Source organism: Sphingomonas aerolata (genome assembly GCF_003046295.1).
In the GTDB taxonomy this organism is placed as follows: domain Bacteria; phylum Pseudomonadota; class Alphaproteobacteria; order Sphingomonadales; family Sphingomonadaceae; genus Sphingomonas; species Sphingomonas aerolata.
Window position 1 is genome coordinate 1,021,117 of record NZ_PZZN01000002.1, and the last position, 57,671, is coordinate 1,078,787.

The window sequence follows — 57,671 nt, forward strand, 5'->3', positions numbered from 1 at the left end:
AGCGTCGCCAGCAGCAGCCCGATGGTCAGATCGGCGACCTCCTCGTCGAGCACGCCGGGCGTATTGGTCACGACGATCCCGCGCGCCGCCGCGGCATCCGCGTCGATTCCGTCATAGCCCACGCCGAAATTGGCGACGATCTCGAGCGCGGGCAGCCGGTCGTACCACGACGCGTCGATCCGCCCCGCAAGCGAACTCGCCGCAAGCCCGCGGACGCGCGGCGCCACCGTCGCGAGGAACGCGTCGGGATCCTTCTGCTCCCATAGCCGGTGCACGACGAACCGCTCGCCCAGCGCATCGAGGACGCTTAGCAGCATGGGGGCGGGGATCAGGATTTCGGGTCGGTTCATGCCGGGGGTGTACGCACAAACCGCGCGGGCAGACACCCCTTTCCGGGTCACCCGCAGCCGCCGACGCACGCGAGAAAATTGCCCAACCCTATGCCCCCGCTACGCAAAAGGCCGGGATCGCTCTCGAATTGCTATGCCGCGGCCGATAGCTGGAGGGCCACGACAAGGAGAGTGGCATGGCAGCGTGGCATCGTTCGCGGCGCGCGGATCTTGGTCTGCGCGCGGTGGGACTTCTCCTCTGCGCAATGGCGTACATCGCCGTGTGGCGGCTGTCCGCCCTCGCGCTTTCCCCTCACGCCGCGGGTGCGTTGGCCTTCGCGCTCGCCGCGATCGGCTTTCTGGGGGCGAGCGCGGGCAGTGTCATGGTGCTACTCGGGCATCACCTGTTCGACAGTATCGTGGTCAGCGAGCGCTGGCGGCCCCGCGTCCGAGCCACGCCAGCGACCACGCGGTGAAATGCGACGAGCCGTTGCGGCCACTATGGCGCCACTATGGGGTTTCGGGAAATCGCTCTCGAATCCCTATGCCGCGGTTCGTAATTCGGGTTTGCGGGCGCCTGGACGCCCGATCACACAGGCAAAAGCGCGAACATGTCGTCTGAACCCACGCCGGAGCCCCGCGCACGCGGGCGCGTCATTCCTCTCGGCCAGAACAAGGCGGGCCACGGGCGTGTGACCCCGGCACTCGGCGCCACGGCTGAAGCGAAGGCGGACATGCCCGCCACCATGACCCGAGCCTGCGCACGCCGCGCGACGCGCGATCCGCGCTGGCCGCATATCGCGGCGGCGCTCGCCGATCTGCGCGAACGGCATCGCCACGCGGTCCGGATCGTCGATGCCGACTGTGCATGCGGGACGCTGCTGATCGAAACCGTGCGTTACGCCCGCGCGCTCGGCTTCACCGCGATCGAGGGGCAGGGCGTCGCCGATGCGCCGGCGCTGATCGGCCGCGCCCGCGCCGCCGCAGCGCGGCTGCACGATCCCGCGATCGGGCTCGACTTCGAGGTTGGCGGTCTGGCGCAGGCGCTCGCCCGCGAAGCCGATTTCTCCGCCGACATCGTGCTGTGCCACGACCAGGACGGCGGCATCGCGCGGCTGCTGGCGGCCGCCGGCACCCTCGTGATCGGCGATCCCGTCGCGACGCGCGTGCGGAGGCAGGCGGCATGACGCGGCGCGACCTGCAATGGAAGGCGGGCGGCTTCGCGCTGATGGCCGTCTCCTGTGCGCTGTGCATGGCGGTCGACGGATCGCCGCTGATGCTCCTCTTCTTCCCCCTCGCGCTGCTCGGGCTGCCGCTGATGATCCACGGCAAACGCGTCGGGCAGATGGTCCGGGCGGAACGCCGCGGGCACAGCCACACGGTCGACGCCGTCCATGCCGCGCGCAGACGTCGGCGCGGACAGGGCAGCGATGGCTTCGGCCGCTGACCAGCAGAGGACCTGTCACGGACATCGTCGACGATCGCATGTCACGCTCGTGCAACCTGTCGGCTTTAGCGATCCTGGATGAACACGCCGTCGCCGCTATCGCTCGACGTCTGATCTGAACCGGGCATGGTCCGCGGACGTTTGCGGACCATGCGCTCCTCCTGTGGGTTGCCCCGATGACCGATGTCTCGCGTCGTACACTGCTCGGTGCAGGCGTCACTGGTGCCGCGCTGTCCGCGTTTCCCGCAGCGATCGCGCGCGCGGCGGCGATCGCACCCGATGTGAAGACGGGCTCGATCATGGATGTCGAGCATGTCGTCATCCTGATGCAGGAAAATCGCGGGTTCGATCATTATTTCGGCACGTTGCGCGGCGTCCGCGGCTTTGCCGACCGGTTGCCGATCCCCGTGCCCGCACCGTCTGCGGGCGGGGCGGCGGCACCGGTCTGGTATCAGCGCGACCGGACGGCACCGGGCGGCGCGCGGACCGTGCTGCCCTTCCATCTCTCCACCCGCACCAATTTCGAGCTGATGCGGATGGAGGGGACGCCGCACAGCTGGCCCGATGCGCAGCGCGGCTGGGACGAGGGGCGGATGGCGCACTGGCCCGAGGCGAAGAGCCAGCGGGCGATGGGGCATTACCAGCGCGAGGACCTGCCGTTCCAGTTCGCGCTCGCCGAGGCGTTCACGCTGTGCGACGCCTATCACTGTTCGGTGCAGACGGGGACCAACACGAACCGGCTGTTCCTGTGGAGCGGCACCAACGATCCCGGCGGCACGCTGGGCGGTCCGGCGATCGGCAATTCGCATGACAGTTTCCCGGCGGATGGCGGCGATCCCGACCCCTATCGCTGGACCACGGTCGTCGAGCGGTTGCAGGCCAAGGGGGTCGACTGGCGCATCTATCAGGACATGGCGGACAATTTCACCGACAACCCGCTGGTCGGGTTCGCCGCCTTCCGCGCGGCGCATCATGCGGCAGGCGACGCGGAACTGCGCGACCGGGGGCTGACGACGCGCGGGCTGGACGCGCTGCGCACCGACGTGCTGGCCGGGCGACTGCCGCAGGTGTCGTACGTCATCGCCACTGCGAAGGGATCCGAGCATCCCGGTCCGTCGAGCCCGGCACAGGGGGCGGCCTATACCGCCGAGCTGCTCGACGCGCTCACCGCGGACCCGAAGATCTGGGCGCGGACCGCCTTGTTCGTCATGTTCGACGAGAATGACGGCTTTTTCGATCATGTCCCGCCGCCCTCGCCGCCGTCGCGCGCTGCCGACGGCACGCTGCTCGGCGGATCGACGGTCGACCTGACCGGCAGCTATCACCTAAACCCGAGCAAGGGCGACGCGGCACTCGACCTCCCCGCCTATCGCGGCCGCGCCTATGGCCTGGGGCCGCGCGTGCCGATGTACGTCGTCTCACCGTGGAGCCGGGGCGGGTGGGTCAATTCGCAGGTGTTCGACCACAGTTCCGTGATCCGCTTCCTTGAACAGCGGTTCGATTTCCACGAGCCCAACATCACGCCATGGCGCCGCGCGGTCTGCGGCGACCTGACCTCGGCATTCGATTTCACCGCCGCCGACGTCGCGCCCTTCGTGGCGATGCCCGATCCCCGCGCCGATGCCGCACGCGCCGCGGCGATCCCCCGGCAGGTCAGCCCGCAGGCACCACTGGGTGAGTCCCTCCCGTGGCAGGAACCCGGCATCCGCCGGTCCCGCCCGCTGCCCTATGCGCTGCGCGTCGGCGAGACGATCACCGGTGACGCGATCCGGCTGCACTTCGCGGCCGACGGCACGCAGGCCGCGGTCTTCCATGTCTATGACCGCAGGGGCCTGGACCAGCCGCCCCGCCGCTTCACGGTCGAGCCCGGACGCACGCTCGACGGGCAATGGGGATTCGACGCGGAGGGTCGCTATGACCTCTGGGTGCTCGGCCCCAACGGTTTCCACCGGCATTTCACGGGGCATCGCAATGACCCGGCGTTGATGTCGCAGCTTGTCTGGCACGCGACACCGACCGAGCTGGGGCTGGAGTTCCCCGCCGAACACCGCGCGCATGGACTGGTCGCGCAGGTCGAGCGCGTCGGGGCGGCGGCGCTGGTGACCGGGCTGGTCGACGCGCGCTACCGCTGGCCGCTCCGCAACAGCCATGGCTGGTACGACGTCACGATCACGGCGGCGACCGCGTCGACCTATCGGCGCCGCGTCTCGGGGCGGGTCGACGCGCCCGGGCGGATGACGTGCAGCGACCCGTTCGTCACCGCGGCTCAGAACGCGGGCAACACCGCGCCCGCATAACGGACCGCGATGAAGCGCCGCGTCTCGGGGCTTCGCAGCGCGGCGATCAGCTTGACGACGCGCGGATCCTTGTCGCCACCGGGCAGGCCGACGACGAAATTGACATAGGGGCTGTTCTTGTCCTCGATCGCGAGCGCGTCGCGCACCGGGTTGAGCTTCGCGTCGAGCGCATAGTTGGTGTTGATCAGCGCCAGATCGACCTCGCCGAGCGTGCGGGGCAGGGTGGCGCCCTCAAGCTCCTTGAACTTGAGGCTCTTCGGGTTGGTCGCGATGTCGTTGAGGCTCGACAGCGGGTTGGTCGGGTTCTTCAGCGTGATCAGCCCGGCCTTCTGCAGCAGCAGCAGCGCGCGGCCGCCATTGCTCGGCTCGTTCGGGATCGCGACGGTCGCGCCGTTGGGGACCTGCGCGATCGTCTTCCACTTGCGCGAATAGGCGCCCAGCGGTTCGACATGGACGCCCGCATAGGGAACCAGATGCGTGCCGCGCGAGGCGTTGAACTCGTCGAGATAGGGCTTGGTCTCGAAATAACTGACGTCGATCTGCTTCTGCTCGACCTGAAGGTTGGGCTGCACATAATCGTTGAAGACGCGGATCTTCAGATCGACGCCCTGCTTCGCGAGAGCGGGCTTGATCGATTCGAGAATCTCGGCATGCGGCACCGCGGTCGCGGCGACGGTCAGCGCCGTGCCATCGTCCGTCTTGGCGCCACCGCATGCGGCGAGCGCGAGCAGCGAGAGCGTGGCGAGCAGAGTGCGGCGGTTCATAAATATTCCTAGCGGCGGGTAAAGTGGCGGGCGAGCGCGTCGCCGGCATATTGGATGATCTGGACGAGGACGACCAGCAGGACGACGGTGACGACCATCACGTCGGTCTGGAAGCGCTGATAGCCGAACCGGATCGCGAGATCGCCGAGCCCGCCCGCGCCGACCACGCCGGCCATCGCGGTGAACGAGACGAGCGCGACCGCGGTGACGGTGGCGCCCGAGATCAGCCCCGGCATCGCCTCGGGGATCAGCGCGCGGGTGACGATCTGGCGGGTCGTCGCGCCCATCGCCTGCACCGCCTCGATCGTCGTCCGGTCGATCTCCTTCAGCGATCCCTCGACGAGGCGTGCGTAGAAGGGCGCGGCCCCCACCACCAGCGGCGGGATCGCGCCCGCGACGCCCAGCGACGTGCCGACCAGCAGCACGGTCAGCGGGATCATCACGATCAGCAGGATGATGAACGGCACCGAGCGCAGGATGTTGACGGCAATCCCGAGCGCGCCATTGGCAAGCCGGTTCTCGATCAGCCGCCCCTTGCCGGTCAGATACAGCAGCACGCCGAGCGGCAGGCCGAGCAGGATCGTCAGCACCAGCGACCCGCCGAGCATGATCAGCGTGTCGAGGCATGCCTGGCCGATATCGGACCAGTCGACATTTTCGAAGAAGGTCATGCGGCGAGGGCCGCCAGCATGCGCCGGGTCGCCGGATGCGCGGCGTTGGCGAAGATGTCGGTGACGGTGCCGGTCTCGACGACCTGGCCGCGTTCCAGCACCGCGACGCGGTCGCAGACGTAGCGGACGACGTCCATCTCGTGCGTGATCAGGACGATCGTCAGCCCAAGGTCGCGGTTGAGGTCACGCAGCAGCGTCAGCACCGAGCGCGTGGTTTCAGGGTCGAGCGCGCTCGTCGCCTCGTCGCACAGCAGGATGTCGGGGTCGGTGGCGAGCGCGCGGGCGATGCCGACGCGCTGCTTCTGCCCGCCCGACAGCTGGGCGGGGTATTTGGCGGCGTGATCCGACAAGCCGACCCGGTCGAGCAAGGCGGCGACCTTGCTCTCGCGCGTCGCTTTCGCGACGCCCGCGAGCACCAGCGGGAAGGCGACGTTCGCCGCGACCGTCCGCGAGGAGAGCAGCCCGAAATTCTGGAAGATCATGCCGATCCGCCGCCGGAGTGCGCGCAGCTCCGCTGCCGACAGGCCTGCGACGTCGATGCCGTCGACCTCGACGCGCCCGGACGTCGGCCGTTCGAGCGCATTGATCAGCCGGATCAGCGTCGACTTGCCCGCGCCGGATTGACCGATCACCCCGAACACGCCGCGCGCCGGGATCTCTAGCGACACGCCGTCGAGCGCCGCCGCTTCGCTTGCCGGGTAGGTTTTGGAAACGTCGCGCAGGCGGATCATGCCGACCCCATGACCTGCACCGCGAACCGCTCCATTTCCTCGGCCTGCGGGCTCATCTGGAGCAGCAGCAGGTCGAGCCCGGCGGCCTCATACTCCGCCACGCGCTCCTTCAGCTGTTCGGGCGTGCCGACCAGATTGGGGCGCAGCCCGCGGTTGGAGACCGAATATTCCTGGATCTTCAATTCGCGTTCGAGCTGCGTGCCCGACAGCCACTGGTCGAAATTGGCATAGCCCGCGGGCAGTTCGGTGACGCTGGTGATGCGCTCGAGTTCGCGCTTTGCCTCGGCCTCGCTGTCGCGGACGATCGCATAGGCGGCCATGCCGTACTGCATCGGCGCACCGCCCGCGGCTTCGCGTCGTGCCGCCATGTCGGCGATCTTGGGCGCGATCGCCGCAGCGGGGTCGCCGTGCATGACATAGGCGTCGCACTTGGCCGCGATCATCGCCTTCGCCTTCTCGCTCTCGCCGCCGGCATAGACCGTCGGGCGCTTTACGGGCTTGGGCGAACAGATCGCCTGCTCGGTGGTGTAGAACTGCCCGGCAAAGTCGAACCGCTCCTGCGTCCACAACCCGTCGACGACCGACAGCCATTCGTCGGTCCGCGCGTAGCGATCGTCATGCTGGTCGAACTGCAGACCATATTGCTTCGCCTCGTCCGCCCACCAGGACGATACGACGTTGAGCGCGAGGCGTCCGCCCGAGATGCGGTCGATATTGGCCGCCGCCTTGGCGAACAGCGCCGGGTGGTGGAAATTGGGGCGCACCGCGACCATCAGCTCGATGCTGTCGGTCACCGCCGCCAGCGCCGCCGCGGTCGACCACGCATCGAGCGCGGGCTGTTCGACGCCCTTGATGTCGTTGAGGTTCAGCTCGGCGATCAGCGTCAGGTCATAGCCCCAGCGCTCTGCATTCTGCGTCAGCGCCTTGGTATAGGCCCAGCTCGCCTCCATCCCCTCGTCAGGGACGTTGCGAAGCCAGCCGCCGAAAACCGGAGTCCAATAGCCATAGCGCATCAACAAGTCTTCCCAATCTGTTCGATCAGGTAATCGACGAGCCGGTCATGCGGATCCCAGCCGAGCACGTCGAGCGGCCTGGCGACGAAATTGGACAGTGCGTTGATGTCGTAGAAGCGCGCGACGCCATCGCGGTCGTCGATCATCACCTCGACCCCGCCGACATCGAGATCGACCGCGCGCGCGATCGCCTCGGCGGCATCCTTGAGCACCTGCGACGGCTCGACCGCGGCCATCCTGATGCCCGATCCGGGGACGACGCACGCATCCGCGGGGCAGAGATCGAACGCGCCGCCGCCCGCGACGTCGATCGCATAGAGGAACTTGCGGTCGAGCGTCTCGATCCGGGTGATCGCGCCACCGCGGACGGGGACATATTCCTGCACCAGCAACACGCCGTCGACGCTGCTCGGCAGGCCGTTGTCGGTGACCGCGGCGCGGAGTTCGTCGAGGCTGTCGAAGCGGATGATCCCCGCGCCCGAACCACCGATATTGGCCTTCACGACCAGCGGGAAGCGCAGCGTCTGCGCTGCGGCGACGACGTCGGCGGCGCGGTGGACGACGCGCGTCTCCGGAATCGCGAGGCCGAGCGACGCGATCAGCGACAATTGCCGCGCCTTGGAGGCGTCGATCGCGAGCACGTCGGCGCCGTTGATCACACGCGCGCCGGTGCGGCGCCAGTGATCGAGCATCGCCATCGTGTCGAAGATCGGATGCTCGTCGCTGCGCAGGAAGCTCGACATCGCGATCCGGTTGAACACGACGCGCGCCGGCGCAGTCTGATCCGCGGGGTTCCAGGACCCGTCCGGCGTGGTGCGCGAGAACTCGACGCCGCGCGCGTCGAGCGCCGTGAACAGCGGCACGAACCAGGCGGGATGTTCGTAAAGGACGGCGAGATCGGTCATGAAGCCTCGGATGAATTAAGCGCGCCCTCTGCCACGCCGACGCGCGGACCGCCATCGATAGCGGCTTTGGCCCGATCAAGCCTGGGTTTAGCGAACGGCGCCGGCGCCAACCGTCGCTTCAATGGATCCGCGGGATCGACCTGCGCGAACTCGACGCAGCACGCTTGCGGCGCGCTCGTCAGCGTGGCGACGATGTCGACAGGGGGGGTGGGGAGGGGCGGGCCTCGCGGCGCAGCGCCGACGGCAGGCGCGCTCAGTCGATCGCGGCGGGCCGGCGCAGGCGCCGCGCGGGGCGGGGTCCGGGCGCGAAGGCATCGCCCGGTACCCGGTGCTCGAGCAGCGGGAGCAGCGCGATCAGCCGGGCCTCGTCCTCGGTCGGGGTGGCGTTGCGCGTCGTCGGCGCCTGTGCGGCAATCGATCCGCGCTCGACGAAATGACTGCCCCAGCGGTCGGCCAGCGCCAGCACCCGGTCGATGAACGGGCCCGGGGCACAGGCGACGACCGACGGGAAGGGCAGGCGTGTCGTCGGCCCGGGTCGCGCCGCCGCCGCGATCGCCTCCTGACCGAAACCGACCGACAGCGGCGATAGCAGCACCGCGCCCTCGATCGCCTGCAGATAGCTGCGCGGCGACAATTGCGCCCACCACGCGACCGCAAGACACGCGACCCCCTGCGCCGGGATCACCGCCGGCTCCTCGCGCCGGGCAAATGCCGCGTCGAGCTGCAACGCCCAGCGACCGCTCTGAAATTTCGCGAGATCCAGTTCGATCGTCGGGATCGCGGCGTCGGGGACGGGATCGCCCCGGATCACGACGATCACGGCATGCTGGGTATCGATCGAAGCCTTGTCCCTGACGGCCATAGCGGATCACCTCGGATAGACCTGCAGCAGCGCGCGACCATCGATCTCCGACTCGCAGTCACGCGCTCCGATGACGAAGCGTAATCTGGCCCGGACGATAGGCAATAGTCTTGCGGCATCCCATGCCGGCGATGCGCCGGATCGCGTCCCGACGCCCCGATCCGCGGCGTGACCGCGCTGCCTTCAGGCATACTGCCCTGCCTGCTTTCACAAGCCGCCCTATTCCCGACATATAATACCGCTCCACTCGATGTCGCCCGCTGCGTGAGAGTGTGACGATGATCGATCCCCCCGCCATCCCGATCCGCCGTTCGTGAGGGTTCACGCGCAGGTCCGCCTGTACCCGTCGATGCTCGTCTGCCTCGGGGGCGGCGTGGTCTGTCCCGCGGCCGGATCGACGCAGGCGATCCCCATGCCGGCATCGGCGTCGGGCGACGACATCGTCATCACAGGCCAGCGGAGCGCGGGCAGCGCGGTCGGGGCGATCGATCCGACCGCGACCCTCGATCAGGCCGGGATCCAGTCGCTGGGTGCTACCGATCTCAAGACGCTGCTCGAACGCCTGAAGCCACTGACGACGTCGGCGAGCGGCGGCGATCCGGTCTATCTGCTCAACGGTCGACGCATGTCGAGCATGAACGAACTCTACAGCCTGCCGCAGGAGGCGATGGAGAAGATCGAGGTCCTGCCCGAGTCCGAGGCCGCACGCTTCGGGTTTCCGGCCACCGTCCGGGTGATGAACTTCATCACCAAGAAGCGGTTTCGCGCGGTCACCTACCAGCAGGCCACGGGGGTCACGACCGAAGGCGGGGGCGAGACAAGCTATGCCGAGGTGACCGCCGCGCGGATCGACGGGCCGCACCGCGCGACGCTGACGCTGTCGCATCTTCGGCTCAACCCGATCCTGCAGAGCGAACGCGCGATCCTGCCCGATCCGGACACGCTCTATGCGCTTGGCGGCACCGTTCCGGGAATAGGCGGGGCCAGTATCGATCCCGCGCTCGATGCGCTCGTCGGGGCCCCGGTCACGATCGCCGCCGTGCCGGACGACCCGGCGGGGCGCGACACTCTGGCGGGCTATGCCGCCGGCGGCGGCGCACCCGCGGTCACCGATATCGGGCGTTATCGCTCGCTCCAGCAGCGCAGCGACAGGATTTCGGTCGACGGAACGCTCGCGGCGCCGATCGGGCGGACGATGAGCGGATCGCTCAACCTGTCGATGGAGGCGCAGCGTAACATCGGCGTGAACGGTCTGGCGCCCGCGCTGCTGAGCGTGCCGGGAGGACGCGGCGCGCTGCCCTTTGCGGATGATGTCCTGCTTTATCGCTACCTGCCCGATGCGGTGCTCCGGCAGCGGAGCACCAGCCTGACGCTGCATGGATCGGGCATGGTCCAGGGGAGTATCCGGCGCTGGGGGTGGAACGTCACGACCAGCTATGACCGGGTGCAGGGGGTGGCGCGGTCCGAACGCGGCGTGCCGATCGACGATCTGCAGGCCGCGATCGATGCGGGGGGCGATCCGCTGGCGCGCGTGAGTCCCGAGGCGGCGGCGCTTCGTCTGGCCGATTCCAGCCGGACCGTGACCGGCACATTGCTGACAAAGGCGGTCGCGAACGGCCCGCTGGTCCGGTTGCCGGCCGGCGACGCGCAGATCACGCTCTCGGGGGATTATGCCCGGGCGAGCAGTTCGGGCAGCCTGCCGGGCTTGCGCGACACGACGCTCGATCTGACGCGCACAACGGGTGGGGCCAGCGTCAACGCGGATCTGCCGATCGCCTCTGCCAATCAGGACGTTCTCGCGTTTCTCGGACAGCTGTCGGTCAACGGCATGATCGGCGTCTCGGACGTGTCCGATTACGGCCGGCTGCTCAGTTCCAACTACGGCCTGACATGGTCGCCGGTGCGGCCGGTCCAGCTGATCGCCTCGGTCAATGCCGCGCAGACCCCGCCGGCGATCGCGCTGCTGACCAACCCGACGGTGACCACCCCGAACACGCCGTTTTTCGATTTCACCACCGGCACCAGCGTGCTCGTCACGACGATCGCCGGCGGCAATCCCGCGCTCGACCCGGAACGCCGGCGGCTCGTCACGCTGGGTGTCGCCGTGTCGCCGATCAAGGCCCGCGATCTGCGGCTCACGCTCAATTACCTCCAGACGCGCATCGACAATCAGACCGCGACGCTGGGCAGCGCCACCCAGGCCTTCCAGACCGCATTTGCCGGGGCGTTCCAGCGTGATGAGACAGGACAACTCGTCAGCGCCGACCTGCGGCCGGTCAACATCGCCCGCGAACGCGAAACGAAGATGCAGGCGACGATCAGCCTGTCGACGCCGATCGGGCGTGCACCTGCGCCGCTGACGCCGCCCGTCGGCATCGCCGCGAAGGATGTGCCACCGCCGGCGCCACCCCGGCCCCGGCCGCACCTCAACATGTCGATGACCACGACGTGGCGGCTCGACGATCGCCTGTCGTTGCGGAGCGGGGGGCCGGCACTCGATCTCCTCGATGGCGACACGCTGACCGGCACCGGCGGACGACCGCGCTGGGAAATCGAGCTGAACCTCAGCGGATCGCTCGGGGCTGCGAGCATCGGCGTGTTCGGCCGTCTGCAGGGGCCGACCCGGATCCGCAGCGACCTGGCGGCGTCGGATCTGCGCTTTTCAGGTCGGACCTGGCTGGTGCCCTATAGCTCGCTCAAGGTCGACCAGATCATCAAACGTCCCTGGGCAAGCAACATGACGCTGCAGCTGACGGTCGAAAACCTGCTCAACGACCGTATCGCGGTTCGCGATCGGCTCGGGCGGACGCCGAACCGGTTCCAGGCGGCGTATATCGATCCGGTCGGCCGGTCCGTCAGGCTGGGCCTGCGCAAGCTCTTCTGACACCGCCCGGTACGGCGGAGGATATCGATCTCCGGAGCGCCCCGATCAGGCCGCGAGCGCGCTGATCGTCGCGCGGTTGCGGCCGTCGCGCTTGGATTGATACAGCGCCATGTCCGCCGCCTGGATCAGCGTCGCGCCCTCCCGGTCCATGATGTCCGTCCAGGTCGCGATGCCGAACGACATGCTGGTCGATCCCAGCGCGCGGTTGCCGTGGCGGACGGCGATCTCGGCGATCGCCTGCCGGACGATATCGACGCGCTTGGCCAGCGCCTCCGCGGTCGTGCCCGGCGCGATGATGGTGAACTCCTCGCCGCCGAAGCGACAGACGACATCGCCGTCGCGGAACCGGCTGCGCATCTCGGCCGCGACCTGCTGGAGCACCGCGTCCCCCGCGTCGTGACCGAACTCGTCGTTGAACCGCTTGAAATGATCGACGTCGCACATGACCAGGCTGAGCGGATTGCCCGACCGCGAGGCGCGGGCGATCTCCAGCTTGAGCGCCTCCTCCATATACCGGCGGTTGAACAGGCTGGTCAGCGGATCGCGGATCGTCTGTTCGCGCAGCGACCGCTGCAGGCGGTGGTTCACCAGCGCCGAGGCGATGTTCTCGGTCAGCACGTTCATCCGGAAGCGGTTCTCGGCCTCGATCCGGCCGCGCAGATAGAGCACGCCGATGACCTCGCCGCCCGCGAGCAGCGGCTCGCAATGATAGACCTCGCCCTCGGCGACATGCGCGCAGACGATGTCGCGGCGCGGATCCACGACCGAATGGCTCTGGCCGCGGCGCAGTGCCCAGCACCGCTCCGGCGCGAAGCCGTCGTCCGGCACGACGATGTCTCCCCAGCTGGCGACCGGGACCAGGCAGTTGCGCGAGTTGTTGTGCGCGTACAGCGCGCCGGGAATATCGGGCAGGACCTGCGGTACGAACACCCGGATGATCTGGGCCAGCTCGTCGTCGGTGCGTGCGGCCTGCATGCGATGCGCCATGCCGCCGAGCAGCTCGATCACGTCGCCGCGTTCGCGCAGCGTCTTGGTATTGCGCTCGAGCTCGGCGTTGACGACCTGCAGCTGACGCTCGCTCGCGCCCTGATCGGAAACCGCGCCCTCCAGCCGGTCGGCCATCGCATTATAGCCGATCGCGAGGCGGTTGAATTCGCGCGATCCCATCGCGGTATCGATCCGTGTCTGCTCGTCCCCGCTGCCGAGCGCGGTCATCGCGCGCAACATGGTTTCCAGCGGGCGGCGGATACCCTGCACCAGCAAGGTAAAGCCGCCGATGACGATCAGCGCGACGGCGATCGCGCCGAAGATGGCAAGCCGCTTGCCGCGGCGCAGGCGCTGCGCCGCGGCATCCTGCCGCGTGGTCTGCAACGCGCGTTCCTCTTCGAGAAAGGCCTCCCCGCGCACGCTGATCGCATCCATCAGGTCGCGCCCACGGCCGCTGGCGATGATCGTGACCGCTCCCGCAAAATTGCCCCGGCGGGCAAGGTCGAGCGGCTGGCGCAGAAAGGCGGACCGCTCCTTCATCAGCAATGCCATTTCCCGCGCACGGGCATGCTGGCGCGGGTTGTCGCGGGTCTGGCCCGCAACCCGCGCGATGGTCCGGGCGGCGCTGTCCAGGCGTTTGGCGAAGGACCGGGCATAGGCTGGATCCCGCGTGATGACGAACCCGCGCTGGCCCGATTCGGCCTCGCGCAGATCGTTCAGCGCCGCCTCGGTCGTCTCGATGACCTGCGCGGAATGGGCGGCCCATTGGAAGCTCTGGCTGGCCTGGTACGAGGCGTCGGCGAGCAGCCCAGCCAGCGACCCCAGTGCCAGGACCACGATGAGGCCGATCGCGACGATCCGCGCAGTAAGCGATATGAACATTGCGCTATGTTAAACAACAAAGACTTAGCTTTTGGTTACTCGCCATCACACGCCGCGCCGCGACCGGTCTACTGCGTCAATACCCCGATCTCCGCGATGGCCAGCCGCGTCTCGCCCTTGGCGGTCCGGGTGAAGGCGATCTCGATGTAGCGGCCACGGTGCGGCCGCGCGAAGGCGAGGCGCTGCGGCGCCTGGTTGGCGGCGATGTTCGAGAACTCGCCCTGCTCCTGCGGCGCGTCGGCCAGCGCCGGGTCGTCGCCGATGCGTACGCGCCAGGCGGCGGGGTCGCCGGCCCCCTGCGGCGCGTGCCAGCCGGGTTTCAGCACGAACCCGCGCAGCGCGACGCTGCGCCCGAGATCGATCGTCACCGAACAGGGCTTGCCGTCCGGACCGATCAGCGGCGCGACCCAGTCAGTGCGGTTCTTCTCGTCGATCAGCAGCTCGGCCAGTGGCGCGCTCGCCCGCAAAATCTTCCAGTCGCTCTTGCGGATGTCGAAGTTGCGACGCCCCACGCTGCTGACCGCACCCTTGGCCGCGTGGATGCTGATCGCCTGGACGATCCCCGCATCGCGCATCGCGAACGGCGCCGTGTAGCGCGGCGATGCGATCGTCGGCGCGCTGCCGTCGGTGGTGTAGGCGATCGCCAGCCCGGGGGAATCGCTGGTCAGCGTGACCACGCCCTCGCGGTCGCGGACGATGTGCGGCGGATCGAGCAGCACGGGCGCGAGATACACGCCGAATTCGGTGATCGCCGGCGCCGCGGCTGCTGCGGTGATCCGCAGCCTGACCCGCCGCGCGGTGATCGGCGCGTCGAGCCGGATCAGCCGCTGCGATCCGATGCCCTGCTTGCTGGCGATTTCGGTCCAGCCGGTCGGGCCCTGCGCGTCGATCGCGAACCGGTCGACGCGCAACCCTAGCGGCAGATGCTCCGCCAGCCTGACGACATCGAACAGCCGTGGCTGTTTCAGGTCGAGCGTCAGCGTCGGGACCGGCGCCCGATCGGCGCTGACCCAGAAGCTTTCGGGATTGCCGTCGAGCACCAGCGCCGCGTCATGCCCGCCGCGCACGCTGCTCGCGGAGGCGATCGCACCCTTGCTCAGGTCGGTGGCGTACATCGCGCGCATCGCCGTGCCGAACGCGGTCAGATTCGCGACATCCTCGTCGGTCACCAGCCCGCGCGTATCCGGGGCCAGGTTCAGCAACAGCCCGGCACTGCGCCCGACCGTCTCGAAATAGATCTTCATCAGATTGGCGGGGCTGCGGCTCTGCCCGTCCTCATAGGCGTGCCAGAACCAGCCATAGCGGGTCGAGACATCCGCTTCGGCCGGCCACCAGATTCCGCCGCCGCGAACGCCGGCATTGCCCTTTTCCTCGGTGAAGCCCTTGTCGTCCATCGTCGCCCAGCACGGGTCGCCGGCCTCGCCCTCCTCGTTGCCGACCCAGCGCAGGTCCGCGCCGACCGGATCGAAGGTGCAGGCCATCGGTTGCAGCGCGTGGACGAAGGCGATGATCGACGGCCAGTCATAATAGGGGACCGCGTCGATCTTCCGCACTTCGCGCGCGCCGCCATAATAGCCGTCGCCGCCGTTCGCGCCGTCGAAGAACACCTCGTAGATCGGCCCGTATTGCGTCAGCAGCTCGCGCAGCTGGTTGCGGAAGAAGGTGATGTATTCGGGCCGGCCATAGTCCGGATGGTTGCGATCCCAGGGCGACAGGTAGATCCCGAACTTCAGCCCCTGCCGCCGGCATGCGGCGGCCAGTTCGCCGACGATGTCGCCCTTGCCGTTCTTGTAGGGGCTGCTCGCGATGCTGTGTTTCGTGAACTTGCTCGGCCACAGGCAGAAGCCGTCGTGGTGCTTGGCGGTGACGATCAGGCCGCGCAGGTTCGCCGCCTTTGCCGCGGCGACGATCTGGTCGGCATCGAACTGCTTGGGGTCGAAGATCGCGGGATCCTCGTCGCCATAGCCCCATTCGCGGTCGGTGAAGGTATTGATCGTGAAATGGACGAACGCGGTCTGTTCCAGCCGGTGCCACGCCAGTTGCCGCTTCGACGGCGTGGCACCGAAGGGGACGAGCGCCGCACCGGTGGTCGCCGCGCCAATGGTTGCCGCGAACGTGCCGCCGGGAAAGGCCATCGCTGCGCCAAGCGTTCCGGCCGTGAAGGCGATTGCATCGCGCCGCGATGGGCGCAGGGGATCGGTCATCGAATGTCCTTCAGCGTAAAGCGTACCGTGTCGACGCCGTAGAGCGGTCCACCGACCGGCGGCGCGACGATCAGGCACAGGTCCGTGTCGGTCGTCCCACCCGCCAGCGGCGCGGTCAGTATGAATTGGTTCGGCGTGGTCGCCGGATCGGGCAGCGGCACCATCGCCAGCGCGGGCCCGTCGCAGGTCCGCGCATGCACCATCAGCGTCCCGAAATGCGTCGGGTTGTAGCGCCACGCGACCATCTGCCGCTGTGGCTGGCGCAGCGCGAAGTTGCGCGGCAGCCGGCCGAGCGAGACCGTGATGCCCCGGATCTGTCCGAGCGGCGCGGCGCGGTACAGCCAGCAGCCGTCATAGATGTTCATGCTGTACGCCGGCCCGCCGCCCGTCGCATCCGGCGTCAGCGGCAGGCGCAGCCGGATCCCCGCGCCGGCACAGGTGTCGAGGCTCGCACTTGCCCGCGTCAACAGCGCGGCGGGTGCGGTATCGAAGCTGCGCACGGCGGCGAGCGCGCGGCCGTCGGGTGCGAACGTCACTGCGCGGACGACCGTGTCCGGCGCCACGCTCAGCGGTCGGGCATAGGCGCGCGAAGTCGATGACGGCGCCGCGCCATCGGTCGTGTAGCGGATCATGCCATAGCCGGCCTGGTTCGCCATGCCGATCGTGACCATCTTGCCGCGCACCGCCGGACCGACCCCGCCGACCACGGTGTAATCGACCGCGAAGGCGCTGTCCGCGGCGGCGATCCCCTGCCGCTGATAGCGGTTGAGCTGGGGATCGAGCCGCGCGAGGAAGCCCGGCCAGTCGCGCGCGGCGCGCGGCGACCAGGCCATCTCCGCCAGCGCCGCGATGCGCGGAAACAGCGCATGTTCGCGCTGCGCGGAGGTGACCATATATTCGGCCCACAGATTGGCCTGCGGCCCCAGCACGTGATGCGCCTTTGCCGCGGCGATCCCGGCGGGCAGGGGGTCATAGGCATAGACGTCGGCCAGCGTCTGTACCGCCATGCGTCCCGGCGGCTCGTCGTCGCGCCCGCTTTGCAGATTGTCGAGATACAGGACCGGGCCGGGCGACAGCACGACGTCGTGCCCCATGTTCGCCGCCTCGATCGCGCCCGCCTCGCCGCGCCATGACATCACCGACGCGGTCGGCGGAAGCCCACCCTCGAGGATCTCGTCCCAGCCGATCAGGCGGCGCCCGCGCTTGGCGAGGTGCGCGCCGAGCTGACCGACGAACCAGCTCTGCAGGCCCTTTTCATCGGCGATGCCGAGCGTGCGCATCTTCGCCTGGACCGCGGCTGATGCCTGCCACTGCTCCTTCAGCGCCTCGTCGCCGCCGATATGGATATAGGTCGACGGGAAGATCGCCATGACCTCGTCGAGCACCTGCTTGACGAACGTGATGCTGCGATCGTCGACGTTGAACAGATAGGGGTTGATGCCCCAGTCGCCCGACACCGGCGGCCGGTCCCCCGTCACGCCGATCTGCGGATAGGCGGCGACCGCTGCCTGTGCGTGGCCGGGCAGGTCGATCTCCGGCACGATCGTCACCGCCCGCGCCGCGGCATAGGCGACCAGCGCACGCAGCTCGTCCTGCGTGTAGAAGCCGCCATAGCGGCCCGCCGGCGCGCCCGCATTGGGCGTGGACGAGGCGCGCCAGGCGCCGATCCGCGTCAGCTCGGGATGACGCTTGATCTCGATCCGCCAGCCCTGGTCATCGGTCAGATGCAGTTGCAGGCGGTTCAGCTTGTGCTGCGCCATCATGTCGATGACGCGCTCGATCGATGCGATCGGCTGCATGTGGCGCGCGACGTCCAGCATCACCCCGCGCCACGCAAAGCGCGGGGCATCGTCGATCGCCACGATGGGGACTGCGACGCCCGTCCCGAACCGCGCATCGGGGGACAGCATCTGCGCCAGCGTCATCGCGCCATAGAACAGCCCGGCGTCGGTCGCCGCGGCGATGCGGATCCCCGCGGGCGTCACGTCGAGCCGGTATCGCTCGCTGCTCCCCCCATTTGTCGCGGGCAGCCGCACGAAACTGATCGCCCCCGGTCCGCGGTCGGCCACGTTCAGCGTGATGCCGCGCGTCCGGGCGACGATCTCGACCGCGCGCCGCGCCGCACTGGCAGCGCCCGCGTCGCCGGCAGGGACGACGATCCGCGCACCGTCGTCGATGCGGACGCTGCCCGTACCGGCTGTCGCATGCGCGGGCAGCGGAAGCAGCGGGGAGGGGCCGGCGACCGCGGGCTGGCCGACCGGCAGGAGCGCCGCGGCAACGCACGGCGCGATGACGAGGGCCATGCGCCGCCGGCGGACCGCCCCTTGGACCACGCGCATCAAAAGCGCGTCGTTGCCGAAATCGAGATCTGGCGTCCCAGCGTGTCGTAACGCTGGGGAATCGTGTTCCCGCGCGACAAGGCGTAATCATAGGTGTTCGTCAGGATCGGCTGCTGGCGGTCGAAGATGTTGTTGACCGCCGCGGTCAGCGTCATCCGCTTGGCGATGTTCACGCCCAGCGACAGATCGAAATAATGATAGGCGGGGATCCGCGTGAAGTCGGAGACCTCGGTCGCCGGCGTCGAGTTCGGGCCGCCATTCTGACCCGCGGTCGTGCCACCGATATAGCGCCACGCGACCGACGCGCTGAAGATTCCGTCGTCGCTCGAATAGGTGGTGCGGACATTGTGGATCCAGCGTGGTGTCGGCTGCGGGCAGGATCCGCCGAAATAGCCGACGCAATTGGTCCGCGGCTGATCGGGTGCGGCCTGGCCGCCCTGGTCGGTGGTCAGCGTGCCGTTCATCAGGAAGTCGAGCTTGCCCGCCGTCCCGCCGAGCCGCGCCGAATATTGCGCCTGGAAGTCATAGCCGCTCGCATAGAGCCGGTACGCGTTCAGATTGCCGCCCTGGATATAGCCCGCCGTCGTGCCCGTGCCGTTCAGCTGATAGGTCGTCGGATCGCGCACCAGCCGGCTGCAATAATAGGGGTCGCCGGTGATCACGCAGCCATCGACTGCAAAGCTCGCACCCAGATAGCTGATCACGTTGTCGACGCGGATCTTGTACCGGTCGACCGAGAAGCTGAACCGCGGTAGGAAACGGGGCGTCAGCACCAGGCCATAGGTCAGCGTCTGTGCGTCCTCGGGATCGATCGGGGTGCCGTTGTTGCGCTGGCGGCAGACATCGTCGACGCAGCGCAGGCTGCCGGGAATACCCGCGGCCAGACCATTGCCATATTGCGCGTCGGGCAATCCGGTCAGGCGACACGCCTCGATGCTGGCCCTTGGTGCGACGCCGTTGACGCTGGCACAGGGGTCGACGATCGTTGCATTCTGATAGCCGACGACCTGATCGGCCTCCCTCAGGCCGGGCGCGCGCGCGGCGCGGTTCCGGCCGACGCGGAACGTGACGTCCTCGCTCGGCGAATAGACCGCCTCGATCTTCCAGGTGTTGAAGGTCTGGGGATTGGTGCTGTATTTCGACAGGCGATAGCCGCCATTGACCTGCAGCAGTTTGAAGAACGGCACGTTCTGCACCAGCGGCAGCTGGGCTTCGGCATTGCCCTCGACGACGTCCTGCGTGGTCAGGCTGTCGGGCACGCCGCCATAGACTTCGATGAAGCGGGTGTTGCGCGTCGTCCGCTCCTCCTGCCGGCGATATTCCCCGCCGACCGCCACGGCCAGTCCCTGTTCGGCGAATGGCGACCGGATGCCGTAGCGGGTGAAGTCCGCCGTCAGATTGGCGGTCACGTCATAGAATTTCGCGCGCAGGTCCTGCACGCCGAGCCCCTCGTCGAACAGATAGTCGCTGAGCGCGGCGCTGCCGGGATTGTTGGCGGTGAACACGTTGAGCGGTACGCAGGCGGGGTCGGTGCCGTTGACCACCGACCGGCACGTCGGCACGCCGTTCACGTTGAGGACGTCGAGCGCGCGGCTGACCTTGGCGGCGACCGGGTTGCCGCCGGGCTCCCATAATTGCCGGCTCGTGCTGTAGACGCCGCCGACGTCATACCGCCAGCCCTCGGCGATCTCGCCGCGGACCGACGCGTTGATGCGCGTCTGCGTGTTCCTGAAGCTTTCCTTGTCGCGGTCGCCGGCCAGCCCCGGAAAGCCGTATTGGACACCGAGCGGCGCCGACGCGCCGGTCCCGGCATTCGCGCCGCAGATCGTCTGCGCCTGCGATGCGGACATCAGCGGGTTGTCGCAGTTCACCCGGTAGCTGCCCTGGACATAGGGGCCGTAGAGCAGGTTCTCCGATGTATCGCGAAGGTACATCACGCCCGCCGAAAACTCGGCGGCGGGCGACGCCTTGAAGTTGATGAAGCCGCCGCCGTTGAAGCGCTCATAACCACGCGCCGCGAGCCGGTCCGCCTGGTTCGCATAGCCCGGAATCGTCGACGCGTTCGCGAAGACGCCGGGGCTGCCGGTGACGTTCGAATAATTTACGCCGTTCGCCGTCAATGTCCCGTTGGGCGACGCCGCGGTCACGCCGCAGATCAGGTTGTTGACCCTGAGCGGGTTACCCGTGTCGCGGCGCAACTGACAGCCCGACGCGTCGCGGTCACGGAAGAAGATGCCGTCCGCGGTCCGGTAGGTGCCGTAGACCGAGACATTCAGCCGGTCGTCGAGGAAGTTGTGGCCGTAGGTCGCGCTCAGATCCGCGCGGCCGCCATCGTTGGTCAGCCCCGTCGGCGTGGCGATCCCGTAGCGCTGGGCGACGGGTGTCGAAGCGTTGGCGCGGTTGTCGTGATTGTAGAAGCTGTAATTGCCCGACAGCTGCAGTCCTTCGAAATCGCGACGGATCACATAGTTTACGACGCCCGCGATCGCGTCGGAGCCATAGACCGAGGATGCGCCGCCGGTCAGCAGGTCGATGCGCTCGACCAGCGAGACCGGGATCAGGTTGGTGTCGACGGATTCGGTCCCGGCGATCCGCTGGCCGTCGATCAGCGACAGCGTGCGGTTGAAATCCAGCCCGCGCAGCTTGACGCCGCGCTGCTGGCCGTTGCTCTGCTGATAATTCTGCTGCGCATCGGGCTGCACCTGACCCAGCCGGTTCGTCACCTCCTCGAGATTGACCGCGCCCTGCGCCTTGATCTCCGCGGCACCGATGCTGGTGATCGGGCTCGCCGACTTCAGATTGGGCCGGGTGATGCGCGTGCCGGTGACCATGATGTCCGCCGGCGCCGGCGCTGGCGTTTCGGACGTGGGGTCGAGCGTGACGGGGGCGGACCCGGTGGGCGGGGCGGGGGCTGCGCTATCCTGCGCCGCCACCACGAACACGCCCTGCGTGGTCTGCGAGACCGCAAGGCCAGTGTCGCGCAACAGGCGCTGAAACGCGTCGGCGGCGGTCATCGACCCGGCCAGCGCGGTCGACCGGCGGGTGCCGACCCGCGCCTGATCGAACACGACCTGGACACGGGCCTGCTGCGCCAGCGTCTGCAGTGCCTGGGCCAGCGGCTGCGGCGCGACGTCGACGCGGACCATCGCCGACTGTGCAGCGAGCGGCGTCGCTGCCACCGCGGCGATTGCGACGACGCTGGTCCGCACCAACATCGATCCGAAAGAATGCCCAACCATGATCTCGCCCCCCTGTTATTACGCTAATATGACGGGCGACATTGCGAAACGCTCACCGGCATTGATATTTTTATAATCTTTTTATCAAGATGAGTCGATCTGGTATTGTTTATGTCTGTTGTTGGTCTTTTTGGGTGCGCTTGGCGGAAGATGCATTCGCACGGATGAGGATGGGGTTCACCCTCCCGATACTGTCCCGTCTGGCACATCGGACGATCGTTAGCGTGCCACCCTATTTTCCGAACCTTCGAGGCGCGTCTAGCCCCTGGAAAGGTCAACCGCGCGCCGCAGCGGACTGAACATATCTAATCCATGTTATGTATCGACGACACGCTGCAAGCCGCTCACAAATAAGGTTAATTCCGGGCAACTATCCGGTGCAGGGTACCAATATATTACCAAAAAAGCCTTAAAAGACGGATATAAATATAAAAAGACATTTTATGAAACTTATGTTGCGCAGGGAGATTGATCGACTTAAGCCGACCCCCGAAACGACATTGGGCCAGCAAGCGCCCCGGTTGATGTGGGGAGTATGTGATGCGCCAAGTGATCAATTTTGCAGTGCTGCGCTCGGTTCTGGCGGCATCGACGATGCTGGCGACACCGGCCTTTGCGCAGGACGTGCTGCAGGACGCGACGAAGCCGGTGCCCGCCGAGAGCCAGACCCCCGCGGCGCAGGCGGCCCCGACACCGGACGCCGCGCCCGCAACCGAAGCGGCTCCTGCGCCCGCCACCCCGCAGTCCGACATCGTCGTCACCGGCTCGCGGATCATCTCGTCGGGCTTCACCGCACCAACCCCGACCCAGGTGCTGAGCGCCGAGTCGATCGCCAAGAACGCGCAGCCCAACGTCTTCACGACCGTCGCGCAATTGCCCTCGCTCCAGGGCAGCACGGGCGCCACCGTCGGCGCCAACGGCACCTCGACCGGCGTGCAGGGGCTGAGCGCGCTCAGTCTTCGCGGCCTTCAACCGATCCGCACGCTCACCCTGATCGATGGCCAGCGGGTCGTCGGCGCGAACGTCACCGGCGTCGCCGATGTCAGCCTGTTCCCGCAATTGCTGATCGAACGGGTCGACGTCGTGACCGGGGGTGCCTCCGCCTCCTACGGCTCCGACGCGGTCGGCGGTGTGGTCAATTTCGTGACCAACACCCGCTTCACCGGCTTCAAGGCCAATCTTCAGTCGGGCATCAGCACCTACGGCGATGACGGCAACTACACGGTCCAAGCGGCGGTCGGGAAATCGCTGTTCAACGACCGGCTGCATCTCATCGGCAGCGGCGAATACAGTCACGAGGACGGGATCGGATCGGCCGGCTTCGGTGTCGGATCGAACCCCGACGGCAGCGGCCCGGGCGGGCGCAACTGGCTGGTCTCGCGCAACCTGATCAACCGCGGCATCACCAATGACGGCGGCCCGCAATATCTCGATCGCAGCTTCACCCAGGCGAACAACACGGCGCTCTACGGGCTGATCACCGCCGGTCCGCTCCAGGGCACCGCGTTCGACGTGAACGGCAATCCGCGCCAGTTCGAATATGGCTCGAACGGCGTGCCGCTGAAGGATGCGAACGGCAACGTGCTGGGCTGCTACAACGGCGTGTGCGAAGGCGGCGACCGGTCGGGCAACGTGACCAACGCCAATTCGCTCAAGTCGACGATCACGCGGCTCAGCGGCTATGGCCGGATCGGCTTCGACATCGATCCCGACAATGAACTCTACACCACCGTCAACGTCGCCCGGGTGACGACGGGCAATATTCCCAATGTCGGATCCGCGCAGTTCGGCAACCTGACGCTGCAATGCGCCAACCCCTATGTCCCTACCTCGATCCAGGAGGCCTGCGCGGCGAACGGGATCACCCAGTTCCGCTACGGCGTCGACAACGCGATCTTCCCCAACTCGATCAGCGTCCGCACCGAGCGCGAGCAATATCGCTTCGTCGCCGGCGCGAAGGGCAAGATCCAGGCGTTCGGCGGCGACTGGCGCTATGATGCCTATTACCAGCACGGCACGGGCATCACCGACATCACCGTCCGCGATATCCCGCTGATGCCGCGCTACAATGCCGCGATCCAGGCGGTCCGCGCGCCCGATGGCAGCATCACCTGCGCCAATCCCGCCGCGGTCGCCAGCGGCTGCGTCCCGCTCAACATCATCGGCGGCCAGACGCCCAGCGCCGCGGCGCTCGCCTATATCCTTCCGGGCAATGGACCGTACCAGCATACGCGCCAGACCCAGGACGTCGCGAGCTTCTCGGTCAGCGGCGAGCCGCTGCAACTGCCCGCCGGCGCGCTGTCGGTCGCGTTCGGCAGCGAATATCGGCATGAATTCTATCAGGTGAACGCCGATCCCTACGGCAACGGCGTCGTGACCAGCGGTGCGTACGATGCGCAATATCCCAGCGACCCGCTGCTGAACCCGCAGGGCGGCAACTGGTATGCGGGCAATTACCGCGACGGCCGCGGCGCCTATAGCGTCTATGAATCCTTCCTCGAGGTGAATGCCCCGCTGTTCAACTCGGACGGGGTCGGCAAGGCGAACCTCAATGCCGCCGGGCGCGCGACCAACTACAGCACGTCGGGGACGGTCTATACGTGGAAGGTCGGCGCGACCTGGGACACGCCGGTCGACGGCATCCGTTTCCGCGGCGTGACCTCGCGCGATATCCGCGCACCCAATCTGAGCGAGCTCTTCGCCGCGCCGGTCACGAGCAATCGCACCGGCACGACCGATCCGTTCAATCCGGGTCGTACGCTCACCGTGCTGCAGACGACCACGGGGAACACCGCGCTGCGCCCCGAAGTCGCGCGCAATACCGAATTCGGCGTGATCCTGTCGCGTCCGTCCTGGGCACCGCGGCTGAACATCTCGGTCGATTACTACCGCATCAAGATCAAGAGCGCGATCGCGGCGCTCGATGCGCAGACCCAGATCAACCTCTGCTTCGCCGGCGTGACCTTCACCTGCAACAGCTTCGACATCAGCGATCCGAACAACGCGTCGGTGACCGTCCAGCCGTTCAACTTCGCGTCGATCTTCACCGACGGCTTCGACATCGAGGCGAGCTACCAGGTCCCGTTGTCGGGCATCGGCCTGCCCGGCCAGGCGTCGCTGCGCGGTCTGGCGACGCATGTGAAGAACTTCGTCTCGGATCGCGGTCTGCCCAACACGATCCCCATTCAGGGTGCGGGCGTGAATCTGGGGCAGGGTGCGACGCCGAGCTGGAAGGTCCTCGCGGTCCAGGACTGGACGACCGACCTCTTCAGCATGACGCTGCAGGAGCGGTGGATCAGCGCGGGCGTGATCAGCAACGAATATATCGTCTGCCAGACCAACTGCCCGGTCTCGACGATCGATCACCCGACGATCGATCGCAATCACCTCGACAGCGCCTTTTACGTCGACATCAGCGCCTCGTACAAATTCACCGACGCGGTGCAGGGCTATGTCAAGGTGGACAACATGTTCAACAAGGACGCCGCCACCGTCCCCAGCGATATCACCAACCCCGGTCTCTACGACGTCGTCGGACGCGCGTTCCGGGTCGGCATGCGCGCGAACTTCTGATGACCCCGGCCCGGTATGCCGTTGAGCATGACCGGGTCGGTCATCGGATCCGATTAACTGGGGAAAGCCGATGCTGCCGTTCCTGCTGATGGCCGCCGACGTTCAGGCGCCTGATCTTCAAGCGACGCCACCCGCCGTCGAGACGGCGATCGCGGCGATGACGCTGGAGGAGAAGGCCGCGCAGCTCGGCAGCAGCGCGCCGGCGCTGCCCCGGCTCGATCTGCCCGCGTACGACTATTGGAGCGAGGGGCTGCACGGCCTCGCGCGCAACGGGATCGCGACCGTCTTTCCACAGGCGATCGGTCTGGCGGCGAGCTGGGATACCGCGCTGCTCGATCAGGTCGGCACGGTCGTCTCGACCGAGGCGCGGGCGAAGTACAACGGCGTGCGCTCGACGCGCGACCGGCGGCGTTTCGCGGGGCTGCACATCTGGTCGCCCAACCTGAACATCTTCCGCGATCCGCGCTGGGGGCGGGGGCAGGAGACCTATGGCGAGGATCCCTATCTGACGGGCAAGCTGGGCGTCGCGTTCGTTCGCGGCATCCAGGGGCCCGACGCCGCGCATCCCAGGGCGATCGCGACGCCGAAGCATTTCGCGGCGCATTCGGGGCCGGAGGCGGGGCGCAACAGCTTCGACGCGGATATCTCCCCGCGCGACATGGCCGGGACCTATACGCCGGCCTTCCGCATGGCGGTGACCGAAGGCCGCGCGCAGTCGATCATGTGCGCCTATAACTCGCTTCACGGCGTACCCGCCTGCGCGTCGTCCGCGTTGCTGACCGACCGCGCGCGCGGCGACTGGGGGTTTGGCGGCATGGTCGTGTCGGACTGCGATGCGGTCGGCTATATCTCCGTCTTCCATTATTACCGCCCCGATCTGCCCTCGGCGGCCGCGGCGGCGCTGCAGGCGGGCACCGATCTCGATTGCGGGCCGAGCTATGATGCGCTGCCCGCCGCGGTTCGGAAGGGTCTGGTACCCGAAGCCGCGATCGACACGTCGCTGCGTCGTGTGCTCGCGTCGCGCGCGGCGCTCGGCATCGCCTTTGGCCAGCGCAGCCCCTGGACGCGCATCGCGCCGTCGCAGGTCGACACGCCCGCGCACCGCGCACTCGCGCAGACCGCAGCGGAAAAGTCGCTGGTGCTGCTCACCAACAAGGACCGGCTGCCGCTCAAGCCCGGGACCCGGATCGCGGTGATCGGGCCCAATGCCGACTCGCTCGACGTGCTCGAGGCGAATTATCACGGCACCGCCAGCGCGCCGATCACGCCGTTGCAGGGCATTCGCGCGCGTTTCGGTGCCGATCGCGTCACCTATGCGCAGGGCAGCGGGCTGGCGGCGGGCGTCGCCTTGCCCGTGCCCGAAACCGCCCTGTCCGCGAACGGCAGGCCGGGGCTGAAGGGCGAGTATTTCAGCGACGGCGCGATGACCCGGCGGGTCGCGACCCGGCAGGACCGCACGATCGACTTCGACTGGGATCGCGCGCCGCCCGTTCCAGGACTGTCGGGCAAAGGCTACGGCGTTCGCTGGACCGGGCAACTGACGCCGCCGGGCCCCGGCCGCTACCGGCTGCGGCTCGACGTCCCCCGCTGCTTCGACTGCGAAGGCCATGATCCGGTGAAGCTGTGGCTCGACGGCAAGCCGCTGATCATCGACGACGGCAGCGATAGCGCAGTCGAGGCGGAGGTCACCGTCACCGACGCCAAACCGCACGACCTCCGCATCGACTTTGTGCACGCAAGCGAGGATGGCGGGATCGGCCTGCGCTGGGTCGCGCCGATCGACGCGCAGCGCGGCGAGGCGCTCGCCGCCGCCGGCGCAGCGGATGTGGTCGTGGTGTTCACCGGCCTGTCGCCGACGCTCGAGGGCGAGGCGCTGCGGCTCGACGTGCCGGGCTTCCTCGGCGGCGACCGCACCGCGATCGAACTGCCCGAGCCGCAGCGCGCGCTGCTCGAGACGCTCGCCACCGCCGGGAAGCCGATCGTGGTCGTGCAGCTGACCGGCTCCGCGATTGCCGATCCGTGGAGCAGGGACCATGCCGATGCGGTCGTCGCCGCCTGGTATCCGGGCCAGTCCGGCGGGACCGCGATCGCGCGGATGCTGGCGGGCGATATCAATCCGGGCGGGCGTCTGCCGGTGACGGTCTATGCCACGACGCGCGATCTGCCCGCCTATATCGATTACAGCATGAAGAACCGGACCTACCGTTTCTTCAGCGGTACGCCGCTCTACCCGTTCGGCCACGGCCTCAGCTACACGCGCTTCGCCTATGCCCCCAGGACGGCGCCGATCGCGACGGTGACCGCGGGACAGCCGCTGGCGGTCAGCGTCACCGTGACCAACACCGGCAAGCGCGCCGGGGACGAGGTGGTCCAGGCCTATCTCGCACCCGTCGACGCGCAGCAACAGGGGCGGACGATTCCCGTTCTGCAACGCCAGCTCGTCGGGTTCCGCCGGATCCCGCTGCGCGCCGGCGAAGTCCGCACCGTCGACTTCGCCATCGACCCGCGCAGCCTCAGCATGGTCGAGCATGACGGTACGCATGCCGTCGTGCCGGGCCGCTACCGGCTGTTCGTCGGTGGCGGGCAGCCCGGGGATGCGGCGGGGATCTGGACGGACGTGACGATCACCGGGACGCGGACCGTGCTGCCGAAATAACGCGAACGACACCCAAGGGGAGCCTGCGAGATGAGTGCCATCAGGATCTATACGGCGTCGCTGTGCGCCGGCGTCGCGGCCATGCAGGGGTCGGCGCAGGCGGCGGCACAGCAGGTTGACTGGCCGTCGTCGCGGATCGCGCACCCGAAGCGGGCGACGATCGGGCCGTATAACGCGGTGTTCCTCGCCGGGTCTGACGGTCTCGAACGTCCGGTACAGGGCTATGCCGCCGACGAGGCACTGCCGCCGATGCCGCAATGGACGATGCGCGCCTGGATCAACCCGACGCTGCTGCCCAAGGGACTCGTGCCGGTCGCGGCGATCGGCAACCCCGCCGGCGCGGCCGCACGGATGTTCGCGCTCGACGATGGCAAGCCCGTCTTCCAGATGGGCGCGACGACGCTCCGCGCCGCTGCGCCGATCACCCGCGAGTCCTGGCACCTGCTGACCGCGACCGCGGATGCGGGGCGGGTGCGCTTCTTCGTCGACGGGCGGCTCGTCGGCACCGCCACCGCCGACGCGATGCCGCCGGCCACCGGCGTCGTCGCGCTCGGACCGCGCCTGCCCGGCCAGCCCGGGTTTGCGGGGCGGATCGCCGCGTTCGCGCTCGATCCCGTGCTGCTCGGCGCACCTGCGATCGCGTCGCTTGCCCGGCGTCAGCCCGACGCGGCGCTGATTCGGTTCGAGGATGCCAGCCCGTCCTGGCCGCTGCAGGTCAAGACGCAATATGGCCTGACCGCCCCGCAACCGGCCTGGGAACTCCCGACCGGCAAGGCGCCCTTTTCGAAGCCCGTCGCAAGCCCCGTGTCGACCGCCCCCGCGCTCGCACCGACGCGCGAGGGGCATTATGCCGTCAACGCCTGGCGCCTGGTCGCGGCGCCGACCGTGGCGGCGAACGGGGCCATGATCTCGCAGCCGGGGTTCGATGCCCGCTCGTGGCATGCCGCGACCGTGCCGGGCACGGTGCTGACGACGCTCGTCGACCGCGGCGTCTATCCCGATCCGACGCTCGGCCTGAACAACATGGCGATCCCCGAAAGCCTGTCGCGGCAATCCTGGTGGTATCGCAGCGAATTCACGCTGCCCGCGACCCCCGCTAAACGGCTGACGCTGACGTTCGACGGCGTCAACTATGCGGCGCAGGTGTGGGTCAACGGCACCGCGATCGGCGACGTGAAGGGCGCCTTTATCCGCGGGCGGTTCGACGTGACCGACCGGCTCCGGCCCGGGCAGCGCAACAGCATCGCGGTGCTGGTCGCGCCGCCGCCGCATCCCGGCATCGCGCACGAACAGTCGCTCGCCGGCGGGCGCGGCGACAATGGCGGCGCGTTGATGAGCGACGGTCCGACCTTCGGCGCGAGCGAGGGGTGGGACTGGATCCCCGGCGTGCGCGATCGCAACACCGGGCTATGGCAGGGTGTAGATCTCGCCGCGACCGGGTTCATGACGATCGGCGATCCGGCGGTCTCGACCCGCCTGCCGCGGCCCGACAATGCGGTCGCCGAGATCTCGATCGAGGTCCCGGTGACGAACCACGGCACCGCGCCGGCCTCGGCGACCGTGCGCGCGGCGTTCGACGACGTCGCGGTCGAACAGCGTGTGACGCTTCCGGCCGGTGCCAGCCAGGTCGTGCGCTTCACCCCGAGCAGCTTCCCGCAGCTCGCGGTGCAGAAGCCGAAACTCTGGTGGCCCAACGGCTATGGCGATCCGGCGCTGCACCGGCTCGATCTGACGGTGGCGAGCGACCGGGTCGTGTCCGACCGCCGCAGTCTTGATTTCGGGATGCGCAGCGTCACGTATGAACTGTCGTCGCTCGACACCACGGGGGCGTTGCGGCGTGTGCTGGTCGATACCGCGCTCGCGCATGATCTCGGCACGCCGGTGATCGACGAACGCCACCCGGCGCTGCGCAAGGTCCGCGGCGGCTGGGCGAATTCGCTGATGCCGGGGGCGGAGACATCACCTGCGGTCACTGCATTGCCCGACGATCCGCTGTCGCCGCAGATGGTGCTGCGCGTCAACGGCGTCCGCATCGCCGCGCGCGGTGGCAACTGGGGCATGGACGACATGATGAAGCGGGTCGGCACCGACCGGCTGACCCCCTATTTCCGGCTTCACCGCGAGGCGGGGATGAACATCATCCGCAACTGGATGGGGCAGAGCACCGAAGAGGCGTTCTATGCGCTCGCCGACCGCCACGGGCTGATGGTGCTCAACGACTTCTGGGAATCGACGCAGGACAATGACGCGGAGGCGCAGGACGTGCCGCTGTTCGTCGCCAATGCGCGTGACGTGGTGCGGCGCTATCGCACCCATCCGTCGATCATCCTCTGGTTCGGCCGCAACGAAGGTGTGCCGCAACCGATCCTGCAGACCGCGCTGCAGGACATGGTCTGGCAGGAGGACGGCACCCGGCTTTACAAGGGCAATTCGCGCGTTATCAATCTCGGCGGATCGGGGCCCTATGAATGGCACCCGCCGGAGGATTATTTCACCGGCTATCCGCACGGCTTCGCGATCGAGGTCGGCACGGCGAGCTTTCCGACGCTGGAATCGTGGCAGCGCACCGTCCCCGTCGAGGATCGCTGGCCGATCAGCGACACCTGGGTCTATCACGACTGGCACCAGGAACGCGGCGTCTCGATGGCGAGCTTCGTGCGCGCGATGGACACCGAATTCGGTCCGGCCCGCGATCTCGCCGATTTCGAGCGCAAGGCGCAGATGCTCAACTACGAATCGCACCGCGCGATCTTCGAAGGGTTCAATGCCGGGCTGTGGACCACCAACAGCGCCCGCATGCTGTGGATGACGCACCCTGCTTGGCCCTCGAGCGATTTCCAGATCTACTCGTCGGACTATGACACGCACGCCGCGTTCTACGGCACCAAGAAGGGGGCGGAGCCGGTTCATATCCAGATGAACCAGCCGGGCCGTCAGGTCGTGATGGTCAACACCACGCGCCAGCCGCTGACCGGGGTGAAGGCCACCGCGCGGGTCACCGATCTGACCGGCGCAACCGTCGCGACCCACGCGCAGACCGTCGACCTGCCCGCCAACGCCACCGTCGCCCTCTTCCCGCTGGCGCTCGATGCGGCGCTGGCGAAGGGGCCGGTGCTGGTCCGGCTCGACGCGTCCGCCGCCGACGGGAGCCGCGTATCGGAGAATTTCTACTGGCAGGCGGCAAACCCCGCCGATCTGCGCGCGCTGTCGGCGATGCCGCAGGCCACGCTTCGGGCTGACGTGGCGGCAGCGTCGGCGGCGGCGGGCGAGCGATCGCTCCGCGTCACGCTGTCCAATCCGGGCACGACACCCGCGTTGCAGACCAAGCTGACGCTGTTCGACGGCAAGGGCGTGCAGATCCTCCCGGCCTATTTCAGCGACAATTACGTCTCGCTGCTGCCCGGAGAGACGCGTGACGTCACCGTCGCCTATCCGGGCGACCGCGGCGTCGCCACGGTGCGGCTGCGCGGGTGGAACAGCCCCGCGACGACGATCGGGGGCAAATAGGCTAGACGACCAGCGACAGCAGCAGCGTCAGCCCCAGCCCGACCACCGAGATCAGCGTCTCGCACACGGTCCAGCTGCGGATCGTGTCGGCGACGCTCAGCCCGAAATACTCCTTCACCAGCCAGAAGCCGCCATCGTTGACGTGGCTGAGGATCACCGATCCGGCGCCGGTCGCGAGCACCAGCAGTTCGGGCCGGATCCCGGGATTGGCCGCGGCCAGCGGCGCGATGATCCCCGCGGCGGTTGCCATCGACACCGTCGCCGACCCGGTCGCCACGCGCATCAGCGCCGCGATCAGCCAGGCGAGCAGGACGATCGGCATATGGACGCTGGTCGCTGCGGCGACGATCGCGTCGGATACGCCGCTGTCGATCAGGACGCGGCCGAATCCTGCGCCCACGCCGACCACCAGCGTGATCATCGCGGTCGGCGCGAGGCAGTCGTTGGTGAACTTCTGGATCGTCCCGAGGTTCATTCCGCGCGCCAGCCCCAGCGTCCAGTAGCTGACGAGCACCGCGGCGAGCAGCGCGACGACCGGCGTGCCGACGAAGCGGAGGATGCCGTCGAGCCGCGATCCGGGCAGCGCGATCATCGTCGCGAGGCTGCCGGCAAGCATCAGCACGACGGGCAGCAGCAATGTCGCAAGCGTGATGCCGAAGCCGGGCAGGCTCCGCGTGTCCTCGGCCTCGACGACCGCGGCGGGGGCGATCGGCTGCGGTGCGAGATGCCGGATCACCAGCCGGCCATAAAGCGGTCCGGCGATCGCGGCGGTCGGGATGCCGACGATCAGCGCGAACAGCACGGTGAGCCCGACATCCGCATTATACGCCTGCGTCGCCAGCAACGCTGCGGGGTGGGGCGGGACCATCGCATGCACCACCGACAGCCCCGCCGCCATCGGCAGCCCCATCCGCATCGGATGCTGCCCGAGCCGCCGCGCCAGCGTGAAGACGATCGGCACCAGCAGGACGAAGCCGACCTCGAAGAACACCGGCAGGCCGACGATCAGCGCGACCGTCATCATCGCCCAGTCGGCGCGCGCAGGGCCGAAAAAGCCGATCACGCTGTCGGCGATCCGCTCCGCGCCGCGGCTTTCGACCATCATCTTGCCGAGGATCGTGCCGAGCCCGACGACCAGCGCGATATGCCCGAGCGCACCACCGACGCCCGCCTCGAAGCTCTTGACGATCGATCCGAGCGGGATGCCGACGACCAGCGCGAGCGCGAGCGACACCAGCGTCAGCGCGATGAACGGGCTGAGCCGCACCCGCACGATCAGCACGATGAGCGCGGCGACCGCGATCGCCGCCTCGGTCAGCAGCATGCCGCCCGGCTGCATTTACGGTTTCTTCCAGGCGACGCAGTCGACCTCGACCTTGCAGTCGACGACCATCTGCGACACGACGCAGGCACGCGCGGGGGGATGCGCGCCGAAATACTCCTTGAACACGCGGTTGAACGACATGAAGTCGCGCGCGTCGTCCAGCCATACGCCGCAGCGCACGACATGCTCGGGGCCGTATCCGGCTTCCTCGAGGATCTTCAGCACGTTGCGGATCGCCTGATGCGTCTGCGGGATGATGCCGCCGTCGATCACCTCGCCATCGACCATCGGCACCTGGCCCGATACGAACAGCCAGCCATCCGCGCCGACCGCGCGCGCGAACGGCAGATGCTGGCCACCGGTGCCGCTGCCGCCTTCGACGCCATAACGCTTGAGTCCGTCCGTCATCTGATCATTCCTTCACTGGGTAATGGGGTTTGCGCGGCGCAGCAGGCGGCCCGCGCGGGCGCCGGTCGGTCGGCCGAGCGCGAGCGTCGCGACGCCGTTGACCCAGACACCGACCACGCCATCCGCTGCGGTCGTCGGCTCGTCATAGGTCGCACGGTCGGCGATCCGCGCGGGGTCGAACAGGACGAGATCCGCGGCGAACCCTGCGCGGACATAGCCCCGGTCGTGCAGGCCGAAGCGATCGGCGGGAAGCCCGGTCATCTTGCGGATCGCGGTCGCCAGCGGGAACAGGCCGCGGTCGCGCGCATAATGGCCGAGCACGCGCGGGAAGCTGCCCCATAGCCGCGGATGCGGCCGGGGATCGCAGGGCAGACCGTCCGACCCGACCATCGTCAGCGGATGCGCGAGGATCCGGTCGACATCGCTGTCGGTCATGCAGTGATACACCGCACCAGCCGGTTGCAGCCGCGTCGCGGCGGCGCGCAGGTCGACGCCCCAATCCGCGGCGATGTCCGCGAGCATCCGTCCCGCCTGGGCGGGCTCGGCGTCCGACCAGGTGATCCGGATCGGCGTCTCCGGCACGACCTGCTTCAGATCGAGCGTCGAGGAGCTTGCCGTATAGGGGTAGCAGTCGCACCCGACCGGATGATGCGCATCGGCGTCCTCGAGCATCGCGAGGATTTCGCCGCTGCGACCATATTGCGGTGCGCCCGCGCATTTGAGGTGCGACACGATCACGCGCGCGCAGGCGTGCCGGCCGATCGCGAACGCCTCGTCCAGCGCGGGGACGATCGCCGCCGCCTCGCTGCGCAGATGCGTGCAATAGAGCGCGCCGGTACCGCGCAACGCCTCGGCGATCGCCATCACCTCCGCGGTCGAGGCGGCGTTGGCATTGGCATAGGCGAGCCCGGACGACAGCCCGAACGCGCCCGCCGCCAGCCCGTCCTCCAGCTCGCGGCGCATCGCCGCGCGTTCGTCGTCGCTCGCATCGCGGTCGAACCCGTCCATGTGTCGCGCGCGCAGCGCGGTATGGCCGATCAGCGCGACGACATTGGTGGCCGGGACCGCGGTGTCGACCGCCTGCGCATAGGCGGCGAAATCGGAATAGCGGAATTCGTCCGCGCCGCCGAGCAGCACCAGCGGGTCGGGCAGGGGGGCATGCGCGCTCAGATCACTGCCTGCGCTGATCCCGCAATTGCCGACCACCACCGTCGTCACGCCCTGCGTCACCTTCGCGGTCATCGCGGGCGCCGCGATCACGACCAGATCGTCATGCGTATGCGCGTCGATGAACCCGGGCGCGAGCGCCAGGCCCCGCCCGTCGATCGCGCCCGGCGGCGGCGACGCGGCGGCTGCCGCGACCCGCGCGATGATCCCGTCGCCTATCTCGACGTCGGCGCGGAAGGCCGCGCCGCCGCTGCCGTCATACACGTCGACACCGGCAATGACTGTCGCCATCATTTCACCTCCCAGAGGTTCCAGAGGTCAGTGCCACGCGTCTGTCGTGGCCGGGCTGGATCGACACTGTCACCGCGGGTCGAAATAATGTAAACAATTTTCTTTATCTGGGAGGTCTGCCGTGAGCGACGTCGGTGTGAAGCTGCACAAGGGTATCGGTCGGGATGCGGCCGCGCGCTGGAACCTGCTCGCGGGGGACGTCATGTTTCCGGCGGCGGTGCTCGATGCGCGGCGGATGCAGCATAATCTCGACTGGATGCGCGCGTTCATCGACGCCTATGGCGTGTCCCTCGCACCGCATGGCAAGACGACGATGGCGCCCGCGCTGTTCAAGCGCCAGATCGATGCCGGCGCGTGGGGCATCACGGTCGCCACCAGCCAGCAGGCGCAGGTCGCGGCGGCGCATGGCATCGACACCATCCTGATCGCGAACCAGATCGTCGGCGACGCCAATATCGCCGCGATCGTCGATCTGCTCGCCGATCCTGCGCTGCGGCTGATCTGCATCGTCGACTCCGCCGCCGGCGTGGCGCTGCTCGGGGAGGCGTGCCGCGCCGCCGACGTGTCGCTCGACCTGCTCGTCGAACTCGCCCCCGAACCCGACCAGTCGGGGTTCCGGACCGGCGTCCGCGATGCCGCCGCGCTCGCCGGGGTGCTCGACGCGATCGCGCACTGGCCGGGGCATCTCCATCTCGCCGGGGTCGAATTCTACGAAGGCGTGCTGAGCGACGAGGCGGAGGTTCGGCGGTTCATCCGTCGTGCGGTCACGATCACGCGCGATCTGCTCGCGACGGGGCGGATCGCGCGGACGCCCGCGATCCTGTCGGGGGCGGGCTCGGCCTGGTACGACGTGGTCGCGGAGGAAACCGCCGCGCTGGCAAAGGCCGGCGACGTCCAGGTCGTGCTGCGCCCCGGCTGTTACATCAGCCATGACGACGGCCTGTACCGCATCGCACAGGAACAGATCCTGAAACGCAATCCGGTCGCGCCGAGCTTTGGCGACGCGCTGCTGCCCGCGCTCCGCATATGGGCGGTGGTGCAGTCGATCCCCGATCCGGCGCGCGCGGTCATCGCGATGGGCAAGCGCGACGTCGCCTTCGATGCCGGTCTTCCCCGGCCTGCGACGCTGTTCCGCAAGGCGCGCGACCGCCGCCCGGTCGACGCCCCCGCGCACTGGGCGGTGACCGGGCTGATGGACCAGCATGCCTATCTGGCGATCACCCCCGGCGATGACATCGCGGTCGGCGACGTCATCGCGTTCGACATCTCGCACCCGTGCCTCACCTTGGACAAATGGCGGCGGGTGCTGGTGGTCGACGACGATTTCACCTGCGTCGAGGTGGTCGAGACCTTCTTCTGATCCCGACCTCGACAGCGGGCGTCAGCGCGGCGCCGAGGGCGGACGGTCCTCGGCGCGCGTGCCGAAGCGCGACGGCTTCGCGCCCATCGTGAATTCCAGCTCGCCGCCCTGGATCAGGTCGGTATGCGCGATCCAGTTGCGGGTCCAGGGCTTGCCGTTCCAGCGCACCGACTGGACATAGGGCCGGTCGGGCGCATTGCCGATCGCGCGCACCCGGAGCGTCTTGCCCGCGCCGACGCGCATCTCGCCGCTGTCGAACAGCGGCGACCCGAAGACATAGATCCCCGTTGTCGGATCGACCGGATAGAAGCCGAACGACGACAGGATGAACCATGCGCTCATCTGGCCGCAATCGTCGTTACCGATCACGCCGTCGGGATCGTCCTTGTACATCTCGGTACACAGCCGGCGGACCATCGCCTGGGTTTTCCACGGCGTCCCGACATAGGCATAGAGATACGCCACATGATGCCCGGGCTCGTTGCCATGCGCATATTGCCCGACCAGCCCGGCGATGTCGGGTGGCGCGTTGGCGGGCAGCGTCGAGGGTGCGTTGAAGAAGGAATCGATCTTCGCGTCATACGCCGCATCGCCGCCGAAATGCGCGATCAGCCCGTAAATGTCATGCTGGTTCAGGAAGGTCGCCTGCCAGCCATTCGCCTCGGTATAGTCCCGCCACCGCGGCTGCGGCATGTGGCCGAGCTGGATCGGATCATAGGCCGCCCACCAGCTTCCGTCGGCGAAGCGCGGCCGGGCAAAGCCGATCTTCGGATCGATCACATTGCGCCAGTTGCCGCTGCGCTTGCGGAGCAGCGCCGCATCGTCGGTCTTGCCGATCGCGTCGGCGAGCAGCGCCATCGCATGATCGTTATACGCATATTCCTGCGTCCGGCTGACCGACTCCTTGATCTTGTCCGCGGGAATATAGCCGAGCCGCATGTAATGATCGCGGCCGAGCGTCGCGAGGCTGTCCTTGTATTGCGGGTCGAAGGCACGCCGGCGGATATTGGGCCAGGCCGCGGCATAATCGGCCTTGATCCCCTTGGCATGCGCCTCGGCGAGCACCGCGACCGAATGCCAGCCGTTCATGCACCCGGTCTCGAACCCCTGCAACGGCCAGGTCGGCGGGCCATAGGGGCTCTGCTGCGTCTGGCGGATGAGATCGTGGACGAAGCGCTCCGCCATGTCGGGACGGACCAGCGTCATCAACGGATGCAGCGCGCGATACGTGTCCCACAGCGAATAGGCGCTGTACGCGCGTTCGGTCGCGGGCAGGGTGTGGACCTGCTGGTCGAGCCCGACATAGCGACCGTCGCGGTCGCTGAACAAGGTCGGGCCCATCAGCGTGTGATAGAGCGCGCTTGCCATGATAGTTCGCTGCGCCGGCGTCCCGCCCGCGACCCGGACCATGTCGAGCTCCTTCGCCCAGATTCGCTGCGCGGCGGCGCAGGCCGCGTCGAACGTCCAGCCCGGCGCCTCGGCCAGCGCGCCGCGCGCCCCTGCGACGTCGACCGCCGAGATGCCGGTCTTGACCAGGATCGGTGCCGCGCCCGCATCGTCGAAGAACAGCGCGACCTTCAGCCGGTGCCCGGTCACGCCGCGCCCGCCGCCTGCGACCGGCGTGTCGCCGTCGCCATAGAATTGCACGCGGTCGGGCTTGCGCGACAGCTGCATCGCGAAATGGATGCGGCGCCCCTCCGCCCAGCGGAAGACCTGGCGGCTGCCCGTCAGCAGGCCGTCCTCGCCAATCGCCAGCGACGCGTCCTCGATCCGGATCGCCTCCTCCGCGGTCTCCTGCTTGCAGTGCGTCAGGTCGATCAGGATATGCCCCGGACCCTTGGCAAAGGTGTAGCGGTGCAGCCCGGTCCGCTCGGTCGCGGTCAGCTCCGCGAGCACACCCGACTCGAGCTTGACGCGGTAATAGCCCGGCTCGGCATGTTCGTCGGTATAGCGCTGGCGATAGCCGTCGGACGGCGTCTCGCGCGGCCCCGCCACGAGCTTCAGCGGCTTGCGCGTCGGCACCAGCAGCACATCGAGCATGTCGCCGATCCCGGTCCCCGACAAATGGGTGTGCGAGAAGCCCATGATCGAGCGGTCGGACTGGTGATAGCCCGAACAGGCATCCCAGCCATGATTGTTGGTATCCGGCGAAAGCTGGACCATCCCGAACGGCAGGGTCGCGCCGGGGAAGGTATGCCCATGCCCGCCCGTGCCGATGAACAGGTCGGGCCTGGTGACTGCCGGCGACTGCGCGTGTGCGGCAAGGGGAAGGGCCGTGCCGAACGCGGCAAGGGTCGAGCCGGCAAGCAGCTCGCGACGGGTGGCGCGGATCACGCGGTGGTCTCCTAAAGGTAGGACGGTCGGGGGAATCAGAAGGTCTCGCGCAGCAGGGCGGGGCGGCGCCGCTCGAGATCGAGGATCAGGTCGCCGAACAGCCCGTTCGCCCAGGCGAACCAGGGCCGCGAAAAGCGTTTGGGGTCATCCTTGTCGAACGATTCGTGGATGAAGCCGGTGCCCGCGTCGGTGGTCTTGAGCCAGCGCAGGCATTGCCGGATTTCCGCATCGTCGTCGCTGGTCATCGCGCGGACGATGATCGACATCGGCCAGATCATGCCCAGCCCCTTGTGCGGGCCGCCGATCCCGTCCGCCGCGCTGCCGGTGAAGAAATACGGGTTGCGCGCACTCCAGGCGGCCGCCCGGGTCCGGCGGTACAGCGGATCGGTGCGCGATGCGGCGCCGAGCAGCGGCAGCGCCGACAGGCTCGGCACGTTCGCATCGTCCATGAAGATCGCATTGCCGAACCCGTCCACCTCGAACGCCCAGACGTCCCCGCCCGTGCCCGTGCCCGTGCCCGTGCCCGTGCCGCCCGTGCCGCTTGCGCGATCCGCCATCCGGCCATGCGTGCGCAGCGCCGCGTCGACCTCGTCGGCGAGCGCAACGCACTCCGCCGCCGCCGCGCTGTCGTGCCGCGCCTCGACATGAACCTTGGCGAGCATGCGCAGCGCCGACACCGCGAACAGGTTCGACGGGATCAGGAAGGGCAGCGTGCAGGCATCGTCCGACGGGCGGAACATCGAATGGATCAGCCCGACCTTGCGTGTCGGCGCACCGACGCCTTTCAGCATCAGCGTTTCGGTCGCGTGGCGATTGACGCGCTCGAACCGGTACGGGCCGTCATCGGTCTTGCGCTGCTGCTCGCGCATCGTCGCCACCGCCCGCGCCATCGCCTTGGCCCAGAGTGCGTCGAACGGCGCGGTATCGCGCGTCTCGCTCCAGTAGCCATAGGCGAGCCGCATCGGATAGCAGAGCGAATCGAGCTCCCATTTGCGTTCGGCGACGCCCGCGCGCATCTCGGTCAGGTCGTCGATCGCGCCCAGGTTCGACTTGGCCTGCGGATCCGCCATGAAGGCATTGGCGTAGGAATCGATCAGGATGCACCGCGCCTGGCGCTGGATGACGCCGTGGAACAGGCGGCGCAGCGCCGGGTCGCGGCGGCAGAGATGGACATAGGTCTGCATCTGCGCCGAGCTGTCGCGCAGCCACATCGCCTCGATATCGCCGGTGATGACGAACCCGTCCGGCTTGCCGTCGACGATCCCCAGCCGGACCGTCGTGTCGAGTGTGTTGGGATAACAGGTCTCGAACAGATGGCGCAGCGCAGGATCCGCGATCCTCGCCTTCACCCGCACGATCTCCTGCTCGACCGCCGGGCTGACAAAGCGACGCTGATCGCGCGGCGGCCGGGCGCCGCCAGCGACGGGCGCCGCCGCCGCGACCCCGAACGCGGGCGTCGCCGCTGCCGTGCACAGGGCCGCAGCGCCGGCCTTCAGCATGTCGCGGCGAAATAGTGCAGAAGATGACACCCCGATCATGCGGCCGACATCTCCGCACACGCAAGTCCGGGATGAACAGTGCTCCGTACACGCTCCACCAATCGCCCGGTGTCCTTGCAGGCGATGCCTCGTGATGCTGCCAATACGCCTCTCCAATACACGTCCGTGGCCGGCGTCCTCGTCGGGATTGCCGGAAAGATACTGTCGCACCATTGAACGGCGGCGCGACCTGATGTGCTGGGGTCGAGGCTAGGGGTCGACGTACCGGGGCGCAAGCAGATTAAGAAATTTAATTTTCTTTCGTGCGGTGGGTTTTCCATGCGGCTCCAGCGGGGTGGTGCGTGATAGGGCCCGGGCGGATCGATGATCCCGGCCGGGCCCATCGACTTTTCTTTCGCCGGACGTGTAAGAATACGTCGGAGGGGCATATCACGATGGACAAGCCGATACGGGAAGCGCGCGGTGCGCGCCTCGCAGTGTCGTTGTCGGGCACGAACCTGGCGCGTGCGAGCGACTATAATCAGCGCGTGGTTCTGCAGGCCATCCGGCTCAGCCCGGAGACCAGCCGTGTCGAGCTGAGCCGGACGACCGGGCTGACCGCGCCGACGATCGCCAACATCACGCGCCGGCTGATCGACGCGGGTCTGGTGAAGGAGGTCGGCCGCCTTCAGGGCCCGCGCGGGCAACCGGCGATCCAGCTGACGATCGAGCCGCTGGGATGCGTCGCGATCGGCCTCAACATCGATCGCGATCACCTGACGCTGGTCGCGCTCGATCTCGCGGGTCAGGTGCGCAGCCGGATCGCGCAGGATATCGCCTTTGCAATGCCCGAGGACGTCGTCGCGTTCGTCGCGCACAACCTCGAATCGCTGCTCGCGGAGGCCGGGGTCGGACGCGACCGCGTGATCGGCGTCGGGGTCGCGGTACCCAATGATCTGGGGGTCATCACGCTGCCCGGGCGGCCGTCGGACTATGATCGCTGGGCGGGCCTGTCGATCCCCGCGCTGCTCGCCCCGGTCATGCCCTGGCCGACCGTGATCGAGAACGACGCCGCCGCGGCGGCGATCGGCGAGGCGCAGGCGGGGGCGGGGTCACCGCTGGCGAGCTTCTTCTATATCCTGATCAATTCCGGGCTCGGTGGCGGGTTGATGATCGACCGCCATTTCGTCGAGGGCGCGAACAAGCGCAGCGCCGAACTGGGATTGCTGCCCGACGCGACCAACCCGGCGCCGGGCGCGGTCGTGCAGGACATCGTCTCGATCTCGGCGCTACTGCAGATGCTGAAGGAGGCCGGCCTCGATGTCGAAAGCCAGAAGGACATCCGGCCCGCCGATCCGCAGACCGACCGCGTGCTCGAACGCTGGGTCGATCTCGCCGCCAAGGCGCTGATCGCACCGCTGATCAACATCACCTGCCTGATCGATCCCGACGCCATCGTCATCGGCGGCCGGCTCGACACCGCGCTGCTCGACCGCCTGATCGCCCGCCTCGCCGGCGAGTTGACGGTCACCGTACAGCCCCCGATGACCACGATCATCCGCGGCGCGCTCGCCGCCGACGCACCGGTCATCGGCGCCGCGCTGCTGCCCTTCCTCGACAAGCTGCTCCCCTCCGACGCCATCCTGATGCAGGTCGGCCGGTAGGGGCGTGAAGAGCCGGAATACGGCCCTTCACGCCGCGCCTGCGAGGGAGGGGCCCTCGCGGCTTACTGTCCCGCGATCATCTTCGTGTAGGCCGCCACCGGCACCGATTCCCGCGTGCCCTTGGTCGGTTCGATCTTGAAGAAATAGGATTCCGTCCACGCGCGACCGCCACCCCAGGCCATCGCATCGAGCCAGACGTCACTGTCGGTCTTGATCGACTTGACGACGTTCGCCGCGATCGCGGTGCAGGATGCGGGCAGCCCCTTCGAGCTTCCCAGTGCATATTCGCCCAGGATCGCCCGATAGCCCCGCTTCCGGGCAGCGGCGGCGAAGATCTTCAGTCCGCCGTCGCCCGCCGGTTCGCTGACGCACTCCGCATTAGTACCGCTGGAGCCGGTGTCGAAATAGCGATGCGGCGACAGGATGATGCGGTTCAGCGGATCGATGAGGCCGCCCGAGCGATCGATCGCGCATGCAGCGCTCTCGCAGTCCCGGCTGGCCGGTTCGTTCTTGTCGAACCGGAATGACGCGGACCATTGTGGCCACTCGACGAGGATGCGGTGCTTGAACCCCGCGTTGCGAATGCCCGCGACGATCTGGTTGGTATCGCGAACCCATTGCATCCAGTCGTTCGTCACCACGGGATCGGTGAAGAAGCGCGGCTCGTTCATCAGGTCGATCATGACCATTTCGGAATTGTCGAGCTTGCGCAGGATCGGCAGCCAGAATGCGATCTGCTCCGCCGGCGTCGGCCATTTATAGTCATGGCGGTCGAGGATCACGGGCACGTTGCGGGCGTTGGCCGCCTTGACCACGTCGATCACCCGCTGGAGGACGACGGGGTCATTCATCTGGCTGCCGTTGAACGGCAGGCGGATGCTGCGAAACCCGGCCTTGTCGACGTACCAGGCGACGTCGGCCACGGTCGGGCACAGGGCGCCGTTCGCGACGAACGAACATCCCGCGAGATTGACGCCGAACCGCGGCGCTGCCTCGGCGGCCGTGGCGAAGGACAGCAGGGCCGTGGCAGCGGCGATGACACGAGGAAGAATCATCTTACTTCACCTACGAGGTTTGGATGGAATGCCGTGCTCTCGATGTGAAGCACAGTGTGATCCTTCAAATAGCCAATTTGTGTTAAATTTTTCTTCCGCAACAAGACGTTGGCGCCGAATAATTATCGAGAGCGTCACACTTACTGGCAGAGTTCGACAGATGCCGTCATGTCGTGTGACACAGGTGACGCGTGTTCGGCATGAGCATGGCCGAGATCATCGGCAAAGTGAATCGCCCGGTAACCAAATGCTTTGATGCGACGACATGCCTGTCCGCCGCGGTCAGTGCCATTCCGGGTCGCGCCGACGCCGGGAATCCCGTGGAAGTCAGCGCCATTCTATGCCAGAAGCCCGCTCACGACACCGGATGGGGACCAGCGTGCGGTCAGATATGCCCTCTATCTATCTGATAACGCGGTTTTAAGCCCGTCGACATGGCGCTGAACCGCCGACGTGGTTCGACGAGCACCCTATGACTCTGAGGTTGTACCCCCGTCAGATGCCCAAATCGACGCGTATAATAGTCGAATATCCTGTCCTGCAGCACCGGTCGCGTGCCGCAGGGCCCGTAAACCTGTTTAAACTGTAAGGCGGACAATCAGTGACCTCCGTACCAAAATCCGGGATGCACCTGTCGTCCTTGCAATATCTGCGCGGTATCGCTGCACTGGCCGTCGTCTATTTCCACGCGGTCGTACAAGTCGAGCAGGTGGCGAATATTCGCGAACTCCCCATGTCTGGATCGTTCGGCGTCGATATCTTTTTCGTCCTGAGCGGGTTCGTCATGTGGTGGACGACCAGGGACCGCAAGGTCGGCATTGGCGACTTCCTGGTCAAGCGCCTGATCCGGATTGCCCCGCTCTACTGGGTTCTGACGATATTTGCCGCGATGGTCGCGCTGTTCTTCGGCGATCTGTTGCGGTCGACCAAGTTCGACCTTCCGCATCTCGGCTTCTCGCTCCTGTTTCTCCCCTATTGGAACCCGGCCGTTGCCGCGACCAATGCGGAGGTCCTGACCCCGGTCATCGTTCCGGGCTGGACGCTCAATACCGAGATGATGTTCTACGCGGTGTTTGCGTGCGCGCTGGCCGTCAGGCAGACGCTCAGGCCCCTGTTCGTCGCCGTGCTGCTGGCGCTCGTGTACGTATCGGCCAAGACGTGGCTCTCCGGGACGACCGCGGCCTTCTACGGTACGGACCGCCTCGCCGAATTTCTCGCGGGGATTGTTCTCGCGTGTACGATCCGCCGTATTCCACGCCTGTCGCCCGGCATCTGGGCGGTGGCAGGGCTTGGCGCGTTCGCCATGCTGTTCTGGATGGATCTCGAAAGGCCTTCCGTCTCGCAATTCATCGTCCTCGGCATACCCGCGGTCATTCTGCTGTGCGCGGCGCTGCAGATCGAGATCTCGGGCCATTTGCCCGACCTGCCGAAACTGTCCCTGCTCGGCGACGCGTCCTACAGCATCTATCTCAGCCATATCTTCGTAATCGCGGGCACCCGCGTCGCCGCCCATGTCGTCGGTCTCGATCTGGGCATGGCGAACGGTGCCGTCTTCGTCCTCCTCGCGCTCGTCGTCAGCAGCGTCGCCGGGATCGTCGTTCACCGGACCATCGAACTCCCGCTGCTCAAGGGCATGAACAGGCTGCTGCGCGGTGGCCGCAAGCCGCCCGCCGCCGCCGAACTGGGCACATCCTGAGCCGGGATTTAGGGCTGGCCATCGACGCGCAGCCGTAGAATGTTCCTCGAGCGGCGCGTCGGCCTCGATTATCCGCACCAACTGCAAACGGTGACACCATGAAGACTTCACAACCTATCACCGGGGTCAGGGCGCGGCCCAAGACGGCGGCGCCACCCGGCGGCAAGGCGCTGATCAGCGATCAAAGGTTCGGGATCCTCGCGGTCACGCTCGTCGTCTCGGCCAGCCTGTACAATGCGATGCTCGCGATCATCAGCGCGCATGTGAAGGGCCTCACGTCCGCGGCGCCGATCGCGATGGAGGGGCTGCTGCTCGGCGGCGCGATGGGGCTGGCGCTGCTCAAGCGCCGTCCAGACGGCGAAGACGCTCCGGCGATCGGCTTGCTCTACCTGTTTGCGCTCCTTGCGGTGTTCACGTCGCTCGCGAGCGATGCGGTGTTCCCCGATGCCTTTCGCAACGTCGCGATCATCGCGTCCTTCTTCCTGCTCGGCCGTCGGTGCAGCTTTCCCCAGGTGCATCTCGCCTTTGCGCTGCTCACGATCATCACGCTGACGGTGCTGATCTTCGAGATCGCCTTCCCGACCGCCTATGTGTCAGTGTTCCAGCCGGGCAATTACTATGCTGCGACGCGCGGCATGGAGGTGAGCGAGTTCAACGAGACCGGCCTGTTCAACAATGCGGCGGGGTTCGAATCGCGCTTTTCCTTCGGGGTGTTTTCGGGCGCGCGGACCTCGTCGGTGTTCCTCGAACAGGTCTCGAACGCGAACTTCGCCGGTATCCTCTGCGTGTTCCTTGTCGCCACATGGGGGCGGCTGAGCGTCGCCATCCGGACGACGATGGTGGCGACGATCCTGCTGATCCTGCTCTCGAACAACACGCGGACGTCGTCGGCGCTGGCGGTGGTGACGATGATGGGATATTTCATATTTCCCCATCTGTCGCGGTGGTTCACCCTCCTGATTGCACCGGTCCTGGTCCTGCTGGCGTTTCTCGTCGTCGGTGACAATGTTGAGCATACCGACGATCTGATCGGCCGGCTGGGCATCACCACCGAGGCGCTGCGCAAGCTCGACATTCCGACCATATTCGGCGCGAATGCGATGAAGGCGCGGCATCTGATGGACACCGGCTTCGGTTATGTCACCGCGTCGAGTTCGATCTTCGGGCTGATCGCGATCTGGCTGTTCTTCTCGCTCGGCCAGCGTGCGACGGACACCGCCTCGAAGCGCTGCGCCTGGGCGACCGCGGTCTATCTCTTCGCCAACATGATGATCGGCGGCACCGCGATCTTCTCGATGAAGGTCGCCGCCCCCTTGTGGATGCTGGTCGGCTATATGGCAGCCACCGCGCCCAAGCCCCAGACGTCGCGACCGAATGGCCCCGCGCCACGAGGATCGATCACAGCCTGAAGCAGGACCCGGCCTGCATGCGGGGAGTATTGGCGTCGGTGTGCTATGTCGGGACCGATTGGCTGCATAAAACCTAATTCAATCTGATACGTAGCGTTTCCATGGCAAGCAGCGAATCTCCCTCAACGGCAACCCGGTCTGCGGAAGCACTCCCCGACGATCCTCCCCTGCAACCGCCGGCCATCGAGCCGGCCGATCGGGAATATCTGGTCGCCGCGAGCACGATTCCGGGTTCGCACTACGGCGCGAGGATCGGGAGCAACGCGGCGCTCTGGGCGCTCGCGAACCAGCGTCAGGACATCGACAAACGTTTGTCTGTCCTCACGGCTCGTAACCAACGAAGCATCCGTACGGCACGATATTCGGCGATCGCCGCGGTCGTTCTAGGGATCATGAGCACGGTTGGCGCAGCCTATTACACCCGCCAGGCAGATCCCCGCCCGGCTCTGGTCAAGGCTCCCGTCGCCCAAACCCCAAAAGCTCCCATCGCACCGCCTGTCAGGCCGCAGCCGGCCGCTATCTCGACCGCGGTGCCAGCTGAAGGTGGCAACACTCCGGTGGCGCCAAAGGCCAATGCCGCACCGAGCCAGGCTGGAGCGTCAATGCCCAAAAAGGCACGGAGGCTTTTACCGGCGAAACGTAAGGTGCGGCGTGCTCGCGCGCGGTCTTCAAGGTGGATTGCACAGCCTTTGCACGGTGCAGCGCTTCGGCGGGCGTTGATCGCCGATCGCAAGCGGACCCGGGAACTCAATCAAGCCCAGCTGAGAAAATTGACACGCCGACGTCGCGACTGATCGCGAGCCGTTGCCCTCTCATGGCGGAGACACCCTCCGCCGTGAGAAGCATGGCACGCTGGCGTCCGCGCCTGTTGTCGCCACGCTGCTCGATACCTTAGGGGATCTCCACCATGCCGATTGGACGCGCATCGCGGCAGCGGTCGACGCGGTCGGTGAGGGGCGACTGCAGTGGTTGATCCCGCTCCCCATGGACCCTCGAAAACATGCGGCCCCTCGATATACAGACCATAGATCTGCTCTGTAGCTGTGGACGGCCTAAGGGGGTCAACGTCGACGTCTACCCGGCGACCGAGGCTGACCCGGTTCTTCCGTTGCGGTGAGTGCGGCAAGCGGCCGAAGACCGCGCTGCCGGGGCGGCAGCACCGCGGCGCGGCCGGATCGTCGACAGTCCGATCACTTGACCTGACCGAAGAGCGCTACCTGCCTGGGGACGAGGCGCTGCTGCCCCGCTAGGGGGTGCTCACGACCTTGACTGCTGGCTCGACAAGATGAGCCGGTGCCGGTTGGGCCCAGCCCAACGCCAGCTTGACCCTGACAATGATGGCATAAACCAGCTTTGCAATCGGGGCCCTCAGCGCGTCCTGGACCGGACGTTCGAACCAATGGAATGAGATTGCGGCTACGACAAGTGACAGCAAAATCCCGATGGCTATCACAATGCTGCCTGGCAGCAAGCCAGAGGTCAGGTATCCAGTTCCCGCAAGGATCGGCTCATGAAGAAGGTAAAGAGAGAAGCTGTACCCACCGATCCGTCGCATAGGCTTGTTTGCGAATATGGCAGATCCGAAGCGGTTACGAACCGTGCTTGCCAGCAGGAATGCGCCAAAGCATATTACTAGGCCAATATTGCCGTAGACGACTGCGTTATCGTCCCAACCAATGGACTCGATGAACTCTTTGTTCGGCCAAATCCGCAGCGAAGCCATAAGTAGCGCGATGATCGAGACAGCTTGAATGAAAGCCGCGATCTTGGCGCTGATTATAGCAGTGACGCCACTGCGGACCATCACCGCCAACGTGACGCCCAGGAAAAATATGTGAAAGTGCGAGGGGAGCGATATTCCGGGAAAAATCGGGCGGAAGAGCATCGTGACGCCGGCGAGCAGGATGACCGCTGGCACTGCAAGGCCGGCGTAACCGCGCCGTACAGCATACCAGAAGGCGGCGAATGCCACATAGAACTGCACTTCCGGTGGGATTGACCAGAAGATGTGACTGCTGCCGGAGAAGGCGAGAAGGCGAAGAAAATCCCGGCCGTTTATGTAATACACGAATTGGGGGCCGAGTAGGGCTGACGCGATGTAGGCCAAAGTCACAGCCAAAAGATATATTGGCGCGATCCGGGCGACGCGGGCAGCGACGTAGTGCGCGACTGAGGGCGCATCCAGCGGCTTGTGAAGGTACAAATACCCCATCAAAAACCCGCTTAGCATGAAGAACAGTAAGACACCGAAACCGCCTGTAAGGCTCGGAAAAATCAACGGAAGCCCAATCTGGCCGGTATGCGAGCCGACAACTAAAAGAGCCGCGAACGCGCGCAGGCCATCAAGCTGCGGTATAATATTTGGCTGTTTCTTATCTACTTCGCTCGTCGTCATCTGTTGATTCCCCCTTAAGTCGCCGTAAGCGGGAATACGGTCGGTCGCGAACGGTAAGTTCATCCAAAATGAATGTGATATGTATCAAAAGCATACACTGCCGTGACGAAGTATCATGCGGTTTCCGATGTGACGCAGCCGCTCCTTTCGAGCCGGCCGGTCATTCAAACTACGTCGAAATAGCCCGCGTACGACTCCGGCCATTCCGCCTCCGACCCCAACACAGACATCTGTCAAAATCGACGTCACGGACACTTCACCACCAATCCCGCTCACCTATCGAGCCACCGAGCGCGTCCGGACCAGTCTGAAGGGAACCTCGTTCGTCGTGCCCTTTTCGGTGATCCTTACCCACATAGTGAGCGCGCTCGGGCTCGTGCGTTCGATCGTCATGCCGTCGAAAAACCATCGATCCTTTTCTACCGCCACCAGCGGGAAGATTACGGGCTTGCCCGTCCCATCTTCCCAGCCCGTCATGTCCGGGCTGAAGTGACGAACCCGATAGGCCAGCGATCCCCGGAGCGGGACGTAATCCACGAGTTCGGTAAACGATACGCCGCCCTTGCCGTCGGCCATCGCGAAATGGCCCGTGATCCGGCCTCCCAGCGGCGCGGAGTAGGTTTCCGTCACGTCGGAGCCCATTCCCGTGCCGACCCAGCTGCCAGCCAGCCAGGCCAGTTGATCGATTGACGCGGGTGGCGACGTGCCGGTCCCCAGTGAGCGCGTGTGCTGCGCGGTCGCGGGAACGGCCATCGCAAGACCAATAGCGGCCAAGGTCCGTATCACGGCACGTCTCCCTGTGATCAGGCGCAGCTTAGCGGCTCGGCCGACGGAATCCACCGTGTCTTTCGTGCCTGGAACGTGGCCGCGTCGACCAGCACGATCACGCGAAAATTTGTCCCCGGGTCTATCGCGGCATGCGCGGCCTGCCCGGACAGGCGGTCGTCGCGACCTTTCGGCCTTGCCCGGCCCACCACGTCCTCGGCCTTGGGTATCACGGCACCAAGGGCACTATGGTACTTTGGTTGCTCGCGAAATTTACCGGAATTTTGGGTCGGAACCAATGCGCGGCTCAATTCTTGAACTCTCACGAACTCAGTTACGTCGCAATTAACGCGAATGTGAAAAGAGTTAAACAATAGGGTTAATAGGAGTTCACGATGCGCGACAAGGCCTCGACACCACATGGTGCTGGATCAGCAAACCAGGATCGTGGTTACTGCCAGCGGATGCCGAGCAGTGTGAAGGCGGGCAACCGAGATCTCGGCATGTTCAATCGCAGCAGCGTGAAAGGCGAGAAATACCAGGGCCATGGTACGACGCCGGCCTATATCTAAGTCAACGTCGAACTCGGCAGTCAATGGCGACAGACGTCAGCTGCACAGCTAAGAGGTCGGCAAGGTCAGCGATGGTGAGCCGTACAAGCGGTTCGGCCATCGCGGTTGCCGAACATGCACGCATGCTTGCGACCACTCGCAAGGCGTGCCCGATGAGCGTTGCGCAGGAGCCTATCGCTGCACATCATTTGTCCCGTCATGGTCGGGACATCATTTAAGTCGATCCGTGCCGAGGTGCCGTGGCCTTCGACCAGCCTCGTTATTCGTACAAACGACGCCACGATCCACGGCGTTAACCATTTCTTAACCACAAAGCCTCACCCGGCAGATGAGGCCTCGCCTCCCCGCAAGGGTTCCCTGCTCGTCACGATGCCGCCCCAGCTGGGACGGGCAGGGACTGCGGCCCAACGAGCTAGTCCGAGCGGCCGCTGCCGGCGCGTCTGGGACGTATTCCGCTCCAAGGATGCCAGAGGCGCCGGGTACAGCGCGATCGCGCGGGTAGGGGCTCAGCTAGGCAAGCAGACCTCCTGATACAGTCGAAGACGGGCAACCCGGTCGTGCGGCCGATCTCGTGTCACGCAATGCTCAACGTCATGCGAACCTGCAGCGAGCCAATCGCGAACAAGGCGCGAAAGATGGCGGTCGCGCGACGGGCGCATATCATCCAGTTGGGAGAGAAGCCGTCGGAAGACAGATCAGACCATGTCGAACAGACATGACTCCGCCGCAGTGGAAAACGTTTGTTTTCTGCGGAGGAGAATGGTGGACGCACTTGGGCTCGAACCAAGGACCCGCTGATTAAGAGTCAGCTGCTCTACCAACTGAGCTATGCGTCCATTCCGGGGCGGTTTTGAGTGGCGCCCTGGTGTGGCGCCCCGCTGCTGGAGGCGCGCTGTTAGCAGACTCATCGGGGGCCGCAACCCCCTTTCGTCCAAATTGCTGTCTTTTTCTGCTTACCAGCGTGTCGTCTTGCGATTTTCCCGGTCGATCGACATCAATATCCCCAGGCACAGCAGCACGGTCATCTGCGACGACCCGCCATAGCTGAACAGCGGCAGCGGGATGCCCACCACGGGGGCGAGGCCCATCACCATCATCAGGTTGATCGCGACATAGAAGAAGATCGTCGTGGCGAGCCCCGCAGCGGCCAGCCGTGCGAACCGCGACTGCGCCCGCTGGCCGACCTCGATCCCCCAGCGGATCACCAGCAGGAAGGCGAGGATCAGCAGGCAGCCGCCGACCAGCCCCCATTCCTCCGCCATCGTCGCGAAGACGAAGTCGGTATGCCCCTCGGGGAGATAGTCGAGATGGCTCTGCGTGCCGTTGAGGAACCCCTTGCCCCACAGGCCGCCCGATCCGATCGCGATCTTCGACTGGCTGATGTGATAGCCGGTGCCCAGCGGGTCGCTTTCGGGATCGAGGAAGATCAGGATGCGGTTGCGCTGATAGTCGTGCAGCGCGAAGTTGATCGCGAGCGGGATCGCGACCGACGCGGCCACCGCGCCGCCGACGAACAGCCTCAGCGGAATGCCCGCCAGGAACATCACCGTCGCGCCGCCCGCGCAGATCATCAGCGCGGTGCCCAGATCGGGCTGTTTCATCACGATCGCCGCGGGGATGCCGATCAGCACCGCGGCGGGCCAGACGGCCGCGAACCGCCGCGTCTCGTTGGGCGGCAGCATGTCGTAGAAGCGCGCACAGGCGAGCACGATCGCCGGCTTCATCAATTCGGACGGCTGCAGCCGGATGAAGCCGAGGTCGAGCCAGCGCTGGCTGCCGCCACGCACCGCGCCGAGCAGCTCGACGAGCACGAGCGCGAGGACGAGCGCACCATAGGTCGGCCACGCCGCCGCCTTCCAGACACGCTCGGGGATGCGCGAGAGCACGACCGAGCCCGCCAGGAGGATGAAGAAGCGGATGCCCTGCGGCAGCGTCCAGGGCCGCAGCGAGCCGCCCGCCGCCGAATAGAGCACGACCAGCCCGAAGGTCCCGATCGCCGTGACCAGCAGCAAGGTTCGCCAGGGCAGGGTGGCAAGCTGTTCGGGGATGATCCGCGATGTCATTGGCCGCGCTCCGTGGTTCCGTCTTCCGCGACCCCGCCGCCCGCGGTGGCCAGATCCGCCTGGGTCCGGTTGGCGACGTCGGTGGCGTTCTCGACCGCCGGCGCGTCGCTCGGCACGGTCGCGTCGGTCTTGGTCGCGATCGCGGCGGGCGGGGCGCTCTGCGCCGCGCGATAGCTCGCCGCGGTCGCCGCCATCCGCGTCCTGATGTCGCCGCCCCAGGTCGGTTCGACCTCGGCGAGCGACTTCAGCGCGCGCTCGCGGTCGAGCATGTAGGTCATGATGTCGCGCCCGATCATCGGCGTGTCGAGGTTGCGCACCGTATGCCCGTTATGCTCGAGCACCACGGCGAGCGCGTAGCGCGGGTTGTCCGCGGGCGCGAAGCCGATGAACAGCGCATGGTCGCGCAGCTTGAACGGCAGCTGGCCGTTCTTGAGCACGCCCGAGCGCCGTTCCGCCATGGTGATGCGGCGGACCTGCGCGGTGCCGGTCTTGCCCGCGATCGCGACGCCCGGGATCAGCAGCTTGGCCGCGCCGCCGGTGCCGCCCTGGTTGATCACGCCGAACATCGCCTCGCGCACCCGCGCCAGATTTTCCGAATCGATCGCCAGCGCGGGCGCATCGCGGTGGACCTGGCTCGCGAGAATGCTCGGCTGCAGGTCGCGACCCGATGCGATCCGCGCCGCCATCACCGCGAGCTGGAGCGGGTTGGCGAGCACATAGCCCTGGCCGATCGACGCGTTGAGCGAATCCGCGACCGTCCAGGGCCGCTTGTACTTGTGAAGCTTCCAGTCGGGGTCGGGCATCGTCCCGAACCGCTGCGTCGAGAAGGGCAGGTCGAACTTCTGCCCCATGCCCAGCGTCCGCGCGATCGGCGCGATCGCGGCATAGCCGACCCGCCGCGCCATCTCGTAGAAATAGATGTCGCAGCTCTGCATGATCGCGTTCTTGAGGTCGAGCGGCCCGTGCCCGCCGCGCTTGTGGCAATGGAACACGCTCGTCCCCAGCCGCATCGCGCCCGAACAATTGACCCGCGCGTCGGCCGGGACGCCGGCATGGAGCAGCGCCAGCCCGTTCATCGGCTTGACCGTCGAGCCCGGCGGATACAGCCCCTGCGTGACCTTGTTCATCAGCGGCACGTGATCGTCGTCGCTCAGCATCTGCCATTCGAGATGGCTGATCCCGTCCGAAAAGCTGTTGGGGTCGTAGGCGGGCATCGACACCATCGCGAGCATCTCGCCGGTGCGACAGTCGATGACGACCACCGACCCCGAATTGGTGCCCAGCCGGCGCGCGGCATATTCCTGCAGCCCCGCGTCGATCGTCAGCCGCGCGGTCTTGCCCGGCACGTCGGGTTTGGTCGCGAGCTCGGCGACCAGCTTGCCGCGCGCGGTGACCTCGACCCGCTTCGCGCCCGCCTCGCCGCGCAGCGCGGGTTCGAGCATCTTCTCGAGCCCGTCCTTGCCGAGCTTGAAGCCGGGGGTGACGAGCAGCGGGTCGCGCGTCTTCTTGTATTGTTCGGCATTGGGCACGCCGACATAGCCGGTCAGATGCGCGACCGCGGCGCCCGCGGGATAGTTGCGCGCAAAGCCGCGCGTCGGCGCGACGCCGGGCAGCTCGGGCAGCCGCACGCTGACCGCGGCGAACCGCTCCCAGTCGAGATTCTCCGCGACCTGGACCGGCTGGAACCCGGCGGCATGGTCGAGGTCGATCGCGATCCGTTCGATCTCCTCGGGCGGCAGCTGGAGGATGCGGCCGAGCAGCGGCAGCACGCGCTCCTTGTCGCGCAACCGGTCGGGGATGATGTCGACGCGGAAATCGGTGCGGTTGTTCGCGATCGGCACGCCGTGGCGGTCGACGATCCAGCCGCGCCGCGGCGGCAACAGCGTCATGTTCACGCGGTTGCTCTCGGACAGCATCGTATAGCGTTCGTTCTGCGCGATCGACAGCCATGCCATCCGCCCGGCCAGCATCAGCCCGACGCCACCCTGCACCGCGCCCAGCATCCAGGCACGGCGCGAGAAACTATAGGCTTGCGACATCTCGGTCACGACACGCGGCGGCCGTCTCATTCGGAAACCCGCCTCATTCCTGGACCCTGCGTCGTTCGATCGTCGCGACGATCCGCGCCGCCAGCGGGAAGAGCATCATGGTGATCACGATCTGCGCCAATAGCACGGTGTCGACATGCGTGCCGACCCGTACGCCCAGAAATCGCCCGCCGATCACGCAGCACGCGATCCCGCCGCTCGCGATCAGCCAGTCCTGCCAGAAATCGCGGTACACCAGCCGCTGCTCGATCATGTCGATCGCCACGAACGCGAGCGACCAGAGCAGCACCGCGCTGCCCAGCGGCTGTCCGCTGAGCAGGTCGTCGAACAGCCCGAGCGGTGCCGCCGCCCAGGGGCGCAGCGCGTAACGGGCGAGCAGCCGCCATGCGAGCAGCATGACGAACCCGAACGGCGGCAGGATCGGGATCGTCGCGATCAGCGGCACGATCGTCATCAGCGATCCCGCCATGACGGTCAGCCACGGGATCGCCCGCGCCCGGCCGCCTGCGACCTTCGGTTCGAACGGCTTGTAGTCGACACTGTTGCGGGTGGTCACGGCTGGTCGATCATCTGGGGGAAGACGGGATAGGGTGGTTTGGCAGTCACTTGGCGCTATTGTCGGACGGCGCAAGGGCGCGCGGCGGCGGCACCGGCATGAAGCCGGGTTCGACCACCGCGAAATCGAAGGTGTCGGGGTTTGCGAAGGTCCGTGCCATCACCGAATCCGCACCCGCGGTCATCACCCGCGCGACCGGGATGCCGGGCGAATACAGCCCGCCCACGCCCGACGTGACGAACAGGTCGCCCGCATTGAACTTGACGTTGGTCGCGTTGACCGACCGGACGTCGAGCATGCCGTCGCCGCGCCCGACCGCGATCGCGGGCAGCCCGTCGCGCGTCCGGCGGATCGGCACGATGCTGTCGCCGTCGGTCAGCAGCATCACGCGCGCCGCATTGGGGCCGGTCTCGACGACGCGCCCGACCAGCCCGTCGGGGCCGCGCACCGCCATGCCCGGCCGCACGCCGCTCCAGCGGCCTGCGTTGAGCAAGGCGAAGCGGCGCCCGCTCGACGCGCTCGAACTGACCAGCCGCGCGGTGACGACCGGTTCGGCGATCCGGTCGCGGACCTTCAGCAGCGACCGCAGCCGGCGATTGTCATAGGCGATCGTCCGCGCACGCATCAGCAGCGCGCGCGTCTGCTCACGCTCGCGGCGCAACGCGACATTTTCCTGGCGGACGAAGAAATAGGTCCCGATCGCCTCGGGCACCGCGGCGACCCCGCCCACGACCCAGGCGAGCCCCGACGAGACCGGCGCGGTGAGGCCCGCCACGCCCATCCGCGCGCCGGCAAAGGCGGGCGGGTTGAAGGTCGAGACGACGAGCAACGCTGCGCCCACCACCGCACCGGCGATGGCGAGCACATAGCCTACGAACACCCCATATTGACGCCGTCGGGAAAACCCCGTCCGGCGGTCGCGGGCTGGCGCCATGCGCCTGTCCCCTCGTTCTCGGGCATCGCCGGGTCCGGGGCCCTATCCCCGCGACTCGGTCGATGCGATTTCCACTGACCCGTTTCCCACCTACACGCTTCTCAGCCGCTCATCAGCACGCCGCGGAACAGCGGGTCCTCGAGCGCGCGACCGGTGCCCAGCGCGACGCAGGTCAGCGGGTCCTCGGCGACCGTTACCGGCAGCCCGGTCTCGTCGCGCAGCACCTCGTCCAGCCCCTGCAGCAGCGCGCCGCCGCCGGTCAGGACGATGCCCTGGTCGACGATGTCCGCGGCCAGCTCGGGCGCGGTGTTCTCCAGCGCGACGCGGACGCCCTCGACGATCGTCGCGACGGGCTCGCTCAGCGCCTCGGCGATCTGGCCCTGGTTGATCTGGATTTCCTTGGGCACGCCGTTGACCAGGTCGCGGCCCTTGATGTGGATGATCGTGCCGATGCCGTCGACCGGCGGCTTGGCGATCCCGACCTCCTGCTTGATCCGCTCGGCGGTCGCTTCGCCGATCAGCAGATTGTGGTTGCGGCGGACATAGCTGACGATCGCCTCGTCCATCTTGTCGCCGCCGACGCGGACCGACGTCGTATAGGCCAGACCGCGCAAGCTCAGCACCGCGACCTCGGTCGTGCCGCCGCCGATGTCGACGACCATGCTGCCGATCGGCTCGGTCACGGGCATGTCGGCGCCGATCGCGGCCGCCATCGGCTCCTCGATCAGCCACACCGTGCTCGCGCCCGCGTTCGACGCGGCGTCGCGGATCGCGCGGCGCTCGACCTTGGTCGACCCCGACGGCACGCAGATCACGATTTCGGGCCAGCGGGCGAAGCGGCGCGGGCCGTGCACCTTCTGGATGAAATATTTGATCATCTGCTCGGCGACGTCGATGTCCGCGATCACGCCGTCGCGCAGCGGGCGGATCGCCTCGATATTGCCCGGGGTCTTGCCCATCATCAGCTTCGCGTCGTCACCGACCGCCTTGACGCGCTTGATGCCGTTGATCGTCTCGACCGCGACCACCGACGGCTCGTTCAGGACGATGCCGCGGCCACGGACATAGACAACCGTGTTCGCGGTGCCGAGGTCGATCGCCATGTCGTGCGACATGAACTTGAAGAAACGCGAGTAGAAGGCCATTCAATCAGGGTCCCGTAATCCTGGCCGCCGGACGGGCGGCATTTCGCACATCATCTCGCGGGCCCCGCCGGTGTTTTCGAGCACCGGGTGCCTAATAAGCGGGCGTTTGCGGGTCGCGGGATGCCGTCGCTTGGTCTAGACGCAAACCCATGTCAATACGGCGTCTCCCCGAGCATCTCGTCAATCGTATCGCCGCCGGTGAAGTGGTGGAAAGACCCGCCAGCGCGTTGAAGGAGTTAGTCGAGAACGCCATCGACGCGGGCGCCGGACGCATCGCGATTCTCCTCGTCGAAGGCGGCACATCGCGCATCGAAGTCGCCGACGACGGATGCGGTATGACGCCCGCCGACATGATGCTCGCGCTCGAACGGCACGCGACCTCGAAGATGCCCGACGAGATCATCGAATCGGTCGTGACGCTCGGCTTTCGCGGCGAGGCGCTGCCCTCGATCGCCAGCGTCGCGCGGCTGACCATCGAAAGCCGGGTGAGGGGGGCAGAGGGCTGGTCGCGGATCGTCGACAATGGCCGCGTCGAGCGCGAGGGGCCCGCCGCGCTGCCCCCCGGCACGCGCGTCGTCGTCGAGGATCTGTTCGCGCGCGTCCCCGCCCGCCGCAAGTTCCTCCGCTCCCCGCGCGCCGAATATGCCGCCTGTCTCGACGTCGTCCGCCGGCTGGCGATGGCGCGTCCTGATATCGGCTTCACGATCGAGCATGACGGCCGCCGCACGCTGGCGGCGACGCAGGTCGAGGACCGGCCGGGCCGCGTCGCGACGCTCACCGATCGCGCGCTCGCCGACAATGCGGTCACGATCGATCTCGAACGCCCGGTCGACTCGGGCATGCTCGTGCTCGGCGGGGTCGCGAGCCTGCCGACCTACAATCGCGGCATCGCCGACCACCAGTATCTGTTCGTCAACGGCCGGCCGGTGAAGGACCGGCTGCTGATGGGCGCGATCCGCGGCGCCTATGCCGAGATGCTCCCGCGCGACCGGCATGCGGTCGTCGCGCTGTTCCTCGACGTCCCCACCGACCAGGTCGACGTCAATGTCCACCCCGCCAAGACCGAGGTCCGCTTCCGCGACCCCGCGATGGTAAGAGGCCTGATCGTCTCGGGCCTCCGCCGCGCCCTCGACGCCGCCGGCCACCGCAGCCAGCGCGCCAGCGACTCCGCCCTCGCCATGTGGCAACCTGAAACCTCCTCTCCCCCCGGGGGAGAGGAAGGGGCCCGCCCGCAAAGCGGGTGGGAAGGTGAGGGCACGCCCCAAAGACTGCCGCTAGAAAACCGCAGCTACGGCACGGTAAACGACGCCCGCCCGACCTTCTTCGCCGCCCCCCCGCAGGCCAGAGCCGAACCCGCCTGGACACCCCCGCCGCAAACCTCGTCCTTCCCGATGGGCGTCGCGCGCGGCCAGGTTGCGAAGACCTATATCGTCGCCGAGGCGGAGGACGGTCTCGTCCTTGTCGATCAGCATGCCGCGCACGAACGCCTCGTCCTCGAACGGATGCGCGCCGCGCTCGCCGGCGGCACGGTCGCCAGCCAGGCGCTGCTGATCCCCGAGGTCGTCGAGCTCGACGAACCCGCCTGCGACCGGCTCGAGGCGCGCGCCGCCGAGCTGTCCGAGTTCGGGCTCGACCTCGAACGCTTTGGCGCACGCGCGATGCTGGTCCGCGCGACCCCCGCCTTGCTCGGCCAGAGCGATCCCAAAGGGCTTGTCAC

Annotated in this window: 40 protein-coding genes and 1 tRNA gene (2 of these 41 only partly in view); 15 read left to right on the forward strand and 26 right to left on the reverse strand. The window is 67.2% G+C overall.

The features are described from left to right. Nucleotides 1-350, reverse strand: the start of a protein-coding gene (locus C8J24_RS12190; RefSeq protein WP_107932579.1) for a 2-hydroxyacid dehydrogenase. It extends 613 nt beyond the left edge of the window; 350 of the gene's 963 nt are visible here — the first part of the coding sequence; it begins with the start codon at nucleotides 348-350; the stop codon falls past the left edge of the window. 176 nt (nucleotides 351-526) lie between these two features. Between C8J24_RS12190 and C8J24_RS12195 the strand changes: the two genes are divergently transcribed. The 4 genes from C8J24_RS12195 (at nucleotide 527) to C8J24_RS12210 (ending at nucleotide 4,073) form a co-directional block, all read left to right on the forward strand. Next, the gene (locus tag C8J24_RS12195; protein WP_146163678.1) at nucleotides 527-805 is read left to right on the forward strand and encodes a hypothetical protein; all 279 of its coding nucleotides are present in this window, start codon (nucleotides 527-529) and stop codon (nucleotides 803-805) included. 135 nt (nucleotides 806-940) lie between these two features. After that, nucleotides 941-1,516 carry an SAM-dependent methyltransferase gene (locus C8J24_RS12200; protein ID WP_244180664.1) on the forward strand — a complete coding sequence of 192 codons (576 nt, stop codon included), beginning with the start codon at nucleotides 941-943 and terminating at the stop codon, nucleotides 1,514-1,516. After that, complete coding sequence (locus tag C8J24_RS12205) at nucleotides 1,513-1,776, forward strand: hypothetical protein (RefSeq protein WP_056405598.1); 264 nt, start codon at nucleotides 1,513-1,515, stop codon at nucleotides 1,774-1,776. The genes C8J24_RS12200 and C8J24_RS12205 overlap by 4 nt, the downstream gene beginning before the upstream one ends. A gap of 176 nt (nucleotides 1,777-1,952) precedes the next feature. Next, nucleotides 1,953-4,073, forward strand: coding sequence for a phosphocholine-specific phospholipase C (locus C8J24_RS12210; RefSeq protein WP_107932583.1), 2,121 nt, complete (start codon nucleotides 1,953-1,955; stop codon nucleotides 4,071-4,073). Here the strand turns inward: C8J24_RS12210 and C8J24_RS12215 are convergent. The 6 genes from C8J24_RS12215 to C8J24_RS12240 all read right to left on the reverse strand — a co-directional run bounded on the left by C8J24_RS12215 (nucleotide 4,043) and on the right by C8J24_RS12240 (nucleotide 9,019). Then, nucleotides 4,043-4,837, reverse strand: coding sequence for a MetQ/NlpA family ABC transporter substrate-binding protein (locus tag C8J24_RS12215; protein WP_107932585.1), 795 nt, complete (start codon nucleotides 4,835-4,837; stop codon nucleotides 4,043-4,045). The genes C8J24_RS12210 and C8J24_RS12215 overlap by 31 nt on opposite strands. Nucleotides 4,838-4,845: 8 nt before the next feature. Continuing rightward, nucleotides 4,846-5,508 (reverse strand): methionine ABC transporter permease, encoded by a 663-nt coding sequence (locus C8J24_RS12220; protein WP_107932587.1) that lies wholly within the window; start codon nucleotides 5,506-5,508, stop codon nucleotides 4,846-4,848. Next, nucleotides 5,505-6,239, reverse strand: coding sequence for a methionine ABC transporter ATP-binding protein (locus C8J24_RS12225; protein ID WP_107932589.1), 735 nt, complete (start codon nucleotides 6,237-6,239; stop codon nucleotides 5,505-5,507). The genes C8J24_RS12220 and C8J24_RS12225 overlap by 4 nt, the downstream gene beginning before the upstream one ends. Beyond that, a complete protein-coding gene (locus C8J24_RS12230; RefSeq protein WP_107932591.1) occupies nucleotides 6,236-7,252 on the reverse strand; it encodes an LLM class flavin-dependent oxidoreductase in 1,017 nt (338 codons plus the stop codon). Before C8J24_RS12230 ends, C8J24_RS12225 begins: the two co-directional genes overlap by 4 nt. Further along, nucleotides 7,252-8,157 carry an ATP-grasp domain-containing protein gene (locus C8J24_RS12235; RefSeq protein ID WP_107932593.1) on the reverse strand — a complete coding sequence of 302 codons (906 nt, stop codon included), beginning with the start codon at nucleotides 8,155-8,157 and terminating at the stop codon, nucleotides 7,252-7,254. Before C8J24_RS12235 ends, C8J24_RS12230 begins: the two co-directional genes overlap by 1 nt. A gap of 253 nt (nucleotides 8,158-8,410) precedes the next feature. Beyond that, nucleotides 8,411-9,019 carry an alpha/beta hydrolase gene (locus C8J24_RS12240; protein WP_107932595.1) on the reverse strand — a complete coding sequence of 203 codons (609 nt, stop codon included), beginning with the start codon at nucleotides 9,017-9,019 and terminating at the stop codon, nucleotides 8,411-8,413. A 313-nt stretch (nucleotides 9,020-9,332) separates the two neighbouring features. Here C8J24_RS12240 and C8J24_RS12245 point away from each other — a divergent pair, with 313 nt between their 5' ends. After that, on the forward strand, nucleotides 9,333-11,903 hold the full coding sequence (locus C8J24_RS12245) for a TonB-dependent receptor (protein ID WP_244180665.1): 2,571 nt from the start codon (nucleotides 9,333-9,335) through the stop codon (nucleotides 11,901-11,903). 45 nt (nucleotides 11,904-11,948) lie between these two features. On the opposite strand, the gene C8J24_RS12250 is transcribed toward C8J24_RS12245, so the two are convergent. The 4 genes from C8J24_RS12250 to C8J24_RS12265 all read right to left on the reverse strand — a co-directional run bounded on the left by C8J24_RS12250 (nucleotide 11,949) and on the right by C8J24_RS12265 (nucleotide 21,554). Beyond that, a complete protein-coding gene (locus C8J24_RS12250; RefSeq protein ID WP_201302569.1) occupies nucleotides 11,949-13,772 on the reverse strand; it encodes a diguanylate cyclase in 1,824 nt (607 codons plus the stop codon). Nucleotides 13,773-13,840: 68 nt separating this feature from the next. After that, nucleotides 13,841-15,976, reverse strand: coding sequence for an alpha-L-fucosidase (locus tag C8J24_RS12255; RefSeq protein WP_208620951.1), 2,136 nt, complete (start codon nucleotides 15,974-15,976; stop codon nucleotides 13,841-13,843). Beyond that, a complete protein-coding gene (locus C8J24_RS12260; RefSeq protein ID WP_107932886.1) occupies nucleotides 15,973-18,279 on the reverse strand; it encodes a beta-N-acetylhexosaminidase in 2,307 nt (768 codons plus the stop codon). Before C8J24_RS12260 ends, C8J24_RS12255 begins: the two co-directional genes overlap by 4 nt. A gap of 35 nt (nucleotides 18,280-18,314) precedes the next feature. Next, entirely contained in the window at nucleotides 18,315-21,554 is a 3,240-nt protein-coding gene (locus tag C8J24_RS12265; protein WP_107932597.1) for a TonB-dependent receptor, read from the reverse strand. 540 nt (nucleotides 21,555-22,094) lie between these two features. Here C8J24_RS12265 and C8J24_RS12270 point away from each other — a divergent pair. The 3 genes from C8J24_RS12270 (at nucleotide 22,095) to C8J24_RS12280 (ending at nucleotide 31,290) form a co-directional block, all read left to right on the forward strand. Continuing rightward, entirely contained in the window at nucleotides 22,095-25,127 is a 3,033-nt protein-coding gene (locus tag C8J24_RS12270) for a TonB-dependent receptor plug domain-containing protein (protein WP_208620952.1), read from the forward strand. A gap of 70 nt (nucleotides 25,128-25,197) precedes the next feature. Beyond that, nucleotides 25,198-27,783, forward strand: a complete 2,586-nt coding sequence (locus tag C8J24_RS12275; RefSeq protein WP_107932599.1) for a glycoside hydrolase family 3 protein — start codon at nucleotides 25,198-25,200, stop codon at nucleotides 27,781-27,783. A gap of 30 nt (nucleotides 27,784-27,813) precedes the next feature. After that, nucleotides 27,814-31,290: a glycosyl hydrolase 2 galactose-binding domain-containing protein gene (locus tag C8J24_RS12280; protein ID WP_107932601.1), complete on the forward strand. Its 3,477-nt coding sequence runs from the start codon at nucleotides 27,814-27,816 to the stop codon at nucleotides 31,288-31,290. A gap of 1 nt (nucleotide 31,291) precedes the next feature. On the opposite strand, the gene C8J24_RS12285 is transcribed toward C8J24_RS12280, so the two are convergent. The 3 genes from C8J24_RS12285 to C8J24_RS12295 are packed head-to-tail and all read right to left on the reverse strand — an operon-like array spanning nucleotide 31,292 to nucleotide 34,480. After that, nucleotides 31,292-32,629, reverse strand: a complete 1,338-nt coding sequence (locus C8J24_RS12285; protein ID WP_037531715.1) for a GntT/GntP/DsdX family permease — start codon at nucleotides 32,627-32,629, stop codon at nucleotides 31,292-31,294. Beyond that, entirely contained in the window at nucleotides 32,630-33,022 is a 393-nt protein-coding gene (locus C8J24_RS12290) for a RidA family protein (RefSeq protein WP_037531717.1), read from the reverse strand. It abuts the gene before it with no gap. A 12-nt stretch (nucleotides 33,023-33,034) separates the two neighbouring features. Next, a complete protein-coding gene (locus C8J24_RS12295) occupies nucleotides 33,035-34,480 on the reverse strand; it encodes an N-acyl-D-amino-acid deacylase family protein (RefSeq protein WP_208620953.1) in 1,446 nt (481 codons plus the stop codon). 121 nt (nucleotides 34,481-34,601) lie between these two features. On the opposite strand from C8J24_RS12295, the gene C8J24_RS12300 reads away from it, so the two are divergent. Beyond that, the gene (locus tag C8J24_RS12300; RefSeq protein ID WP_208620954.1) at nucleotides 34,602-35,840 is read left to right on the forward strand and encodes an amino acid deaminase; all 1,239 of its coding nucleotides are present in this window, start codon (nucleotides 34,602-34,604) and stop codon (nucleotides 35,838-35,840) included. Nucleotides 35,841-35,861: 21 nt separating this feature from the next. On the opposite strand, the gene C8J24_RS12305 is transcribed toward C8J24_RS12300, so the two are convergent. Both C8J24_RS12305 and C8J24_RS12310 read right to left on the reverse strand, forming a co-directional pair. Further along, a complete protein-coding gene (locus C8J24_RS12305) occupies nucleotides 35,862-38,174 on the reverse strand; it encodes a GH92 family glycosyl hydrolase (protein WP_107932605.1) in 2,313 nt (770 codons plus the stop codon). A gap of 35 nt (nucleotides 38,175-38,209) precedes the next feature. Next, nucleotides 38,210-39,712 (reverse strand): glycoside hydrolase family 125 protein, encoded by a 1,503-nt coding sequence (locus C8J24_RS12310; protein ID WP_107932607.1) that lies wholly within the window; start codon nucleotides 39,710-39,712, stop codon nucleotides 38,210-38,212. 395 nt (nucleotides 39,713-40,107) lie between these two features. On the opposite strand from C8J24_RS12310, the gene C8J24_RS12315 reads away from it, so the two are divergent. Then, entirely contained in the window at nucleotides 40,108-41,316 is a 1,209-nt protein-coding gene (locus C8J24_RS12315) for an ROK family transcriptional regulator (protein WP_107932609.1), read from the forward strand. A 62-nt stretch (nucleotides 41,317-41,378) separates the two neighbouring features. On the opposite strand, the gene C8J24_RS12320 is transcribed toward C8J24_RS12315, so the two are convergent. Continuing rightward, complete coding sequence (locus tag C8J24_RS12320) at nucleotides 41,379-42,371, reverse strand: glycoside hydrolase family 5 protein (protein WP_056405607.1); 993 nt, start codon at nucleotides 42,369-42,371, stop codon at nucleotides 41,379-41,381. Between the two features lie 601 nt (nucleotides 42,372-42,972). On the opposite strand from C8J24_RS12320, the gene C8J24_RS12325 reads away from it, so the two are divergent. The 3 genes from C8J24_RS12325 to C8J24_RS17365 all read left to right on the forward strand — a co-directional run bounded on the left by C8J24_RS12325 (nucleotide 42,973) and on the right by C8J24_RS17365 (nucleotide 46,270). Then, nucleotides 42,973-44,067: an acyltransferase family protein gene (locus tag C8J24_RS12325; RefSeq protein ID WP_146163679.1), complete on the forward strand. Its 1,095-nt coding sequence runs from the start codon at nucleotides 42,973-42,975 to the stop codon at nucleotides 44,065-44,067. A gap of 98 nt (nucleotides 44,068-44,165) precedes the next feature. Further along, nucleotides 44,166-45,476: a hypothetical protein gene (locus C8J24_RS12330; protein ID WP_107932613.1), complete on the forward strand. Its 1,311-nt coding sequence runs from the start codon at nucleotides 44,166-44,168 to the stop codon at nucleotides 45,474-45,476. 101 nt (nucleotides 45,477-45,577) lie between these two features. Further along, the gene (locus tag C8J24_RS17365; RefSeq protein ID WP_146163680.1) at nucleotides 45,578-46,270 is read left to right on the forward strand and encodes a hypothetical protein; all 693 of its coding nucleotides are present in this window, start codon (nucleotides 45,578-45,580) and stop codon (nucleotides 46,268-46,270) included. A 452-nt stretch (nucleotides 46,271-46,722) separates the two neighbouring features. Here C8J24_RS17365 and C8J24_RS12335 read toward each other — a convergent pair whose 3' ends face one another. The 3 genes from C8J24_RS12335 to C8J24_RS17370 form a co-directional block, all read right to left on the reverse strand. Next, nucleotides 46,723-47,871, reverse strand: coding sequence for an acyltransferase family protein (locus tag C8J24_RS12335; protein WP_167396750.1), 1,149 nt, complete (start codon nucleotides 47,869-47,871; stop codon nucleotides 46,723-46,725). A 276-nt stretch (nucleotides 47,872-48,147) separates the two neighbouring features. Further along, nucleotides 48,148-48,624: a DUF6265 family protein gene (locus C8J24_RS12340; RefSeq protein ID WP_107932617.1), complete on the reverse strand. Its 477-nt coding sequence runs from the start codon at nucleotides 48,622-48,624 to the stop codon at nucleotides 48,148-48,150. 50 nt (nucleotides 48,625-48,674) lie between these two features. Next, complete coding sequence (locus C8J24_RS17370; protein ID WP_146163681.1) at nucleotides 48,675-48,947, reverse strand: hypothetical protein; 273 nt, start codon at nucleotides 48,945-48,947, stop codon at nucleotides 48,675-48,677. Between the two features lie 84 nt (nucleotides 48,948-49,031). Between C8J24_RS17370 and C8J24_RS17580 the strand changes: the two genes are divergently transcribed. Continuing rightward, entirely contained in the window at nucleotides 49,032-49,208 is a 177-nt protein-coding gene (locus C8J24_RS17580; RefSeq protein ID WP_156363390.1) for a hypothetical protein, read from the forward strand. 760 nt (nucleotides 49,209-49,968) lie between these two features. On the opposite strand, the gene C8J24_RS12345 is transcribed toward C8J24_RS17580, so the two are convergent. From C8J24_RS12345 to C8J24_RS12370, 6 genes are all read right to left on the reverse strand, one after another. Beyond that, nucleotides 49,969-50,044, reverse strand: a tRNA-Lys gene (locus C8J24_RS12345). Between the two features lie 117 nt (nucleotides 50,045-50,161). Further along, the gene (gene rodA, locus C8J24_RS12350; RefSeq protein ID WP_031392826.1) at nucleotides 50,162-51,271 is read right to left on the reverse strand and encodes a rod shape-determining protein RodA; all 1,110 of its coding nucleotides are present in this window, start codon (nucleotides 51,269-51,271) and stop codon (nucleotides 50,162-50,164) included. Next, nucleotides 51,268-53,340, reverse strand: coding sequence for a penicillin-binding protein 2 (gene mrdA, locus C8J24_RS12355; protein ID WP_031440172.1), 2,073 nt, complete (start codon nucleotides 53,338-53,340; stop codon nucleotides 51,268-51,270). The genes rodA and mrdA overlap by 4 nt, the downstream gene beginning before the upstream one ends. A gap of 13 nt (nucleotides 53,341-53,353) precedes the next feature. Continuing rightward, nucleotides 53,354-53,875 carry a rod shape-determining protein MreD gene (gene mreD, locus C8J24_RS12360; protein WP_031440173.1) on the reverse strand — a complete coding sequence of 174 codons (522 nt, stop codon included), beginning with the start codon at nucleotides 53,873-53,875 and terminating at the stop codon, nucleotides 53,354-53,356. A gap of 46 nt (nucleotides 53,876-53,921) precedes the next feature. Further along, on the reverse strand, nucleotides 53,922-54,809 hold the full coding sequence (locus tag C8J24_RS12365; RefSeq protein WP_107932619.1) for a rod shape-determining protein MreC: 888 nt from the start codon (nucleotides 54,807-54,809) through the stop codon (nucleotides 53,922-53,924). Nucleotides 54,810-54,910: 101 nt separating this feature from the next. Next, nucleotides 54,911-55,954: a rod shape-determining protein gene (locus tag C8J24_RS12370; protein ID WP_031439534.1), complete on the reverse strand. Its 1,044-nt coding sequence runs from the start codon at nucleotides 55,952-55,954 to the stop codon at nucleotides 54,911-54,913. Nucleotides 55,955-56,103: 149 nt separating this feature from the next. On the opposite strand from C8J24_RS12370, the gene mutL reads away from it, so the two are divergent. Next, nucleotides 56,104-57,671, forward strand: partial view of a DNA mismatch repair endonuclease MutL gene (mutL, locus tag C8J24_RS12375; RefSeq protein WP_107932621.1) — the 5' portion only. 247 nt of this gene lie beyond the right edge of the window; only the first 1,568 of its 1,815 coding nucleotides appear in the window; the start codon lies at nucleotides 56,104-56,106; the stop codon falls past the right edge of the window.

Bases quoted from the DNA above. Each gene is read 5' to 3' on its own strand.
- C8J24_RS12335 (WP_167396750.1), bottom strand. From the start codon at position 47,871: ATGACGACGAGCGAAGTAGATAAGAAACAGCCAAATATTATACCGCAG.
- C8J24_RS12370 (WP_031439534.1), bottom strand. From the start codon at position 55,954: ATGGCCTTCTACTCGCGTTTCTTCAAGTTCATGTCGCACGACATGGCG.
- C8J24_RS12260 (WP_107932886.1), bottom strand. From the start codon at position 18,279: ATGGCCCTCGTCATCGCGCCGTGCGTTGCCGCGGCGCTCCTGCCGGTC.
- C8J24_RS12240 (WP_107932595.1), bottom strand. From the start codon at position 9,019: ATGGCCGTCAGGGACAAGGCTTCGATCGATACCCAGCATGCCGTGATC.
- C8J24_RS12205 (WP_056405598.1), top strand. From the start codon at position 1,513: ATGACGCGGCGCGACCTGCAATGGAAGGCGGGCGGCTTCGCGCTGATG.
- C8J24_RS12285 (WP_037531715.1), bottom strand. From the start codon at position 32,629: ATGCAGCCGGGCGGCATGCTGCTGACCGAGGCGGCGATCGCGGTCGCC.
- C8J24_RS12200 (WP_244180664.1), top strand. From the start codon at position 941: ATGTCGTCTGAACCCACGCCGGAGCCCCGCGCACGCGGGCGCGTCATT.
- C8J24_RS12280 (WP_107932601.1), top strand. From the start codon at position 27,814: ATGAGTGCCATCAGGATCTATACGGCGTCGCTGTGCGCCGGCGTCGCG.
- C8J24_RS17365 (WP_146163680.1), top strand. From the start codon at position 45,578: ATGGCAAGCAGCGAATCTCCCTCAACGGCAACCCGGTCTGCGGAAGCA.
- C8J24_RS12340 (WP_107932617.1), bottom strand. From the start codon at position 48,624: ATGGCCGTTCCCGCGACCGCGCAGCACACGCGCTCACTGGGGACCGGC.
- C8J24_RS12230 (WP_107932591.1), bottom strand. From the start codon at position 7,252: ATGCGCTATGGCTATTGGACTCCGGTTTTCGGCGGCTGGCTTCGCAAC.
- C8J24_RS12315 (WP_107932609.1), top strand. From the start codon at position 40,108: ATGGACAAGCCGATACGGGAAGCGCGCGGTGCGCGCCTCGCAGTGTCG.
- C8J24_RS12320 (WP_056405607.1), bottom strand. From the start codon at position 42,371: ATGATTCTTCCTCGTGTCATCGCCGCTGCCACGGCCCTGCTGTCCTTC.
- C8J24_RS12310 (WP_107932607.1), bottom strand. From the start codon at position 39,712: ATGATCGGGGTGTCATCTTCTGCACTATTTCGCCGCGACATGCTGAAG.
- C8J24_RS12250 (WP_201302569.1), bottom strand. From the start codon at position 13,772: ATGTTCATATCGCTTACTGCGCGGATCGTCGCGATCGGCCTCATCGTG.
- C8J24_RS12290 (WP_037531717.1), bottom strand. From the start codon at position 33,022: ATGACGGACGGACTCAAGCGTTATGGCGTCGAAGGCGGCAGCGGCACC.
- C8J24_RS12295 (WP_208620953.1), bottom strand. From the start codon at position 34,480: ATGGCGACAGTCATTGCCGGTGTCGACGTGTATGACGGCAGCGGCGGC.
- C8J24_RS12215 (WP_107932585.1), bottom strand. From the start codon at position 4,837: ATGAACCGCCGCACTCTGCTCGCCACGCTCTCGCTGCTCGCGCTCGCC.
- C8J24_RS12235 (WP_107932593.1), bottom strand. From the start codon at position 8,157: ATGACCGATCTCGCCGTCCTTTACGAACATCCCGCCTGGTTCGTGCCG.
- mrdA (WP_031440172.1), bottom strand. From the start codon at position 53,340: ATGAGACGGCCGCCGCGTGTCGTGACCGAGATGTCGCAAGCCTATAGT.
- C8J24_RS12225 (WP_107932589.1), bottom strand. From the start codon at position 6,239: ATGATCCGCCTGCGCGACGTTTCCAAAACCTACCCGGCAAGCGAAGCG.
- C8J24_RS12255 (WP_208620951.1), bottom strand. From the start codon at position 15,976: ATGACCGATCCCCTGCGCCCATCGCGGCGCGATGCAATCGCCTTCACG.
- C8J24_RS17580 (WP_156363390.1), top strand. From the start codon at position 49,032: ATGCGCGACAAGGCCTCGACACCACATGGTGCTGGATCAGCAAACCAG.
- C8J24_RS12365 (WP_107932619.1), bottom strand. From the start codon at position 54,809: ATGGCGCCAGCCCGCGACCGCCGGACGGGGTTTTCCCGACGGCGTCAA.
- rodA (WP_031392826.1), bottom strand. From the start codon at position 51,271: ATGACATCGCGGATCATCCCCGAACAGCTTGCCACCCTGCCCTGGCGA.
- C8J24_RS12330 (WP_107932613.1), top strand. From the start codon at position 44,166: ATGAAGACTTCACAACCTATCACCGGGGTCAGGGCGCGGCCCAAGACG.
- C8J24_RS12195 (WP_146163678.1), top strand. From the start codon at position 527: ATGGCAGCGTGGCATCGTTCGCGGCGCGCGGATCTTGGTCTGCGCGCG.
- C8J24_RS12270 (WP_208620952.1), top strand. From the start codon at position 22,095: ATGCGCCAAGTGATCAATTTTGCAGTGCTGCGCTCGGTTCTGGCGGCA.
- C8J24_RS12220 (WP_107932587.1), bottom strand. From the start codon at position 5,508: ATGACCTTCTTCGAAAATGTCGACTGGTCCGATATCGGCCAGGCATGC.
- C8J24_RS12210 (WP_107932583.1), top strand. From the start codon at position 1,953: ATGACCGATGTCTCGCGTCGTACACTGCTCGGTGCAGGCGTCACTGGT.
- C8J24_RS12275 (WP_107932599.1), top strand. From the start codon at position 25,198: ATGCTGCCGTTCCTGCTGATGGCCGCCGACGTTCAGGCGCCTGATCTT.
- C8J24_RS12265 (WP_107932597.1), bottom strand. From the start codon at position 21,554: ATGGTTGGGCATTCTTTCGGATCGATGTTGGTGCGGACCAGCGTCGTC.